This is a genomic window from Mycobacterium lehmannii (assembly GCF_002245535.1).
In the GTDB taxonomy this organism is placed as follows: Bacteria; Actinomycetota; Actinomycetes; order Mycobacteriales; family Mycobacteriaceae; genus Mycobacterium; species Mycobacterium lehmannii.
On the sequence record NZ_NKCN01000031.1, the window covers coordinates 1 to 41,630 of the forward strand.

The 41,630-nt window shown below is 66.4% G+C and carries 35 protein-coding genes; 27 read left to right on the plus strand and 8 right to left on the minus strand.

The window, feature by feature from the left end:
• Window positions 1-235 precede the first annotated feature (235 nt).
• From CEX87_RS23990 to CEX87_RS24030, 9 genes are all read left to right on the plus strand, one after another.
• Window positions 236-1,606 carry a flavin-containing monooxygenase gene (locus CEX87_RS23990; RefSeq protein ID WP_094289433.1) on the plus strand — a complete coding sequence of 457 codons (1,371 nt, stop codon included), beginning with the start codon at window positions 236-238 and terminating at the stop codon, window positions 1,604-1,606.
• Window positions 1,596-2,225, plus strand: coding sequence for a TetR/AcrR family transcriptional regulator (locus CEX87_RS23995; protein WP_094289398.1), 630 nt, complete (start codon window positions 1,596-1,598; stop codon window positions 2,223-2,225). Before CEX87_RS23990 ends, CEX87_RS23995 begins: the two co-directional genes overlap by 11 nt.
• On the plus strand, window positions 2,222-3,187 hold the full coding sequence (locus CEX87_RS24000) for an alpha/beta hydrolase (protein WP_082699046.1): 966 nt from the start codon (window positions 2,222-2,224) through the stop codon (window positions 3,185-3,187). Before CEX87_RS23995 ends, CEX87_RS24000 begins: the two co-directional genes overlap by 4 nt.
• A gap of 195 nt (window positions 3,188-3,382) precedes the next feature.
• Window positions 3,383-4,438 (plus strand): AI-2E family transporter, encoded by a 1,056-nt coding sequence (locus CEX87_RS24005; protein ID WP_233151503.1) that lies wholly within the window; start codon window positions 3,383-3,385, stop codon window positions 4,436-4,438.
• Between the two features lie 236 nt (window positions 4,439-4,674).
• Window positions 4,675-5,979 carry a cation:proton antiporter gene (locus CEX87_RS24010; protein ID WP_068194961.1) on the plus strand — a complete coding sequence of 435 codons (1,305 nt, stop codon included), beginning with the start codon at window positions 4,675-4,677 and terminating at the stop codon, window positions 5,977-5,979.
• 5 nt (window positions 5,980-5,984) lie between these two features.
• Window positions 5,985-7,739 carry an NAD(P)/FAD-dependent oxidoreductase gene (locus CEX87_RS24015; protein WP_094289402.1) on the plus strand — a complete coding sequence of 585 codons (1,755 nt, stop codon included), beginning with the start codon at window positions 5,985-5,987 and terminating at the stop codon, window positions 7,737-7,739.
• Complete coding sequence (locus CEX87_RS24020) at window positions 7,736-13,246, plus strand: type I polyketide synthase (protein ID WP_094289404.1); 5,511 nt, start codon at window positions 7,736-7,738, stop codon at window positions 13,244-13,246. The genes CEX87_RS24015 and CEX87_RS24020 overlap by 4 nt, the downstream gene beginning before the upstream one ends.
• Complete coding sequence (locus CEX87_RS24025; protein WP_094289406.1) at window positions 13,243-14,091, plus strand: ABC transporter ATP-binding protein; 849 nt, start codon at window positions 13,243-13,245, stop codon at window positions 14,089-14,091. Before CEX87_RS24020 ends, CEX87_RS24025 begins: the two co-directional genes overlap by 4 nt.
• Window positions 14,088-14,945 (plus strand): ABC transporter permease, encoded by an 858-nt coding sequence (locus tag CEX87_RS24030; protein WP_064424850.1) that lies wholly within the window; start codon window positions 14,088-14,090, stop codon window positions 14,943-14,945. Before CEX87_RS24025 ends, CEX87_RS24030 begins: the two co-directional genes overlap by 4 nt.
• A gap of 10 nt (window positions 14,946-14,955) precedes the next feature.
• Here the strand turns inward: CEX87_RS24030 and surE are convergent, their stop codons facing one another.
• Window positions 14,956-15,729 carry a 5'/3'-nucleotidase SurE gene (gene surE / locus CEX87_RS24035; RefSeq protein ID WP_064427781.1) on the minus strand — a complete coding sequence of 258 codons (774 nt, stop codon included), beginning with the start codon at window positions 15,727-15,729 and terminating at the stop codon, window positions 14,956-14,958.
• 28 nt (window positions 15,730-15,757) lie between these two features.
• Entirely contained in the window at window positions 15,758-16,729 is a 972-nt protein-coding gene (locus CEX87_RS24040; protein WP_094289408.1) for a 1-phosphofructokinase family hexose kinase, read from the minus strand.
• Between the two features lie 107 nt (window positions 16,730-16,836).
• On the opposite strand from CEX87_RS24040, the gene CEX87_RS24045 reads away from it, so the two are divergent.
• Window positions 16,837-17,463 (plus strand): TenA family protein, encoded by a 627-nt coding sequence (locus tag CEX87_RS24045; RefSeq protein WP_094289409.1) that lies wholly within the window; start codon window positions 16,837-16,839, stop codon window positions 17,461-17,463.
• Here CEX87_RS24045 and CEX87_RS24050 read toward each other — a convergent pair.
• Complete coding sequence (locus CEX87_RS24050; protein ID WP_094289411.1) at window positions 17,454-18,713, minus strand: CynX/NimT family MFS transporter; 1,260 nt, start codon at window positions 18,711-18,713, stop codon at window positions 17,454-17,456. The genes CEX87_RS24045 and CEX87_RS24050 overlap by 10 nt on opposite strands.
• Before the next feature lie 47 nt (window positions 18,714-18,760).
• On the opposite strand from CEX87_RS24050, the gene CEX87_RS24055 reads away from it, so the two are divergent.
• Window positions 18,761-19,435 carry a FadR/GntR family transcriptional regulator gene (locus tag CEX87_RS24055; protein ID WP_094289413.1) on the plus strand — a complete coding sequence of 225 codons (675 nt, stop codon included), beginning with the start codon at window positions 18,761-18,763 and terminating at the stop codon, window positions 19,433-19,435.
• Here CEX87_RS24055 and CEX87_RS24060 read toward each other — a convergent pair.
• Window positions 19,422-20,759 (minus strand): MFS transporter, encoded by a 1,338-nt coding sequence (locus tag CEX87_RS24060; RefSeq protein ID WP_094289415.1) that lies wholly within the window; start codon window positions 20,757-20,759, stop codon window positions 19,422-19,424. The two genes, CEX87_RS24055 and CEX87_RS24060, sit on opposite strands and share 14 nt — an antisense overlap.
• A 245-nt stretch (window positions 20,760-21,004) precedes the next feature.
• Between CEX87_RS24060 and CEX87_RS24065 the strand changes: the two genes are divergently transcribed.
• Window positions 21,005-21,763 (plus strand): response regulator transcription factor, encoded by a 759-nt coding sequence (locus CEX87_RS24065; protein ID WP_094289417.1) that lies wholly within the window; start codon window positions 21,005-21,007, stop codon window positions 21,761-21,763.
• Window positions 21,760-22,908 (plus strand): sensor histidine kinase, encoded by a 1,149-nt coding sequence (locus tag CEX87_RS24070; protein ID WP_064395106.1) that lies wholly within the window; start codon window positions 21,760-21,762, stop codon window positions 22,906-22,908. Before CEX87_RS24065 ends, CEX87_RS24070 begins: the two co-directional genes overlap by 4 nt.
• A 42-nt stretch (window positions 22,909-22,950) precedes the next feature.
• Here the strand turns inward: CEX87_RS24070 and CEX87_RS24075 are convergent, their stop codons facing one another.
• Window positions 22,951-23,679 (minus strand): DUF305 domain-containing protein, encoded by a 729-nt coding sequence (locus CEX87_RS24075; protein WP_094289421.1) that lies wholly within the window; start codon window positions 23,677-23,679, stop codon window positions 22,951-22,953.
• Between the two features lie 272 nt (window positions 23,680-23,951).
• Here CEX87_RS24075 and lpqS point away from each other — a divergent pair, with 272 nt between their 5' ends.
• From lpqS to CEX87_RS24090, 3 genes are all read left to right on the plus strand, one after another.
• On the plus strand, window positions 23,952-24,365 hold the full coding sequence (lpqS, locus tag CEX87_RS24080) for a putative copper homeostasis (lipo)protein LpqS (RefSeq protein ID WP_064395104.1): 414 nt from the start codon (window positions 23,952-23,954) through the stop codon (window positions 24,363-24,365).
• Between the two features lie 107 nt (window positions 24,366-24,472).
• Entirely contained in the window at window positions 24,473-25,582 is a 1,110-nt protein-coding gene (locus CEX87_RS24085; protein WP_064395103.1) for a PLP-dependent cysteine synthase family protein, read from the plus strand.
• Complete coding sequence (locus CEX87_RS24090) at window positions 25,579-26,841, plus strand: MDR family MFS transporter (RefSeq protein WP_064395147.1); 1,263 nt, start codon at window positions 25,579-25,581, stop codon at window positions 26,839-26,841. Before CEX87_RS24085 ends, CEX87_RS24090 begins: the two co-directional genes overlap by 4 nt.
• 25 nt (window positions 26,842-26,866) lie before the next feature.
• On the opposite strand, the gene CEX87_RS24095 is transcribed toward CEX87_RS24090, so the two are convergent.
• On the minus strand, window positions 26,867-27,331 hold the full coding sequence (locus tag CEX87_RS24095; RefSeq protein ID WP_233151502.1) for a rhodanese-like domain-containing protein: 465 nt from the start codon (window positions 27,329-27,331) through the stop codon (window positions 26,867-26,869).
• 103 nt (window positions 27,332-27,434) lie between these two features.
• Here CEX87_RS24095 and CEX87_RS24100 point away from each other — a divergent pair, with 103 nt between their 5' ends.
• From CEX87_RS24100 to CEX87_RS24110, 3 genes are all read left to right on the plus strand, one after another.
• Window positions 27,435-28,148 (plus strand): DUF1326 domain-containing protein, encoded by a 714-nt coding sequence (locus CEX87_RS24100; protein ID WP_318255017.1) that lies wholly within the window; start codon window positions 27,435-27,437, stop codon window positions 28,146-28,148.
• Window positions 28,149-28,539: 391 nt separating this feature from the next.
• Complete coding sequence (locus tag CEX87_RS24105; protein ID WP_094289423.1) at window positions 28,540-30,810, plus strand: catalase; 2,271 nt, start codon at window positions 28,540-28,542, stop codon at window positions 30,808-30,810.
• Window positions 30,811-30,927: 117 nt separating this feature from the next.
• Complete coding sequence (locus tag CEX87_RS24110; protein WP_064395100.1) at window positions 30,928-31,206, plus strand: DUF732 domain-containing protein; 279 nt, start codon at window positions 30,928-30,930, stop codon at window positions 31,204-31,206.
• Window positions 31,207-31,222: 16 nt separating this feature from the next.
• On the opposite strand, the gene CEX87_RS24115 is transcribed toward CEX87_RS24110, so the two are convergent.
• On the minus strand, window positions 31,223-32,077 hold the full coding sequence (locus tag CEX87_RS24115) for an SDR family NAD(P)-dependent oxidoreductase (protein ID WP_064395099.1): 855 nt from the start codon (window positions 32,075-32,077) through the stop codon (window positions 31,223-31,225).
• Window positions 32,078-32,217: 140 nt separating this feature from the next.
• Here CEX87_RS24115 and CEX87_RS24120 point away from each other — a divergent pair, with 140 nt between their 5' ends.
• On the plus strand, window positions 32,218-32,808 hold the full coding sequence (locus CEX87_RS24120; protein WP_094289425.1) for a TetR/AcrR family transcriptional regulator: 591 nt from the start codon (window positions 32,218-32,220) through the stop codon (window positions 32,806-32,808).
• A gap of 13 nt (window positions 32,809-32,821) precedes the next feature.
• Here the strand turns inward: CEX87_RS24120 and CEX87_RS24125 are convergent, their stop codons facing one another.
• On the minus strand, window positions 32,822-33,850 hold the full coding sequence (locus tag CEX87_RS24125; RefSeq protein WP_094289426.1) for a fused (3R)-hydroxyacyl-ACP dehydratase subunits HadA/HadB: 1,029 nt from the start codon (window positions 33,848-33,850) through the stop codon (window positions 32,822-32,824).
• 158 nt (window positions 33,851-34,008) lie between these two features.
• On the opposite strand from CEX87_RS24125, the gene CEX87_RS24130 reads away from it, so the two are divergent.
• From CEX87_RS24130 to CEX87_RS24160, 7 genes are all read left to right on the plus strand, one after another.
• Complete coding sequence (locus CEX87_RS24130) at window positions 34,009-35,010, plus strand: glycoside hydrolase family 6 protein (RefSeq protein ID WP_198957295.1); 1,002 nt, start codon at window positions 34,009-34,011, stop codon at window positions 35,008-35,010.
• A gap of 38 nt (window positions 35,011-35,048) precedes the next feature.
• Window positions 35,049-35,621 carry a COG4315 family predicted lipoprotein gene (locus tag CEX87_RS24135; RefSeq protein WP_094289428.1) on the plus strand — a complete coding sequence of 191 codons (573 nt, stop codon included), beginning with the start codon at window positions 35,049-35,051 and terminating at the stop codon, window positions 35,619-35,621.
• Between the two features lie 57 nt (window positions 35,622-35,678).
• Complete coding sequence (locus tag CEX87_RS24140) at window positions 35,679-36,509, plus strand: LLM class F420-dependent oxidoreductase (RefSeq protein WP_094289435.1); 831 nt, start codon at window positions 35,679-35,681, stop codon at window positions 36,507-36,509.
• A 174-nt stretch (window positions 36,510-36,683) separates the two neighbouring features.
• Entirely contained in the window at window positions 36,684-37,889 is a 1,206-nt protein-coding gene (locus tag CEX87_RS24145) for an acyl-CoA dehydrogenase family protein (protein ID WP_064395094.1), read from the plus strand.
• Entirely contained in the window at window positions 37,882-39,057 is a 1,176-nt protein-coding gene (locus CEX87_RS24150) for an acyl-CoA dehydrogenase family protein (RefSeq protein ID WP_198957296.1), read from the plus strand. Before CEX87_RS24145 ends, CEX87_RS24150 begins: the two co-directional genes overlap by 8 nt.
• Window positions 39,058-39,172: 115 nt before the next feature.
• Window positions 39,173-40,312: a glycoside hydrolase 5 family protein gene (locus tag CEX87_RS24155; RefSeq protein WP_064395092.1), complete on the plus strand. Its 1,140-nt coding sequence runs from the start codon at window positions 39,173-39,175 to the stop codon at window positions 40,310-40,312.
• A gap of 130 nt (window positions 40,313-40,442) precedes the next feature.
• Window positions 40,443-41,630, plus strand: a 1,188-nt coding sequence (locus tag CEX87_RS24160) for an HNH endonuclease signature motif containing protein (protein ID WP_094289431.1), incomplete at its 3' end; no start/stop codon positions are given.

Here is a 41,630-nt window from a genome sequence, read left to right on the forward strand (position 1 = left end):
GGGGCCTCCCACCACTGTCGGATAGACCGGGCAGGCGACTTCCTACTCGGTAACCCACGAACATGGGTGAGTGGGGCCCCGGCCCGCAACCCCCGACTCAACGCCGACGGTCACCCATACCGTCTAGGCAGGGACGACCGCACGGTCGGCGCGGGCGAGGCCCACAGATTCTTTGACAGCTGTCAGAAAATTGGTACTGTTGCCGGTGACGGAGTTCACGACGACGGTAGGCAACATGGCTTCATCACCCACGACAGCGATCATCGGCGCAGGCATCAGCGGTTTGACCACGGGAAAAAACCTCGCAGACGCCGGTATCGAGTACGACTGCTTCGAGTCATCCGACCGGATCGGCGGGAACTGGGCGTTCCGCAATCCGAACGGCCACTCCAGCGCGTACCGATCGCTGCACATCGACACCTCGCGTGAATGCCTGTCGTTCCGCGACTTCCCGATGCGCGACGACCTCCCCGACTTCCCGCATCACTCCCAGATCAAGGAGTACCTGGACGACTACGCCGAAACCTTCGGCCTGTTGGACCGCATTCAGTTCCAGAACGAGGTCAAGCACGCGCGGCGTTTGCCACGCGGCGGTTGGGAGCTCGACACCGCAGACGGGCACACGCGACGGTATGACGCGCTGGTGGTCGCCAACGGGCATCACTGGGATCCGCGCACACCCGACTTTCCCGGCGAGTTCACCGGCGAGAGCATCCACGCCCACCACTACATCGACCCCGCCGAACCGCTCGATCTGCGCGGCAAGCGCATCGTCGTCGTCGGCATCGGCAACTCGGCAGCCGACCTGGTCTCCGAGCTCTCCCAAAAGTCGTGGCGCAACACGGTTTATCTCTCCACCCGCTCGGGTGCGTGGATCGTGCCCAAGTACATCTTCGGGAAGACCGCCGACAAGGTCGCGCGCTCGCTGCCGGTGATCCCGCTGTCATGGCAGCGGCGAGCGATGCAGCCGTTCGCGCGGTTCATGTTCGGCGATCCCGAGAACTACGGCCTGCCCAAACCCAACCACCGGTTCCTCGAGGCGCACCCGACCCAATCCGCCGAACTGCTCATGCGGTTGGGATCCGGCGACGCGACCGCGAAACCGAATATCGAACGCCTGGACGGGAATTCGGTGGTGTTCGTCGACGGTTCGACCGTGGAAGCCGACGTGATCATCTACGCGACGGGATACAACATCACGTTCCCGTTTTTCGACCGCAGTTTCATCGAGGCTCCCGACAACCGGCTCCCGCTGTACAAGCGGATCCTCAAACCGGGAATCGACGACCTGCTCTTCCTCGGCTTCGCGCAGGCGGTGCCCACGCTGTTCCCCTTCGTGGAATGCCAGGCCCGGTTGGCCGCCGCTTATCTCGCAGGCACGTACCGGCCGCCGTCCGAATCCGAGATGTGGCGCGTCATCGCCGCCGACGAACGCAAGTACGTCGGCCACTTCGCCGACAAACCCCGACACACCCAGCAGGTGGACTACTGGGATTACGAACGCGACATGCGCAAGCGTGAGCTGCCGGCAGGTAGGCGCCGCGTCGAGAAGTTCGGTCCGGTCCAGCTGGCCGGCCGGGCACGCGAGGCAGCCGGTGCCGCCTGAGTCGACGCAGACGTCCCGACGAAACGCGCGCCGGCCGCAACCGCGCGGGGACGAAAGCCGACTTCGGCTACTCGAGGCCTTCGAGGAGCAACTGCAGACCCAGTCGCTCGCCGAGATCAGCGTCGCCGAGGTGGCGCGGGCAGCGGGACTGAAGCGGCCTGCGTTCTACTTCTACTTCGCCGGTAAGCACGAAGTCGTCACCGAACTGCTCACGGACATCTTCCAGGACGACGTCTTCACCATCGGCGGTTTCCTGGCCGGCGGCGGCGACCCGCGCGCGTCGGTGGCCGACGCGATGACACGGACGTTTGAGTCCTGGCACGCCCACCGGACCCTGTTCCGGGCGATGCTCGACGCCCGCGACTCCGACCCCGAAGCACGGGCGATCTGGGACCAGTGGCTACAGCGGTACGAGGAGTTCGTCTGCGAGTTCATCACCAGCCAGCCCACCATCGACGTCGGAGATCCCGGACCGCTTGCGCACGCGCTGATCTCGATGAACGAACGCGTCCTCGACCGCCACGTGCGCTCTGATGACGGGCCGGAGGCCGCAGGCCCGCTTCTGGCGGCGGTTATTCACGTCTGGCACACGGCGCTGTTCGGAGGGACGCCACGATGACAAGCACGCGGATTCAGATTCCAGTCGGCGGCGACATCATCGCGGCGCGGCGCTTCGCCGCGACGACGGACGCGCTGACCGGTCCGGCGGGGCGGCCCTGTGTCGTCATGGCGCACGGTCTCGGCGCCACCCAGGATTGCGGGCTGTTCGCGTTCGCCGAAGCGCTGGCCGGTGCCGGCGCCGAAGTCGTCACGTTCGACTACCGGCATTTCGCCGAATCCTCGGGACAGCCAAGGCAATTGATCTCGCTGTCTGGACAGGTCGCCGACTATCACGCGGTAATCGATTACGCCCGGCGGCTCGAGAATGTGGACGCGGCGCGGATCGTGGCCTGGGGTGTCTCGCTGTCGGGTGGGCACGTCATCAAGGTTGCGGCCGACGACCCGCACCTCGCGGGAGTCATCTCGCTCACGCCGGCCACCGACGGGCTACCCGTGGTGACCCACATGCTGCGCACACTCGGGCCGCGCTACGTCCTGCGCGTAATGGCCCAGGGCATAAGGGATGTGGCGGCGAAGGTGCTTGGTCGCTCACCGGTGCTCATCCCGGTGGTGGGTGCTCCGGGGGAGGTGGCCGGTCTGAGCGCCGACGGGGCCCTCGAAGGCATGCGTCGCATCGCGGGACCCACCTGGCGCAACGAGTTCGCCGCCCGATTGGTGTTGGTCATGGGTGCTCATCGACCCATCGCGAGCGCCGATCGCGTCACCTGCCCGGCCCTCGTGCAGATCGGTGATCAGGACCGTACCGCCCCGCCCGCAGCGGCCACCGCGGCTGCGACACGGATGCGCGCGACGGTTCATCACTACCCCTGCGACCATTTCGACGTATATCCGGGTGAGGGTTGGCATGAGCGGGTCGTCAACGATCAGATCGCCTTCCTCCGGCGCATCCTCGCACCAGCCGGGTCCACCGCGTCGCGCAGCGCGGGTGCCGATGGAGTGGAACTCGATAACCCCGGGTGATAGTTCCTCAACCTGCCAGATCAGCGAGACCCGGCGCGGAAGCGGTGCGGTTTTCGATACAACGGGCCGGGGTAGACGACCTCGGTCCTGTCGACTGGGGTGGACGCTGAGAAGGGGATGCTCGTGAGCGAACACAGCCCCGGCGCAGCACCCGAGCGGGATCGTGAAGCCCTGATCGGCAGCGGCGCGTTCTGGATGGCGAAGTGGTCGTTGGTCATCGTGGCGATCGCTGCGGGCGCGGTGGTGCTCGGTTGGCTCGTGGCCCAGCTGTGGGTGATCTTCCTGCCGGTCCTGCTCGCCGTCATCCTGTGCACGGTGCTGTGGCCGCCGGCGCGCGTGCTGATGGACCGCGCCGGTCTGCCGCCTGCCGTCGCGGCGTTGACGACGCTGCTGCTGTTCCTGGCCATCGCGTCGGGTCTCATCGCGCTGATCATCCCGCCGCTGCTGAGTCAGATGCCTGCGCTGATCGACCAGGCGACCGAGGGCATCACTCGGCTGCAGGACTGGACCGCCGGACCCCCGCTCAACCTCCGGCAAGAGCAGTTGGACCGCTTCGCCGACTCACTGGTCACCGCGATGCGGCAAAGGTCCTCGGCGATCGCGACCGGCGTCGTCAGCGGGGTCAGCACGGTCGGCAGCGTCCTGGTGACACTGGTGCTGACCGTCGTGCTGTCGTTCTTCGTCCTCAAGGACGGACGCAAGTTCCTGCCCTGGCTTGTCGGACTGACCGGGCGGCGCGCAGGCCGGCATCTGGAAACGGTGCTCAGCCGAATGTGGGACAACCTCGGCGGCTTCATCCGTGCGCAGACCGGAGTGGCTCTGATCGACGCGGTCTTCATCGGCGCCGGCCTGGTGGTACTCGGTGTCCCGCTTGCCCCAGCACTGGCCGTGCTGACCTTCATCGGTGCGTTCGTCCCGTTCATCGGAGCCTTCGTCGCCGGTGCGCTCGCGGTGCTGATCGCGTTGGTGGCCAACGGGTTCGTCAATGCGCTGCTGGTGCTCGCCGTCATCATCGCCGTACAGCAGATCGAGGGGAATGTGCTGCAGCCGTTGCTGCAGAGCCGGGTGATGAAGCTGCACGCGGCGGTGGTACTGCTCGCGGTGACCGCGGGCGGCGCGCTGTACGGGATCGTCGGCGCCTTCCTTGCCGTGCCGACGGTCGCGATGCTCACGGTGCTAGTTCGCTACATCAACGAGCAAATTGATGAGCGGGCCGAGGGCGAGGCGAACGGCGCCGAGTCGGGCGCCTGACACCGCAGGTCGGCGGCCGAGCAGCCCGCGTCATCAATCCGAGAGAATTCTTACGATTAGCGACCGCTCAATCTGTCAATACCCCACCGCATCGAAGATGCATCGTCTCCGGCGAGACGGGCAGTCGGAAACGATGAGGTGAGTCATAGACGGACTGGTGGAGCCCGCCCGCGCAGCGCTGCGCTCCGAACCCCACAGGACCTCTACGGTCTGCACTGCAGAACGTAGGACCTGACATGCCCGCGGCAACGGCAGTTCACTTCTTTCTCGCGCTGGCGGTCATCCTCGCGGCGTGCCGCCTCGCCGGCCTGTTGGCGCAACGCGTGGGCCAGCCACCGGTCGTCGGCGAGATGATCGCCGGTGTCGTCCTGGGTCCCTCCCTGCTGGGCAGAATCGCGCCCGGTGTGCAGGAAGACCTGTTTCCGACAGGCACGTCCAACGTCGTGCTCTACACCGCCGCGCAGATCGGCCTCGTGCTCTACATGTTCGTCGTGGGGCTGAACTTCGACGTCGAGCACGTCAAACAGCGCGCCCGCACCGCCGTCGCAGTCTCCACGGCAGGGACCCTGGCTCCGCTGGTGTTGGGCGCGGTCATCGCGGTGCCGCTGCTGTCCTCGGGTGGATTCTTCGGTGAAGACGTCAGTCCCGCCATGGCGATGATGTTCATGGGCGCGGCCATCGCGATCACCGCGTTCCCCATGCTCGCCCGGATCATCTTCGAAAAGCGGCTCACCGGAACATCTCTCGGCACTCTGGCGCTCGCGTGCGGCGCCACCGCCGACGCGATCTCCTGGTGCATCCTGGCGGTCGTCGTCGCCGTGCACCGCGGAACCCCGGCGACGGCCATCACGGCCATCGTGGGCGGACTGCTCTACACCGCGGTGGTGCTGACGCTCGGGCGACGGGCGGCGCGGGTGCTCGGCGCGAAATCCGAAGAGCAGCGGACGATTCCAGGATGGGTGCTGAGCACCGTCCTGATCGTCCTGATGAGCGGTGCCTGGCTCACCGACACCATCGGAATCCACGCGATCTTCGGCGCCTTCATCATCGGTGTCGCCATGCCGTCGGGACTGTTCGCCCGACGCCTCACCGAGACCATCGAGCCACTCACCACGAGGCTGCTGCTGCCGCTCTTCTTCGTCTACTCCGGTCTCAACACCGAGATCGGCTTGGTGAACACGCCGGGACTCTGGGCGCTGACGCTCGGCGTGCTCATCGTGGCGATCGCGGGGAAGGGCGTCGCGTGCGCCGCCGCGGCCAGGCTGAGCAAGGTGCCGTTGCGCGAATCAATCGCGCTCGGTTCGTTGATGAACGCACGCGGGTTGATCGAGCTCATCCTTCTCAACATCGGTCTGGAGGCCGGCATCATCACCCCGACGCTGTTCACCATCCTGGTGCTGGTCGCCATCGTCACGACGTTGATGGCCGCCCCGATCTTCGAATTCGTCTACGGCCGACACCGGCCTCCGGTGGACACCACGCTGCCGGAAGCAGACCTCGCCGATGCGACGTCCGCCGTTCCGGCGACAGAGGGAAGGTAACGCACGTGCGATCGAAGCTGTCTGAACTCGACCCCGAGGCTCGTGCCGCCCTCGCCCGCAAGATCCGGAACCAGCTGTCCTCCAACGGGTCCGCGTCAACAGACCACGATGTGGCCATCATCGGAGGGGGAGCGGCGGCCCTGACGCTGGCGTTGGAGCTTCGCTCCGCACGGCCCCGCACCCGGATCGTGATCATCGAGCCGAACGCGCGTCCGGTCGCCGAGATCACCCACACGGTGGGCGAATCGACGGTCGAGGTGTCCGCGCACTACCTCCGCGAACGCCTCGGCCTGGCCGACCACTTGAGCACCGCGCAGATCCGCAAGATGGGCTTGCGAATGTTCTTCTCACACGACGGCAACACCGACATCGCAAGCCGCGTCGAAGTCGGTAGCTCCGCGTTCGTGCCGCAGGTGACCTATCAGATCGACCGGGGCAGGCTCGAGAACGAACTCGCCAGCCGATGCCAAGCCGCCGGGATACGCATCGCTCGCGGCCGCGTCAGAACCGTGGACTTCGGCGTCGACGCGCACACCGTGACATACCAGGGCGACGACGAGACCACCCGCACGACGGCACGCTGGTTGGTCGACGCGTCCGGCCGCAACCGGGCGCTGTCGCGCCAGCTGAACCTGAAGCGGGCCACCGAACACCACTGCAACGCCGCATGGTTCCGCGTCAAGGCCGAACTCGACATCGGACAATGGACCGATGACGCGGACTGGCACGCGCGACTGGTCGAAGGTGACCGCGCGCTGTCCACCAATCACCTGATGGGCGAGGGCTATTGGGTCTGGCTCATCCGGCTGGCCTCCGGTGCCACGAGCGTCGGCATCGTCGCCGACCCCGAGTTCCACGCGTTCGACGAGTTCAACACGCTGGACAAGGCCAAGGCGTGGATCCGCCGACACGAACCGCAGTGCGCCGACGAGATCGCCCGACACGACGACCTGATCATGGACTTCCGCGTCATGAAGCACTACAGCCACGCCGCCACGAAGGTCTTCGACGGTGCCGCGCGCTGGTGCCTGACAGGCGACGCGGGCGTCTTCCTTGACCCGCTGTACTCCTCCGGGCTGGACCTGGTGGCGATCGGCAACGGCCTCATCACCGACATGATCACGCGCGAACTCGACGGTGAAGACGTGGTGGCCCGCGCGGGGATCAGCGACTCCCTGTTCCGGTCGCTGGCCGACATGTGGCTGGCTGTGTACGAGAAGCAGTACCCGCTCATGGGCACACCGACGGTGATGGCGGCGAAGATCGTCTGGGACATCGCGTTCTACTGGGGCTTCATCGGATTGCTCTACCGCAACGGCCGCTTCGTCAGCGTCGCCGACGATCCCGCCGTCGTCCCGCACCTGGAAGGCCTGATCGCACTGAGCAACCGGGTGCAGCGGTTCTTCCGCGAGTGGGCCGCCGTGGAGGGCCGCGAATCGCCGGTACGGTTCGTCGATCTGTACGTGCCGCTGAACTTCATGGAGACGCTGCACGTGGCGATGATGGAACCGGCGACCAACTTCGCCGACGTTTTCGAGGCCAACGGCCGGTTGTTGCGTCAGCTGGTGGGTCAGCTGGCCGAGACTGTGCTCGCCGACAAGTCGGCGCTGTTCGACGACGACGCCGCCGTCGCCCAGGTGCAGGCGTGGCAGCGCGACCCCTTGTTGAGAGAGCTTCGTTCCGTGTATCGCCTTGAACAACAGGACAATCCGGTCAGCTCCGACTGGATCCACACCGCTATCCGTGAGTTGCAGGTATGAAGACGCACGATATCTTGGACCGGCCCGCACCATTGGCGATCGTCGGGATCGGATGCCGCCTACCGGGCGGCGTCAACTCCGCCCAGGACTACTGGCGGCTATTGACCGACGGCGTCGACGCCACCCGCGAGGTCCCCGAATCACGCTGGAACGCCGATCGATTCCACGACGCCAACCCGAAGAAAGTCGGCAAGATGGTCACCCGTCGTGGCGGATTCCTCGACGACATCGACCAGTTCGATCCGCAGTTCTTCGGCATCTCGCCGCGGGAGGCGCATTCGATCGACCCGCAGCAACGCCTGATGCTGCAGACCACCTGGGAGGCGCTGGAGGACGGGGGAATCCGGCCCGACCACCTGGCCGGAACCGATGTTGGGGTGTTCATCGGCGGCTTCACGTTGGACTACCAGTTGTTGCAGAACCAGGGCCGCGGCAGCCGCTACCAGTTCAAGACGCATTCCGCCGCCGGGATGATGATGACGATGCTGGCGAACCGGATCTCGTTCGCCTTCGACTTCCGCGGCCCGAGCATGACGATCGACACGGCGTGTTCGAGCTCACTCGTCGCGGTGCACCTTGCGGCACAGAGCATCTGGAACGGTGAGAGCGAGCTCGCGCTGGCCGGCGGCGTCAACATCATGATCGGACCCAACACCGCGATCGCGGAGTCCAAGAGCGGATTCCTCAGCCCCGACGGGCGCTGCAAGGCCTTCGACGAGTCGGCTGATGGCTATGCGCGCGGCGAGGGCGGTACCGTCGTCGTCATCAAGCCCCTCGAGCAGGCGTTGCGCGACGGCGACGAGATCTACGCTCAGATCCTCGGGACCGCGGTGTCTCAGGACGGCCGTACCGACGGCATCACCGTGCCCCGCGCGCAGGCTCAGGCGGCGGCGATCACCTCGGCGCTGCGCCGGGCCGGTGTCCGGGCGACCGATGTCGGCTACGTCGAAGCGCACGGCACCGGAACACCCGTCGGCGACCCGGTCGAGATGCGCGCGCTGGCCGCGACGCTCACATCAGAGCGCACAGACCCCCTTCCCATCGGATCGGTCAAGACCAACATCGGTCACCTCGAAGCGGGCGCGGGCGTCGCCGGACTGATCAAGACGGCGTTGGTGCTCAAGCACGGCTTCATCCCCGCGCACCTGCATCTCCAAAACCCCACCAGCCAAGTCTCTCTCACCGAGCTCAAGCTCGATGTGCCGCGCGCGGGCCGCCCCTTTCCCGCCGGCCGACGGATCGCCGGGGTCAACTCGTTCGGTTTCGGCGGCACCAACGCCCACGCGGTGCTCGCCGAACCACCGACTGCGGTCGAGACGCCCGCATCGAGCACGGCCGAGCACCTTCCCGTCACGCTGCTTCCGATCTCGGCGCGCAGCGAGGAGGCCCTGGTGGCCACCGCGCGCCAGTTGGCCGACCACCTGGACGCCGCTCCGAACATCGACCTGTCCGACCTGAGATTCACGCTGACTCAACGACGCTCACACCTCAGCCACCGCCACACCCTGGTCAGCGCCGACATCTCCGATGCACGTGAGCAACTACGTGCCCTCGCCGACGGGGGCCAGCTCGCCTCGGCGCGCACGTCGTCAACCACGCCGAAGCTGGCGTTCGTCTGCAGCGGCATGGGCCCGCAGTGGTGGAAGATGTGCCGCGGGCTCCTCGACGTCCTGCCCGCCTTCACCGAGAGCATCGCGCGAAGCGATCGCGAGCTGGCGCGCCACGCCGACTGGTCGCTGATCGAGGAACTCCGGCGCGGCGAAGCGGATTCCCGGATGAGTGAGACCGAGTTCGCCCAGCCGGCCAATTTCGCGATCCAGATCGCCCTGGCCGCACAACTCGACCAGTTCGGCATTCGCCCCGATGCCGTGATCGGCCACAGCGCAGGCGAAGTCGCCGCCCACCATCTCGCCGGGCTCCTCACCTTCGAACAGGCGATCGAGGTCATCTACCACCGCAGCAGGCTCCAACAGCGGACGAGCGGACAGGGCCGCATGCTGGCCGTCGGCCTGGACACCGACTCGTTGATGGCCGCGCTCGACGACGAGATGCGCCAGGAGTTCGGAGGCCGGGTTTCGGTGGCGGCGGTCAACAGCCCCTCCGCGGTCACCATCGCCGGGGACGGCGATGTCCTCGACGACATCGCCCGCCGGTTGGACGACGCCGGAGTCTTCACCCGCTACCTGACCGGCAAGGTGCCCTATCACACCCATTACATGGATGCGATCAAGAAGGATCTGCAGAACGCCCTGCACGATCTGTCGTCACAGCCGGCGACGCTCCCGCTCTACTCGACGGTCACCGGCGGCCTGTTGAAGGAGTACCGCTCCGGTGCCGCCTACTGGTGGCAGAACACCCGCGCCACAGTTCTTTTCGAGCCGGCCATCCGCCGGATGCTCGACGACGGCTACACGCACTTCGTCGAACTGGGGCCGCATCCGGTGCTGGCGTCGTCGATCTTCGAGATCGCCGGCGCGCAGAAGACCCTCGTTCAGGCCACCCAGCGACGCAACGACGACGACGTGCGCACGTTCATGACCGGCCTCGGCGCGCTTCACGACCACGGCCACGACATCGACTGGGAGGCGATGTATCCGCGCGGTGACGCGCGCTTGCTCAAGCTGCCCGGCTACCCGTGGCAGACCCGGCGCTACTGGAACGAGACCCAGGAGGCCACCGAATCGCTGCACTATCACCCGGTGCACCCGTTGCTGGGCCAGCCGGTCAGTGCCGTGCATCCCACGTGGGAAATCGAATTGAGCACCGCGCTCGTCCCGTTCCTCGACGACCACCGGGTCCAGGGCAGCATCGTCGTACCCGGTGCGGTCTACGTCGAGCTGTCGCTGGCAGCGGCGAAGGAGACCTACGGCGTGGACCTCGCTGTCGAGGATTTGGTGCTGCACCGCGCGCTCATCCTCGACGACACCTGCGACCCCCTCCTGCGGACCACCCTCAACCAGGACACCGGCGCCCTGGAGTTCGCCGCTCACACCGCCACCCCCGACGGTGAACTCAAGTGGACGATCACCGCCACGGCCGAACTCACGAGGCTGCCGAAATCGGCGGGCGCCCCGCCTCCGATGGCCGAGGCGGCGCCGGTCAACGCTCTCAGCGGCGACGAGTTCTACGCCCTCACCGAAGCCATCGGATTTGATTACGGGGCGGCGTTCCGAGCCGTCACCGGCCTCACCGCAGGCGACGGCTGGGTGGTCGCCGAAATGGAGATCCCGGCGCCGATCGCCGCCGAGCTCGACGACTACCGGTTCCACCCGGCGCTGATCGACGGGGCATTTCAAACACTCTTCGGCGCACCGCTTTCCGGCGGGAACGCCACCGAAGGCCCATACCTGCCAACCCGAATCCGGCGCAGCGCCGTGTACGGCACCCCCAAGGGGGACATGACCGTACGACTGGCCGTCAGGTCGGCGACCGCCGAGGAGATCGAAAGCGACATCACGATCTGCGACCATCGCGGTGAGCGGCTCGCCGTCTTCGAGGGCTTCACGGTGCGATCGCTGAGCGCCTCGACGCGCATGTCGCCGGAACGAATCGACAAGGGGCTCTACGAACTCCAGTGGGTTCCCGCGGCCGACCCGAGCGTTGAGGACGGCACGGAGCCCGTCCCTACCTCATGGCTGGTCTTCGTCGACGAAACCGGGTTCGGCTCGGCGCTCGCCGATCGACTGCGGCACGGCGGCCAGCGCGTGCACACCGTCGCACACCGCCGCGTCGACACCGTCACCACGGTCGACGGCGGATACACGATCGACGAACGGCGCCCTGAACACGTGGCCCAGCTGTTCGACCAACACCTCGCCGAAGACAGCGAACTCACCGGCGTCATCGACTGCTGGTCAATGGATCTCGACGCCGATCCGCAGGCGTCCGACGGGAACAGCGCCAACCACCTCGGCGTCCTCACGCTGCTACGCATCGCCAAGGCGCTGGCCGCACACGACAGTGTGAGGCCACGCGTGTACGTCGTCACCGCGAACGCTCAACCGGCACTGGGCACCGAACCGCTGGCCGTCGACCAGTCCACCGTCTGGGGGCTCGGCAGGGTCGTCGGTCATCAGGAGTTCGTCGAACGATGGGGCGGTCTCATCGACATCGACGACACCGACGGCGCCGCCGACACCGCCGCGCGTGTCTGTCGGCACATCCTCGATCCCACATCCGAGGATCAGGTGGCCTTCCGCGGCGAGGCGACGCTGGTCCCGCGGTTGCGACACAGCACGAACCTCACAACACCGTTTCCCACCAAGCTTTCGCCCACCGCGACCTACGTCGTCACCGGCGGCACCGGCGCGCTCGGCCGCACCGTCGCCACCTATCTGGCCGAGCACGGCGCACGACACATCGCGCTGCTGAGCAGAAGCGGGCTGCCACCGCGCGACCGGTGGCCGAGCATCACTCCCGACGACCCCCAGTTCACCGCCGTCGACACCGTTCGGGCCGTCGAGCGCCTCGGAGCGCAAGTCAGCGCGGCCAGTGTCGACATCACCGACGCCGACGCGGTGGCCGCCTGGCTGGCCGACCACGACCGCAACGGAGACAGACCGGTTCGCGGCGTCATCCACGCCGCGGGTGCAGTCCACGACCAGCTACTCGTCAACGTCAGCGAAGACGATTTCCTCAAGGTGCTGGGCCCGAAGGTCACCGGCACCCGGGCGCTGCACACCGCGTTCGCCGGCCAGGAGCTCGACTTCTTCGTGATGTTCGGATCCGCCGGCTCGGTCATCGCCTCACCCGGGCAGGGCAACTACGCCGCCGCCAACGCGTTCCTCGATGCGTTCGCACATCAGCGACAGGCCCAGGGGCTGCCGGCCCTCACCGTGGGCTGGGGACCCTGGTCGGTGGGAATGGTGGAGGATCTCAACCTCGAAAACGTCTACGCTATGCGGGGAATCGAGTTGATCACCCCGGCGACAGGGGCGTTGATCCTCGACCGTCTGATCAATCAGAGCACTCCGAACGTCATCGCGATCAGCGCGGACTGGAACCGTGCCCGGCAACTTCTCGGCGGGCACCTGCCGAGGATGTTCGCCGACCTCGATGCCGCTACCGCCTCGCCGACGGAGGCCGGGGCGGACGGGTCGTTGCTCGACGTGCTGGCGAAGACACCGGAGCCCGAGCGTATCAACGTGATCACCGATCAGGTCGAGCGACTCGTCGCTTCGGTGTTCGACTGTGCGGTCACCGATTTCGCGAACGACGACATGCTCGACGACATCGGTTTGGACTCGATGATGGCGATGGACTTCAGGGTCAGGATCAACACCACGTTCTCAATCGACCTGCCGGTGCTGGAGATTCTGAAGGGCGTCAGCGTCGATTCGTTGGCCGCTCGCGTGCTCGACGAACTGCACACCATCCACGGTGAGACGCCCGCTGCGGAGGCCGCACCCCCGGCCGGAGCGGGCGATGTCGATCAGCTGATCGGCGAGATGTCAGAAACCGATCTGCGCGAACTCCTTGCAGAACTCGAAGGTGACGCAGCGCCGTGAGTGGGGCGGCTTCGACGGCGGTGCACGTGCGAGGACTCTCGAAGGCCTACCGACCGATCCAGGCCGTCCGGGACCTCGACCTCGACGTCGCCGCAGGCGAGGTCTTCGCCATCCTCGGTCCCAACGGCGCAGGGAAGTCTACGACGATAGAAATCCTGGAGGGCAACAGAACTCGCGACACTGGACGAGTGCGAGTACTAGGCGAGGACCCGGGGACGGCGGGACGGAACTGGCGGGCCAGGATCGGCATCGTGCTGCAGGACGTCAGCGACGCCGGGATGCTCTCGGTTCGCGAGAGCGTGCAGATGTTCGCAAGTTGTTACGGCACCGCTCGGGAACCCGAGGACGTGCTCGAGCTCGTCGGTCTGGGTACCGTCGCGGACTCCCGGGTGCGCACGCTGTCGGGCGGTCAACGCCGTCGCCTCGACGTCGCGCTCGGCATCATCGGCAGGCCCGAACTGCTGTTCTTGGACGAACCCACAACCGGTTTCGACCCAGAAGCGCGGCGGCAGTTCTGGCGGCTGATCCAATTGCTGGCCGCCGACGGAACCACCATCCTGCTGACCACCCACTACCTCGAAGAGGCTGCCGCTCTGGCCGACCGCGTCGCGGTGATCGCAGGCGGAAGGGTGGTGGCCGTCGACTCGCCGGCCCGATTGACCGAGCACGTGAGCTCGGCAGCCACGGTGCGATGGCTGGAGGACGGCCAGATCCGGGTCCAGACAACGGATTTCCCGACCGATTTCGTCCGTCGCCACAGCAGGGACGGCGCCGAACTGGCGCAGCTGACGATCAGTCGACCGACACTCGAAGACGCGTACCTTCACCTGATCGGCCAGCCATGACCGATATCGAACACGTCACCGCCCCAGCGCCGCCGCGACACCGCGCCACCGCACGAGCTGCGCTCCCGTCGCCGCTGCGGATCGGGCTGTCGCGGGTCGTTCCCGAACTGAAGATGTTCTACCGCCGGCCCGAACAGGTGGTGTTGACGTTCTCCATGCCCGCGGTGATCTGCCTGCTGCTGGGTTCGATCTTCTCCGCGGAGCTGCCCGGCAGCCAGACCAGCACCGGTGCGGTGATCGCGGCGAGCATGCTCGCCTACGGCATCCTGGCGACGTCGTTCGTCAACCTCGGCACCAGCATCGCCGTCGACCGTGACACCGGCGCGTTGCGTCGACTTCGGGGCACACCGACAACGGCGTCGTCGTACTTCATCGGCAAGATCGTGCTGGTCGCCGTGGTCAGCCTCGCCGAGGCCGTCCTGCTGTTGGCGGTGGGTGTGCTGGTCTTCGGCCTGCGGCTGCCGAGTGACGCGTACGGCTGGTTCACCCTCGGGTGGGTGTCGGTCCTTGGCATCGTCAGTTGTTCGCTGCTGGGCATCTTCATCAGCAACCTGGCGAGCAACGCCGTGTCCGCTGCGGTCATCACTAACGGCCCATCGGTGGCGCTGCAGTTCGTCTCGGGCACCTACGTGCCGCTGATGATCCTGCCGACATGGATGTTGGTGATCGGATCCCTTTTTCCGGTCAAGTGGATGGCCCAAGGATTCCGGTCGGTGCTGCTGCCCGCCGAGATGGTCGCGCTGGAACCCGCAGGCAGCTGGGAACACTGGCGCATCTTCCTGGTGTTGGCGGCGTGGAGCGTCGCCGGGCTGATCGGTTGCCTCGCAGTGTTCCGATGGTCGGACCGGGCCTGACGCCGCCGGCCTAGCGACCGTCTGCCAACCACTTGCGCACGAGATCACCGTCGTGCGCTTCGACCGATCGCAACTCCGTCAGCGTCGGATGCCCGGCGTCCAGCAGGGCGCTGTCGGTGTCGTGCTCCGGTTCGTCCGACACCTCCACCTCGCTCAGGCGCACGCCGCCGTCACGGACCTCCTCAACCCGCGTCTGTACGGCCCCGCCCCGAGCCAGCCGCGCGTGGCGCAGCGGACCGAGATCGTCCGCGGGCCGGTCGGGAACATTGAGGGACAGCACGGTGCCATCGGGTGCGTCGAGCAACAGTTTCAACACCGGCGCCACCAGACCTGCGGCGGTCTCCCAGTACCGCTCGCCGGTGGGATGCAGCGCGACGTCCAGCGATACCGCCAGGGCGCGGGTGTCGCTGATCTTCGCGGTGAGCGCCGCGCCGATCGTGCCGGAGTGCAGGATGGCGCGGCCGACGTTGGCGCCGTGGTTGATTCCGGAAAGGACGAGGTCCGGTCGAGGATCGAACCAACCGTTGAGCGCGGCGGCGACGATGTGGCCGGGCTGAGCCTGCACCGCCCACGCCTCGACACCGTCGAGGGCGGGTATCTCCCGGGCCTCGACGACCGTGCGGCCGTCGCGGCGGACTGCGCTCAGCGCGGCGCTCGCGCCGCTGGCCTGCTCGGCCGGGGCGGCGACGATCACCTCCAGCCCCGCCTCGATCGCCGCACTCGCCAGCGCGTGCAGGCCGGGCGAGTCGATCCCGTCGTCGTTGGTCACCAATGCCCGCGGCATGCGCCTACCCCCTCCGTTCGCAAGGCCGCTACTTCCATGGGCGCAACTCCACCCGCTCGGCAAGCGTCTCCACGGCGCGCGCACCTCCGGTGCCCAGCCCGTGCCGCACGACGTTGAGCGCCCCACAGGCCGCCCCGATCTGCATTGCCTGTCGCAGCGGACGTCCGCTCGCCAACGCGGCGACGATGCCCGCAGTCATCGAGTCCCCGGCACCCTTCGAGTCGGCCGGTTCCAATGTCGGCATCGTGATCTCGACGACGGCACTGTCGTCGTCCTCACCGAGCATGGCCAGCGCCGGAGCGTCACCGGCGCGCGACACGACGATGATGTTCGCGCCCTCCTTGCGCATCGACCGCATGGCGGCGACCAGATCCTTGGCGTCCTCCGATTTCGCCCGGCCGTCGTCGAGCAGCTCTTCATGGCTGACCTTGATGAGGTCCGGGCCGCCGGCGAGCACCGCCTCGAGCCGCGCGCCGGACAGGTCCGCCGCCACCTTGCAGCCGTTGGCGCCGAGGTCGGTGGACAGGCGGCGGTACAGGTCGGCGGGCAGTACGTCGTCTTCCTGCGGGCCGGACAGCAGGACCCGGCCGTGGGTCAGACCCTCGGTGAGGGTGAGCTCGTACAGAGAGTCCAGTTCGTGGCGGTCGAGCGGGCTGCCAGCAGCCTCCGCGATCACGTCACGGTCACCCGAGCGGCGATCGTGCACATACGCGCCGTTGCGCGCGCTGACCGGCACGGTCTGCACGGTGACGTTCTGCGCGGGCAGCAGGTGGCCGAGGACGTCGCCTGTCTCCCCGCCGAGGGCCGAGCACAACACGACCGGCACACCGAGCGAGGACATCATGCGTGACTGCCAGACACCCTGGCCGCCGGCGTGGACGTGGATGTCGGCGTCCCCGGAGCGGTTCTCGACCGTCACGGTGAGCACGGGCAGCGGGGCGAAGATGACGACGGCGGAGCCGCCGTCGGGTTTGTCGTCTCGAGATTCCCTGTCTGTCATGGGTTGCGGAGTACCCATCCGCACCGCGGACTACCCGACGGCAAGGCCCTCGCGCCCGCGCGCCCGACTAGAGTCCCTGGCGTTCTGTAGATCGTGTGGGAGGTGCCATGTCACTGGCAGCGCAGTTGTGGACGGAGAACGCCGATGTGGTGGCCGAGGTGCTGGCCAACCCGTTCGTGCGGGGTATCGGAGATGGTTCGCTGGACCGCGACCTGTTCGCCGGCTACATCGCGCAGGACGCCTTCTTTCTCGAATCCTTCGCGCGCGCATATGGTCTCGCGCTGGCCAGGAGCTCTGATACCGCCACCCTGCTGACGTTCGCCGATCTGCTCGCAGGCGTGCGTGAAGAGCTCGGGTTGCACGCGTCCTACGCCGCATCATGGGGGATCGACATGGCAGGTGTCGAACCCGCCCCGGCGACGCTGGCCTACACCGAGTTTCTGCTGGCCACCGCCGCCACCGCCGACGTCGGCGTGGTGTGCGCGGCGATGACACCGTGCATGCGTCTGTACGCGCATGTCGGGGTCACGCTCGACGCCGACACCGCCGGACCCTATGCGCAATGGGTGCAGACCTACGCCGATCCGGGCTTCGACGAGGTCGCCTCGCTGTTGGAGCGACTGCTCGATCAGCACGCCGACGACGTGTCCGCCGCGCGGGTGGCCTACCGGCGCGCGATGCGGCTGGAACTGGCGTTCTTCGACGCGGCCTTGGTGCGTGGCTATCAGACGTAGCGCGGGCGGCCGGCCAGCGCACCGAGCACGATCTGCATCACGTAGACGCCGAGGAACATCATCCACGGCACCGTCCACCCGTGTGTGACGTCGTGCAGCAGCCCGAAGAGGAACGGGCCAACACCCGCGATGAGATAGCCGAATCCCTGTGCCATACCGGACAATTGCGCGGTGTCCTCGGCGTTTCGGGCCCGCAGCGCGATCACCGCGAGCGCCAGGGCGAACACGCCCATACCGACTCCGATCAGCACGCTCCACAGCATCGGTTGTGCGGCGGGTGCGAGCATCAGACCGACCGTGCCCACCAGGCCCACGGCGCCCAAACCGACGATCCATGCGCTCTGTCCATGGCTGCGCGCGGCCAACGGCGCGATCACCAACGCGATGGGCACACCGACCAGCGATGTGAGGCCGACAAGCAGGCCGGCATGGGTCTTGTCGACCCCGCTGTCGATGAATACCTCTGGCAGCCAACCCATCACGATGTAGGCCATCAACGACTGACAACCGAAGAACAGCGTGACCGTCCACGCCAACCGGTTTCGCAGCAGTGAGCGTCGTCCACCGGTCGGGGTGGTGCTCGCTGCCCAGGTGCCTGCGTGTCGGCGCGACGTGGGAAGCCACGCCACGAGCGCGACGAAGGAAACCGCCGCCCACGCCGCCAGCGCGGCGCGCCACCCTCCCAGCGGGTCCTCGAGCCCGGGGGTCACCGCCGATCCCAGCGCACCGCCGCCCTGCAGTGCCGCGGTGTAGATCCCGGTCATCAGTCCGACCCGCGCAGGGAACGATCCCTTGATCACCACCGGGATCAACACGTTGGCCAATGCGATCCCCGCGCACGCGATCAGCGTCGCCGCGATCACGGTGTGCGGCCCGCCAACGGTGCGGGCGAGCAGCCCGACGGTGAGCGCGACCAGTGCGGCGGAGATGGTGCGACCGAGCCCGATCCGGGCGGCGAGTCGGGGCGCGGTGAGTCCCGCGACCGCGAAGCACAGTGCTGGAAGTGTGGTGAGCAGACCGGCCCACGTCGCCGAGACCCCGAGTTCGGTGCGCATCTCACCGAGCAGCGGCGCCACGCTGGTCACGGCAGGCCTCAAGTTGAGCGCGGTCAAGACCACAGCAAGCGCCAGCAGCGCACCGCCCGCGACCACCGAAATGGGAGCGTGGCCGGCCTCGGCGTATTCCTTGACGCCCACGCTCAGATGCGTCGGCGACAGCTGTCCTTCGTCATCCCGCCTGCCGACACGCATCCTGCTAATGTGCCATACATCCTATGATTGGTTGAAAGGATGTCTCTGTGCCGTTGATCACCGCGCGCCGGTCGGGCCTCGTCGACCAGGTCATCGAGCAGTTACGGGACTCGGTCGCGCGCGGTGAATGGCCGGTCGGACAGCGCATCCCCAACGAGACGGTCCTGGTCGCGTCGCTCGGCGTCGGCCGCAACACCGTGCGCGAGGCGGTCCGGGCGCTGGCCCACGCCGGCATCCTCGAGGTGCGACAGGGGGACGGCACCTACGTCCGGGCAACCAGCGAGGTGTCGGGCGCGCTGCGCCGGCTCTGCGGCGCCGAGTGGCGCGACGTGCTTGCGGTTCGCCGTGCTCTCGAGGTCGAGGGCGCCAGGGCGGCCGCGGACCGCCGAACCGACGACGATCTGGTCGAGCTGCGCGCATTGCTGGCCCGTCGAGACGCCTGTCTGGCCGGTGGAAACACCGACGAATTCGCCCGCGCCGACGCCGACTTTCACCTCGCGGTGGTTCGCAGTTCGCACAACGCGACGCTGACGGAGCTGTACCGGGGCCTGATGGAAGCCATCGCGGCCAGCGTCGCCAGCGGCCAGGACGCCGCCGTGGAAGTCGTCGATCACGGTGTGCTGCTCGAGCACATCGCCGCCGGTGACGTCGAGCAGGCCGCGAGGACCGCGGCGGAGATCATCGACGGGGTGCTCGCCGGCCTTCCCGCTACTGACTGCTGATCTCCGCAGCAGCGAGCCGTGGCCGGCTACCCAGGGCGACGACCAGAGCGGCCGCGGCCAACGACAGCGTGCCGACCACCCACAGCGCCACCTTGCTGTTGCCGGTCAGATCGGTGAGCCAGCCGGTGATGTACGGCCCACCGAACCCGCTCAGGTTGCCCAGCGAGTTGATCAATGCGATACCACCGGCGGCGGCCGCGCCGGTGAGGAAAGCCGATGGCAGGGACCAGAACACGGGCAACGCGCACATGACGGCGCAGGTACACAAGGTGACGGCCAACATCGCCAGGTAGACGTCGGTCATGTAGAGGGCGGCGGGGATGGATACACCGCCCACGATCGCCGGGATGGCGACGTGCCAGACCCGCTCGCCGGTTCGGTCCGAGTGCCAGGCCCAGGGCACCATGACGATCGCGGCCACCGCGTACGGAATCGAGGTGACAAGTCCGCGTTGGATGACGCCCAGATGGACGCCGTACTCCTCTTGAAACCCGGCGACGATGGTGGGCAGGAAGAACCCGACCGCGTACAGCCCATAGGTGATCCCGAAGTAGATGAACGCCAGGGCCAGGATGCGCGGATGGGTCAGGGCCTTCTTCAGCGGCCAGTGGCCACCGCTGCGTTCGGCGGCCGCCCGCTCATCGTCCAATGTGGTCTGCAGCCAATCCTTTTCGTCATGATGCATCCAGCCCGCGAGACCGGGCCGATCGGTGAGATAGAACCAGCAGATCACGCCAAGGATGACGGCGGGAAGCCCCTCGACCAGGAACATGAACCGCCAGCCGGCCAACCCGAGAAAGCCGTGTCCCCAGTCGATGATCAACGACGAGATCGTCGATCCGACCGCGGTCGAGACGGGTACGGCGACCATGAACAGCGAAACCGCGCGTGACCGTTGCTTCTCGGGGAACCAGAACGTGAGGTACAAAATGATGCCCGGGAAGAAGCCGGCCTCGGCCACGCCGAGAAGAAAGCGCAGAACGATCAACATCTCCGCATTCGGTACGAATGCGATTGCGGCGCTGATGATTCCCCAACTCACCATGATCCGCGCCAGCCAGCGCCTGCCGCCGAACTTGTTAAGTGCGATGTTGCTGGGCACTTCGAGCAGCAGATAGCCGAGAAAGAAGATCCCCGAGGCGAAGCCGAACGTCTTGGCGCTCATCGCGAGGTCGTCGTTCATACCGTTGGGCCCGGCGAACGCGATGTTGACCCGGTCGAGGTAGTTGACGACGTAGAGCAGGAAGAGGAACGGAATGAGGCGCCAGGTGACCTTCGTCAGCGTCCTGTTTTCAATGGCGCGATCCGGCAGGTAAGTGCTCATTGCGGCCCTTCTCGAGCGCGGAAAACTAGCGCAATTCTACGGAGGCTAGGCGAGCGCAACGATGGCGAAAGGGTGTATCGGGTGCTGGTTAGGTGAGGCGCGCATTCTCATCGGTCCTCTCCGCCGGCCGGGCAATTTGCACTTCCCTCGCCAGGCCCATCGGGCGCTGCCTGCGCGGACGGTTTGATTGTGTGAAGATTTCTTCAACGGCCGGTAAGCGGGCGGTTGGGCGGCACGATGGAGTGATGGACAGCGCCGCGCAATCGTCGGCTGGCACTGCGGACCTCGGATACCGCGCCCTCGTCGTCGACGATGAAGAATCACTGGCGGAAGTGGTGGCGAGCTACCTCACCCGGGAGCATTTCGAGGTTACGATCCGCCACAACGGGGTTGAAGCGCTCGCCGTGGCGCGTGAGGTCGACCCGGATGTGGTTGTGTTGGATCTGGGATTGCCGGGCATTGACGGGTTAGAGGTTTGTCGTCAGCTGCGGACGTTTTCCGATGCCTATGTGGTGATGCTGACGGCCCGCGATACCGAGGTCGACACGATCATTGGACTCTCGGTCGGCGCAGATGATTATGTGACCAAGCCGTTCAGCCCACGGGAATTGGTCGCCCGCATCCGGGCCATGCTCCGTCGTCCGCGTACCGTTGGCACGCCAGCTCCGACATCCAATCCGAGGGGCGCCGACGTGCCGAAGCCGCGCGTGTTCGGTCCTTTGTCAATCGATGTAGCCGGCAGACAGGTGTATCTCGACACCAAGCCAATCACGCTGACTCGCACCGAGTTCGACATTCTCGCTGCACTGTCGTCCCGTCCTGGTGTGGTGTGGAGCCGTCGGCAGCTCATCGACGCAGTCTGGGGAGAACCATGGGTGGGGAACAGCCACCTCGTCGATGTCCACGTCGGGCATGTTCGGCGCAAGCTCGGTGACGACCCCGCCGAGCCGAGATTCGTGTTCACCGTGCGTGGGGTGGGGTACCGGATGGGGACGGGGCGATGAGGGCGCCGGCGCGTTCCGGCATGCTCCGCCGGTTGCTGCTGGGACAGGCGTTGGTGTTGCTTGCGGTCGGCGTAACCACTTGGGCGGTGGCCTCGTTGGTCGGTCCGCCGTTGTTCCGCGACCACCTCCATCAAGCCGGTGTGCCAGATGACTCCAGTGAACAATTCCACGCCGAACAGGCGTACTGGCACGCCACCGCTATCTCGATCGCTGTCGCGATCGCGGTGGCTGCCTTGACGGCGTTCGTGGTCACCGTCTATCTGAGCCGACGCGTCCAGCACTCGCTCGCTGAGATATCCGCGGCGGCGATCACCGTCGCCGAGGGCCGCTACGACGTTCAGGTGACGCCGCCTCAACTCGGATCTGAATTTGATGGTTTGGCAGCCGCTTTCAACCAGATGGCGCATCGACTGCGGGCGGTGGAATCGACCCGCCGTCGATTGTTCGGCGACCTGGCCCACGAAATCCGAACCCCGGTCGCCGTGCTCGACGCCTATCTGGAAGCCGTCGAGGATGGCGTGAAGACTCTCGACGCGCGTACCGTCGCGACGCTGCGTGAGCAAACCGGTCGGCTCGTGCGTTTCTCTGCTGACGCCGCCGCCCTCGCGCAAGCCGAAGAGGCGCACACGGCCATCACATTGGAATGGGTCGATTCCGGGCAGTTGGTCGACGCGGCAATCGCCGCCGTCGCAGATCGCTTCGCCGCCGAAAGCGTGGCATTGACTTCCCATGTCGACGAGGCCCCCCGATTGTGGGGTGACAGGCAGCGCTTGGGGCAGGTACTGGGGAACCTACTCGACAACGCCCTGCGTCACACCGCCGCCGGCGGCCACGTCACCCTGGCGGTCGCACGTCACGGCAGCGACGCCGTCTTCACCGTCACCGACGACGGCGTGGGTGTCACTGCCGAACACCTCCCACATCTCTTCGAACGCTTCTACCGCGCAGACGTCGCCCGATATCGTGACCGAGGCGGCGCAGGAATCGGACTCGCGATCGCCAAAGCGCTGACGGAAGCCCATGGCGGCCAGATCGACGCGACAAGTCAAGGGCCCGGAACCGGGACCACCTTCACCGTGACGGTGCCGATTCAGCCACCGGCGGCTGCCCTCGATCCCGACAAGCGGGACTTGCCTGTCAGGTAACCGGGAACTCGAGACATCATCACGTGGGGGCCGTCCCAGCGCCTACAGCGACTTGAGTATCTCGTTCATGGTGTCGATCTCCTTCTGTTGGCTGCTCACGATCGACTTGGCCAGCGCGACGGCATCGGGGAACTGTCCGTTGTTGATCTCGTTCTGCGCCATGGTGATCGCACCCTGATGGTGCTCGATCATCTGGGACAGGAACAGCTTGCTGGCCTCTACGCCCTGAGAGTCCCGCAAGGCTTGCATTTCGGCCGGCGAGAGCATCCCTTCCATGCCGGACATGCCTCCCATCCCCGGCATCATCGATCCGCTGGGCATCATTGATCCGCCCGGCATAGGTGATCCGCTTGTATCAGGGCCGTGCATACCCCCGTGGCCGGGTGGCATATTCCCCGGTGTGTGGTTCTGACCTGGCATCCCACTCTCGCCTGGCATGCCGCTCATCTCGGGCATACCCCACTGGTCGAGCCAACCCTGCATCTGTTTGATCTCTGGTCCCTGCGCATCCTTGATCTGCTTCGCTAAATCGACCACTCGAGGATCGATCCCCTGCTTGGCAAGGATCACGTCGCTCATCTCGATCGCCTGCTGGTGGTGCGGGATCATGTGATGGGCGAACATCACGTCGGCATGATTGTGCCCTGCGGCCGGGGCCGCGATCGAGGTTTGTGCGTTAGTGGGCGACGCCGACGTCGACTCGTTACTCGCAGAGTTGCTGCACGCAGCGATGACCGATGCCGCGGTCAGGACCGTCGCGGCGGCCGCCACATATTTGCTCCTTGTCAACAGACATTCCTCTCGCCGTCATCCACATCGATTCGCGACCAAGCCTTCTCCGAATGATTCGGGCTGCGTTAGTCGTTCTGTGAAGATTCGATGAAGAAAGCGCCGAGCTGTCCGGGCTGATGGAGCAGTCCATGACCGCGATAACCCCACGCTAGGCAGCCCTCGAAGCTGCTGTCGCGAGGCGATAACGAGATTGCGTCAACTCCTCGCGCCGCCGAACCAGCCGATGCTGCGCTGCTACAGTCGGCGGCATTGTGAGCTACACGGTGGCCGTCCCTGTGACACGGGTCCGCGCGGTAATCGCGCTGGGCCTGGCGTTGTGGGTGGTCGCCGTCGCTGCCCAGTGGACGCTGCCGCTCGACGACGTCGCCCCGCCGCACGGGCCGCATGCACTTGCGTCCGCGTCCGTAGGGGAACATCCCGTCGTCATCGACCATCCACACATCGGTGATGCACCGACTCCGCTGCTTCCCGACGCGTTCGCTGAGGCGGTTCTCCCGCGGGCGTCCACCTCACTCATCGCTCTAGGGTTGACCGCCGCCCTCGCGGTGGTAGCGGTGTGTTGGCACCAACCCGCATTGGCCGCGATCCGGGGGCCGCCTCGAGCACGGTCGACTGTTCTCTCAGGTCGGGTGATTCTCACTCGGCTCTGCATCGCGCGACGCTGATCCGGTGGCGCCAGACCATGCCGCTTGTTGCGGTTCGGTCGGTGACCGTCGTCCCTTTCAGCTGCCGCGTGCAACCTTTCGCGGCTCGACGCAGAAGCGATGCATCGATGAATCACGTTCTGACTGTTCACGCTCCTGACCTGCATGCCCCCGGCCAGAGATGCCTCGGTCGCTATGAGCGGCCGGGCACGCTGGTCGGTCACACTCCGGTGCTGCGCATCGCCGAACCGTTCACGTCGGCACACCTTGGGTTTTGGGCCAAGCTCGAAGGCTTCAGCCCCGGCGGCATGAAAGATCGCCCGGCCATGTTCATGGTGGAGCGGGCTCGCGCCAGCGGCGTCCTCCCTCCCGGTGGCCGTATAGTCGAATCCACCAGCGGCACATTGGGTTTAGGCCTAGCGCTCGCAGGAACCGTCTACCGGCACCCTGTCACCCTCGTCACCGACCCCGGCATGGAGCCGATCATCCAGCGGATGCTGCGGGCGTACGGCGCAGATGTGGACTTGGTGACCGAGCCGCATCCTGACGGTGGTTGGCAGCAGGCGCGCCGTGACCGGGTGCTGCAGGTTCTGGCCGCCGATGAGCACGCTTGGTATCCGGATCAGTACAACAATCCCGACAATGTCGACGCGTATCGCGGCTTGGCGCTGGAATTACAGGCTCAACTCGGCAAAGTCGACGTGCTGGTGTGCTCTGTCGGCACCGGAGGCCACTCGTCGGGAGTGGCTCGGGTATTGCGAGAGTTCAACCCAGACCTGCAATTGATCGGTGTCGACACGGTGGGCTCCACCATCTTCGGACAACCGGCGACAGCACGGCTCATGCGCGGTCTAGGGTCGAGCATCTATCCGCGAAACGTCGACTACGACGCTTTCAACGAGGTCCACTGGGTTGCCCCCGCCGAAGCGGTATGGGCTTGTCGCACATTGGCTGCCACCCACTATGCCAGCGGGGGATGGAGTGTCGGGGCGGTGGCGCTGGTCGCCGGCTGGGCAGCCCGTACCTATCCATCAGATATGACGATCGCTGCGGTCTTCCCCGACGGCCCGCAGCGCTACTTCGACACTGTCTACAACGACGATTTCTGCCGCCAGCACGGCCTCCTGGGCGGACCGCCTCCCACCGAACCGGCGGTCATCGACGAACCCACGCGACGTGTGGTGTCCTCGTGGACACGGTGCACCACGGTGGTGGATCCGGTGAGGACGACGCGATGAGGAGGATCGTCACCGAATTCCGCACTTTCGGATGGCCGAGCCGGCTGCTGATGATCAACCAATTCGGCATCAACCTCGGCTTCTACATGCTGATGCCGTACTTGGCCGGTTACCTGGCCGGACCGCTCGGGTTGGCCGCATGGGCCATCGGCCTGGTCCTGGGCGTGCGCAATTTCTCCCAGCAGGGCATGTTCATCGTCGGCGGAACATTGGCCGACCGCGTCGGGTACAAACCGCTCATCGTCGCCGGGTGCCTGCTGCGGACCGTCGGTTTCGGCCTGCTGGTCATTGCCGACTCACTACCGGCCATCCTGATCGCCTCAGCAGCAACGGGATTCGCCGGCGCGCTGTTCAATCCGGCAGTGCGCGCCTACCTCGCCGCCGACGCCGGACCGCGCCGCATCGAGGCCTTCGCGCTGTTCAACGTCTTTTACCAGGGCGGAATTCTCGCCGGCCCGCTGGTCGGCCTGGCTCTGATGGTTCTCGACTTCCGCATCGCTGCGACTGCGGCCGCCGCTGTCTTCGCGGCGTTGACCATTGCGCAACTCTTCGCGCTCCCTCATCACAACGCCACCCGGGACCAAGATGACTCGTCGATATTGGATGACTGGAGGACGGTTTTAGCCAATCGCTCCTTTCTGCTCTTCGCAGCGGCGATGATCGGTTCCTACGTGCTGTCTTTCCAGGTCTATCTCGCGTTACCGCTACAGGCCAAGGAACTGATGCCGGATGCCGAAGCACTCGTAGTGGCCGGTATTTTCGTAATCTCCGGGCTGATCGCGGTCGCGGGGCAGTTGAAGATAACCCGATGGTTCGCCAGTAGGTGGGGGTCTACACGTTCGCTGGTGACCGGCATGCTGATTCTCGCGTTGTCGTTCATGCCGATGGCCGCGCTGCCCGACAAAAGCCGTGCCGGCGAGATCGCAGCGTTGGCCGCACTTTTCGTCGGTGCTGCGGTACTGGCGGTCGGATCGGCCGCGGTGTTCCCATTCGAGATGGATACGGTGGTGTCGCTGGCCGGTGGCCGCTTGGTGGGAACCCATTACGGGTTTTACAACACGATCGTCGGAATCGGGATCCTGGCCGGCAATCTCGGCACAGGAACACTGATGCAGAAGGCAGCCGAAGCGGGAAGACCAGAGCTGACATGGATCGTGTTGACCATCATCGGCGTGACGGCGGCGTTAGTGCTCTACCGACTGGACCGGGCCGGCCGACTCCAACCGCGGGTGCCGCTCAACGCGGGCAAAATTCAGTAGCAAGCCGCGCCGCCACGGAGTGAGGTCAGATGCCGATAATCTGACGACCTTCGGCCTGCCAGGCGCGCATGCCCCCGCGGAGTTCGACGACATCGGTGTAGCCGAGATCGCTAAGCGCCTCGGCTGCAACGGTACTCATCGGGCCGGAGCGGCAGTAGACGGCCAGGGCGGTGTCGCGGTCGGCGGGGAGGCGGTTCGCTTGGGCGGCGATCTGGTCGAACGGAATCGACATGTCCGTGCCGGGGATGTCTCCCTCGAAGGGGACGTGGACATTCAGCGTTAACCGATCGGGTTCGTCGATCGCCGCGGCGAACTCGCCGGGCCCGAGAATCCGCGCGACGTTGGCGGGCTCGTATGGCGATGTGATGGCCGGGGGTCCGTCCACCGATACGCACGCGCTCACCGCCATCACGCCCGCGGCCGTCCATACCGCGGTGAGCAATTGTGGCCCCCACCGAACGATCATCGGGCGCCGAGTTGATCCGGTCATGCGCCCGAATATACCCCCCCGGGGTACTTGTGCGCCAGGGTCTCAGCGGTTACCCTGAGACCGGCTGTATACCCCCGGGGGGTATGAGAGAAGGGAACCCACTGTGTCCACGAATCCGACCGCTATCGACTGGCATCTGCGGGGCGACTGGTTTGATGTGTGCAGCTGTAAGTTGCCCTGCCCATGCAGTTTTGCTCAAGAACCCACGCACGGCGACTGCCTGTTCACTCTCGTCTGGCATATTCGGGAGGGCCATTACGGCGAGGCCGATCTCTCCGGGCTGAATGTGGTCTCTCTGGGGGAATTCACCGGGAACATGTGGGTCGGTGATCCGGACGCCATGATGAGGTTGATGTTCTATATCGACGCCGCCGCCGACGGAGTCCAGCGTCATGCGCTGGAGCGGATCTTCACCGGCAAGGAAGGCGGCTGGCCTGCCCAGTTTGCAAGTCTGATCGCTGATCTGCGGGGCATCGAATACGCACCTATCACGTTCGAATCCGCCGACGACCTGGCCCACTGGCGCGCCGAGATCCCCGCAAAGGTCGACGTGCGGGTTGTCGCGCTCACTGGTCCCACGTCCGATCCGAATCGGCGTGTCACCACCGTCAACGCTCCTGGCGCCGAGGTCGGTCCCGGGCAGGTCGCCACATGGGGCGTCGTCGGGCGTGATCACGCCGTCGGGTTCGAGTGGTCGCACGAGTACCACGGCGGCTCGAGTAAACACTTTCCCTTCGACTGGCGGCCCGATGGCCGTTACGCCGATGAGCGGGCAGCGACCCCAACCGAAGCATCACCATGCACGTGCCACACCTGAATCCGGTAAGAGGTGTGGGGCGATTTCGTCCGTGGGGGAACGCTCAGCGAAGCAGCGGCCCGTACAGGCACGTGGAGTATCTCCTGTCGCCCTAACCCGGTGGCGGACGCGGTCGTCGCGTCGGGGTTGCGACCCATACGAGTGAAGTCGCGCTCGGGTGTTGCGCCCCGTCGCGAAGTAGCAGCTCCAACCCAGGCGCGGCGGTGACAAGTGTGCGACGGCCCGCAACAACGTTCACCCGGCTCGCGGTCAAACATCGCATCGCGTCTCGTCACCTGAGTTCTGACACGTTTCAAGTACCCCCGTAGTGGAAACCCGCCGCCGCAAGCGGGCTCGGCGCGATTCGACAGTCGTTGGGTCCCGGAAACAACCCCGCGGGAGGAAAAGACCGATGGCGGACGACCGCGCACCCAAGGAAGCCGTCAAAGGCATCGTCGAGGAGGCCAAGGGCAAGGCCAAGGAAGCGGCCGGGGCGCTGATCGGGAACGAAGAGCTCAGGCGCGAGGGCAAGGCCGAACAACCCAATCCGTCGTACATTCCCGGTGCGCCAGGTCCGGAGGCCCCGTCGATCGACGAGCCGACGGCGCCGCGCGACCCACTGCCGCCCAAGGTCGATCAGGGTGCGCCCGAACTGCGAACGGCCACGGGTGCTCCCGCCGAGGGACCATTGACCGCCCGAGGCCAACAGGGTGCCTACCTCACCACCACGCAAGGCGCGCGGCTGTATGACACCGACCACTCCCTAAAGGCCGGCGAGCGCGGGCCGACTCTGTTGCAGGACCATCACCTTCGCGAGAAGATCACCCACTTCGACCACGAACGCATTCCGGAGCGGGTGGTGCACGCCCGCGGCGCCGGCGCGCATGGTGTGTTCCGCGGCAATGGGGCCGCCGAAAAGATCTGCAAGGCAGAGTTTTTGAAGTCCGGCGAGGAAACCGAGGTCTTCGTCCGCTTCTCGACGGTGCTCGGCAATCGCGGCTCGGCCGACACGGTGCGTGACACCCGCGGGTTCGCGACCAAGTTCTACACGAAGGAAGGCACCTTCGATCTCGTCGGTAACAACATCCCGGTGTTCTTCATCCAGGACGGCATCAAGTTCCCCGACGTCGTGCACGCCGCCAAGCCGCATCCGGACCGCGAGATCCCGCAGGCCCAAAGCGCGCACGACACCTTCTGGGATTTCGTGTCGCTGCACACCGAAGCCCAGGCGCACACCATGTGGAACATGTCCGACCGTGGGATCCCGCGGTCCTACCGGATGATGGAGGGCTTCGGAGTCCACACCTTCCGGTTGATCGGGTCGGACGGATCGACGTCGCTCGTGAAGTTCCACTGGAAGCCGCGACTCGGGGTGCACTCCCAGGTCTGGGAGGAGGCGCAGATCACCGCCGGGGTGGATCCCGACTTCCATCGCCGCGACCTCGCGGACGCGATCGAGAAGGGCGTCTACCCCGAGTGGGATCTCGGCGTGCAGGTCTTCCCAGACACGCCGGAGCAGATGTTCGAGGGCATCGACCTGCTCGACCCCACGAAGATCGTGCCGGAGGAACTGGCCCCGGTGCAGGTCATCGGAACGATGCAGCTCAACCGCAACGTGACGAACTTCTTCGCCGAAACCGAGCAGGTCGCTTTCCATCCCGGCCACCTGGTGCCCGGTATCGACATCACCGACGACCCGCTGCTTCAGGCGCGGCTGTTCTCGTACCTCGACACCCAGATCACCAGGCTGGCGGGTCCGAACTTCAGCCACATCCCGATCAACCGGCCGCACGCTCCGGTCAACGACATGTTCCGCGACGGGTTCCACCAGAGCGGCGTGCATCCCGGTGTGGCGCCGTACAAGCCGAACTCCCTCGACGGCGGTTGCCCGTTCCTCGCGGGGGCGGATACCGGCGCGTTCATCGAGGTGCCGACCGTCGTTCCCGAATCGACGAAACGCCGCGACGCCCCGGCCACCTACGACGACCACTTCAGCCAGGTGACGCAGTTCTACCGCAGCCTGAGCGCGGTCGAACAGGAGCACGTCGCCGAGGCGTACACCTTCGAACTCGGCAAGTGCTACGAGCAGGCGGTCAAGGAGCGCCAACTGGTGGCGCTGGCGAACATCGACCCCGAACTGTGCGCGAAGGTGGCCGAGGGGTTGGGCCTCGAGGCGCCGGCTCCCACCGTGGTCCCCGCGGACCCTGAGGTGCTCAGTCCCGCGTTGTCGCAAGTTGGACAGGAGTGGCCGGTCGAGGGCCGCCAGATCGGCATACTCACGGGTCCGGACTCCGATCTCGCCGGTGTGGCGGCCGCCGTCGCCGCGATCGCGAACGCCAAGAACGTGCCGTTCGTGGTCGGCACGCACGGCGGCACCCTCGAGCATGACGGTGGTGCCATTCCCATCTCGCGCACCTATGCCACCGCTCGTTCGGTGGAGTTCGACGCGATACTCATCGCGGGGTCGCCGGCCAACGCGAAGGCGAAAACGATCGTCGACGAGATGTTCCGACACCACAAGGCGATCGCGATGCTGCCCGAGGGGACCGAGCTTGCTGGCACCGTAGCGGTTCCGACCGATGGGCCCGGGCTGTTCTCCGGCTCCGACACGGCGACCCTGGTGCAGTCACTGCTCAACGCGCTCGGCCAACACCGGGTGTGGAATCGGGTGGTCCTGCCCTGACGGACGCGCGAAGCCAGCCGCGGCGCTGAACGAGGTTTGCTGAAAGCGCCACGGGTGCATCGTCGCGGGCATACCATCGACCTGCCTGAGCAAGGGATCCGTCGATGGAGGTTCGACATGTTTCCCGTGATGCGCCTTGGAGCCGGACTCGCGACCCTCGCAGTCGTCTTGGCCGCACCGGCCGGTGCGACCGAGGACGAATTCGTGCGTGACCTTCAACCCCGGTATTCATTCCTGACCGCGGAGGAGTTGCTCACGCAGGGCTACCGGGCCTGCGCCGCCACCAGCGTCGGTGTCCTGGCGCCGGATGCGGTCAATATGATCAGCGCCGACCTCGGCATCTCGACGGGCGCGGCGATGGACATCGTCAGCCGCGCGCTACTCCGGCTCTGCTGAAACGCGCGGCCCCGCGTCACCGCACCAGGGTGGCCCCACCATCCAGGCGGATCTGTTGTCCGGTCATGAACCGTGATTCGTCGGCGAGCAGATACAGGGCGGCATACGCCGATTCCCATACGCTGCCGCGGCCCATCTTCAGCTTGACGACCTCGCTGTGCCGTTCGGTCGCCTCGTCGGCGTTCAATCCGAACAACGACTGCGACTCCCGGTTGGCCAGCACGGAGTCGATGGGACCCAACATCAATGTGTTGACCCGGATTCCGGCTTCGGCGAACTGAACGGCGGCCAGTTCGGTGATGTGATTCAGACCGCTTTTGCCCAGTGCGTAGGGCATGATGCCGATGTTCAGCCCGAGCTCGTTCTTGACGCTGGCGATCGACGAGATGTTGACGATGCTTCCGGTGGTGTCGCCGGGATTCCTCTCCATGCATTGGGCGGCAAAGAGATTGCAGTGGTAGCAGCCGAGCATGTTGACGTTGATGCCGTAGTTGAAGTTCTCGACGGTCATCGAGTTCGAGTCGAAGTCGAACGGGGGATTGGTGGCGGCGCTGTAGACCATCCCGTCCACACGGCCGCTGCTCGCCATCGCCGTGTCGAAGATGTTCTGGCAGTCGCCTTTGTCGGCGACATCGGCTTCGACGGCGTAGGCCCGGCCGCCTTCGGCGGTGATCATCTCAACTGTTTCCTGCACCGCCGTGGGGTTCAGGTCGACGGCCACGATCTCTGCGCCGTGGCGCGCGGCCAGAATCGAGATGGCGCGTCCGTTCCCCATGCCGGGGCCGGCGCTCTGCCCGGCACCCACGACGACGACGACTTTGCCGGACAGGTCGAACGCCGTGCGATCCCTTCGGTCAAAGTCGGTTGACATGGTTCTCCTCGTTGCGGGTTTCGGGGCGGGTCCGCCTGACCAATCGTAAAGGCAACTCCTGACCAACCGTACAGCAGTCTCCTGTACGACTGGTCAGCTAGAGTGGGCGGTTGAAAGTAATCCGACAGAGAGACATCTGTGTGAGCGAGCACTCCTCGGAGGCCGGTCCGACCAGGCAACGCCTCATCGACGTGGCGATCGAGTTGTTCAAACAACACAGCGTCGCAGGCACGTCGCTGCAGATGATCTCTGAAGAGCTAGGGCTTACCAAGTCCGCCATCTACCACCACTTCCGCACCCGCGACGAACTCCTGACCGCGGTGATGGAACCGCTCATCGGTGAGGTCGCCGCGATCGTCGCCGCAGCCGACGCTCAGCGCTCAGCCCGTGCTCGCGCCGACCGTCTGCTGTGTGGATACGCCGCGCTGGCGGCCGCGAATCGTGAACTGATACCGCTGTTCACCGGAGACCCAACCGTCGCCGCATTGCTGCGGGCACGGACGGATTGGGCCGCGGTCGTCGACCGTCAGATGGGCCTGCTCGCGGATGTGGAACCCGGGTTGGCCGGTCAGGTGAAAGCGGCGCTCGTGATGTCGGGGATCGCCTCCGCCGCGGGCGTCGACTACGGCGACGTCGACGAGGACACACTGCGCGAGAAGCTGATCGCTGCCGGTCGCCGCACACTCGGATTGCGGACGCCACCGGGGCGCGACGCGCGGCCCAACAGCTGAGCCGTGCCGAGTCTCAGCGGAAGCGGATGTTCATCGTCGCCAGGCCGAAGATCTTCTTCCCCGCGGATCGCGCCGCCACCACGATCACACCCGATCGGGTCGCCGGATCCAGCGACTTGATCCTGCCGCTGAACTCGATGTCAGCGCCTTCCTCGGCGGAGACGATCGCGGGTGCGGACAGCCGGACCGCGTAGCGGGTCACCGCTCCCGGGTCGCCCGACCAGGCCGAGACGAATCCGGCACCGAGGCCCATGGTGAGCATGCCGTGGGCGATGACGTCGGGTAGTCCGGCCAGCTTGGCGATGTCCTCGTCCCAGTGGATCGGGTTGGCGTCCCCGGCGACGCCGGCGTAGTTGACCAGATCGCCGCGGGACAACCGGGTGTGGCGCACCGGGAGCTCGTCGCCGACCTTCACCTCGTCGAACGACGGTGTGCCCGGTCGGCGGTCCGAACCGTCGGCGATTCGGACCTCGCCCTCGGGCCGGACAGTCTTCTCGTATGTGCCGTCGGCTCCGCTGACCGCGAAGATGTCTACGTCGTGCATCATCTTGGCGTGAACGGCGGTCATGATGTCCGGATCCACGTCTTCGCTGGTCAGCCCTACCACGGTGGTGTGCAGGGTGTGCACCCGCTCGCCTGCGGTGTCGGTGAAGGTGTTGGTGACGGTGATCAGATCCCGCCCTGCGATCCTGCGCACCGACGTCAACTCGACGTCGATGACCAGCTCGTCGCCGGCCACCATCGGGCGGTGCTGCTCGAAGACCTCTTCGGTCTGCAGGTAGGTGTCGTAACCGACGACCACCTGCTCGAACATGCGGCGGTTACACGACATGGCCGGGGCCGACGTGAACGTCAGCGGTGCCACCAGACCCGAATATCCCAGCTCAGCGGCCGCTTCGACGTCCCAGTGCGCGGGGTGGTAGTCCTGCACAGCGCGGGCGTATTCGCGCACCTTCTCGCGGCCGATGAGATAGGGGTCGGCCATCCGGTACCAATGGCCGATCCGCGCTTCGATAGCCGACGTTTCAGGTGCTGCGGTCATAGATCTGCTCATCTTTTCTGCCGGTTTGTCGGTAAGGCCGACCCCAGCACACTAACGCGCGCAAACCTCGAACCCTCGCCGAGCATGGCCGCAGGCTGCACAGTCGGTTACCAGGGCCGGATTGGCGAGGCCGATCAAGAGCCATTAATTTCCCTGGGGTGATGTCCTCAGCTGTTCGCGCCGTCTCGCGATTGACCGCACCCGTGCTCACCGTGGCGGTCGTCGCCTCCGCGGGGCTCCCCGCCGGCCCGGTGTTGCAGGGCCCGGCGCCGACGGTGCGCTTGGCCAGCGAGGGCAACCCGTTGGCGGGTAAGCCCTTCTACGTCAACCCGACGTCCAAGGCGATGCGCGCCGCGCAAGCTGCGGACCCGCCCAGCCCCGAACTGTCCGCGGTCGCCAACACCCCGCAGGCCTATTGGCTGGTGCCGGGCTCGTCGGCGTCGACGGTGGCGAAATACGCGGGCGACGCGCAGGCCGCCGGTGCCCTACCGGTGTTCGCCATCTACGGGATTCCCCACCGCGACTGCGGAAGCTTCGCCGCGGGAGGGCACGGATCCGGTGAGGCCTATCGGCAGTGGATCGACGGCATTGCCGCCGACATCGGCCCGGTGCCCGCGGTGGTCATCGTCGAACCCGACGCGCTCGCCATGGCCGACTGCCTGTCCGGGGATCAGCGTCAGGAACGTTTCGACCTGATCCGCTACGCCGTGGACACGCTGACCCGTAACCCGTCGACCGCGGTGTACGTCGACGCGGGCCACCTGCGCTGGCACAGCCCGGAGGAGATGGCGTCTCGGCTCAACCAGGCCGGCGTCGCCGGCGCGCGGGGATTCAGCCTCAACGTTGCGAACTTCTTCACCACCGAAGATGAAATCGGTTACGGCGAAGCGATCTCGGGCCTGACGAACGGTAAGCACTACGTGATCGACACGTCCCGCAATGGGAACGGTCCGGCGGAGGGCGAGCTCTATTGGTGCAATCCCAGCGGACGGGCTCTGGGCGTCGCGCCCACTACGGCCACTGCGGGTCCGCACGCCGACGCCTATCTGTGGGTCAAGCGGCCCGGCGAATCCGACGGGACATGCGGCAAGGGTGACCCGCCCGCCGGTGATTTCGTCAACCAGTACGTGATCGAGTTGGCGCGCAACGCGGGCCGCTGACACGTTTGAGCGCTGACAACGAAGGAAATGGATTGATCATGCCCTCGCCACGAACGTCGCCGACGTGCGCCTCGATCCTGATGGTCAGCCTGATGGTGCTGTCCGGATGCGCCGCGCTCGAGAACAAGGAGACCCACAGTACGGCGACGGCAGAGTCCGGCACCCAGACGCCGTTGGCCGCTCCGCGCACCGAGCCGCGCACCCCGGCACCGAATCCACCCCCGTCGGTCGAGCGCAAGCTGCCGATCGGGGATGTCTCGCTCGGGATCGACGACCGCGGCGACCTCGGGCAGATCATCGTCGACAGCACCGGGCGCACGCTGTACGTCTTCTCGCAGGACGCTCTGAACGAACCGACGTGCTACGGCGAATGCGCCGACACCTGGCTGCCACTGTTGGCGGACGCCGATCCGGCCGGCGGCGTCGGCATCGACGTGGCGTCGGCCAGGACGGTGCCGCGTCGCGACGGCCGCGAGCAGGTGACGTACCGCGGCCATCCCCTCTATCGCTATGCGGGCGATCAGACCGACAGGGACGCCAACGGGCAGGGTCTCGACATGTTCGGCGGGGAATGGCATGTGCTTACCAAGTTCGGTGAACCGCTGGCCTGAGGAATAGCCGCGTCGTTCGCCGGTGTTGGCATGCGCATCGACGGAAGCGAGAGCGGCATGGACTTCGGGATTTCGACATTCGTCAATGACGACACCATCGACACTGTGTCGTTGGCCCGCGCCATCGAGGAGCGGGGCTTTCACGCACTCGTGGTCGCCGAGCACACCCACATACCGGCCAGCAGACAGTCGCCGTATCCGATGGGCGGGGACCTGCCGAAGGTCTACTACCGGACCCTGGATCCGTTCGTGACGCTGGCCGCGGCAGCCGCGGTGACGACGAAGATCCAACTGGTCACCGGGATTGCGCTGTTGATCCAGCGCGATCCGATCACCACCGCCAAGGAGGCGGCCAGCATCGACGTGATCTCGGATGGCCGGTTCGTGTTCGGTGTGGGTGCGGGGTGGAACATCGAGGAGTTGCGCCACCACGGCACCGACCCCAAGACCCGCGGTGCGCTGCTGGATGAACGCATCGAGGCGATCAAAGCGCTGTGGACCAATGAACCCGCCGAGTATCACGGACGCTTCGTCGACTTCGACTCCTCGTTCCTGCGTCCCAAACCGGTGCGGAAACCGCATCCACCCATCGTGGTCGGCGGCGACTCCGATGCCACGGTCAAGCGGGTGATCCGTCATGGAGCCGGCTGGATCTCCAATCCACTGCCGGTCGAGAGGCTCGCCAAACGCATCGACCAGATGCGCGAGGGTGCGGGCCACGACGTCCCGTTGACGACCTTCGGGACGCCTGCGAATCCGGATTATTGGCGCGCGCTCGAGGACCTCGGCTACCGGCAGGTGAACCTGCTGCTACCCACGAAACCGCGCGATGAGTCGGTGCGGCTGCTCGACGACTACGCGGACAAGGTGGCCAAGTACCGCGGCTAAGTCAGCACGGCTAAGTCAGCACGGCTAAGTCAGCGCGAGCGACCGCGTCTGCACGGCGACACGCCGTAACGAGAGGTACAAAGGCGGTCGCTCGCACACGCCAAGCGCCCAAGCAGAGCCCGAATTGAGGAGCCCGCCGATTCTCGACGCGCGTCGAGTTTCTATCGTGACTGCATGAGCAATGACGCTGATGCCGGTCGGGTCGCCGAACTGGCGCGCGGGGTCGTCGCCGACCACGACCCGAAGAGCGTGCCGATTCCCGAATTCCTCGGCGCGTGCTACGACGCCGGTCTGACCTGGGTGCACTTTCCCGAAGGCCTCGGTGGGCTCGGGGTGTCCCGCGGTTTGCAGGCCGTCGCCGACCGCATCCTGCAGGGCGCGGGCGGCCCGGTGCCCCTCGGGCTCAACCCGATGGGCTACGGCATGGCCGCGCCGACCATCCGCGAACACGCCCAGACCGAGGACGTCAAACGAAATTGGTTGCGCCCGTTGGCAACCACCGACGACCTGTGGTGCCAGTTGTTCTCCGAGCCGGGCGCAGGCTCCGACTTGGCCGGGCTTGCGACATCGGCCGTGCGTGACGGAGACGACTGGGTCATCAACGGTCAGAAGGTGTGGACCAGCCTCGCGCACCGAGCGCGCTGGGGACTGCTGCTCGCGCGCACCAATCCCGATGTGCCCAAGCACAAGGGCCTGACGTACTTCGTCATCGACATGCACGGGGCCGGTGTCGAGACGCGACCGCTACGCCAGATGACGGGCCAGGCCGAGTTCAACGAGGTCTACTTCAGCGACGCCCGCATCCCGGACAAGCACCGCCTCGGCGAGGTCGACAACGGCTGGGCCGTCGCGATGACGACGCTGATGAACGAACGCACCGCACTCGGCGGCAGTGGCAGCAGGCGCGGCGCAGGCACCATCGCCGATGCGACCGGGCTGTGGGCATCGCGACCCGAGCGCCACACCCCGGTGCTGCGGGACCGGCTCACACAGCTGTGGCTGCGCTCGGAGGCGCAACGGCTCACCTCCGAACGCTCACGCGCGGCCGCGACGGTCGGCGGACCCGGCCCGGAGGGGTCGGTCGGCAAGTTGGTCGGCGCCGAGCTCAACCAGGACATCTACCAGTGGTGCATGGATTTCCTTGGCCCCGAGGGAATTCTGTACCACGGCTATCAGCAGGGTAGCGGGCACACGGTCGCAAAAAGGGACAGCGACTGGCAGGGGCCCATCCAGCAGCGGTACCTGCGGAGCAGGGCCAACACCATCGAAGGCGGTACGTCTGAGGTGATGCGGAACATCCTCGGGGAACGCATCCTTGGACTGCCCGGCGACCTGCGTGCCGACGCCGGCATGCCATGGAAGGAGATTCCCCGTGGTTGACAGCCCAGCCTCGCAGGCCGAGTACAAATTCACCGAAGAACAGGGCCAATTACGCGATGCGGTGCGCAAGTTCAGCGCAGAACACTTCTCCGAAGAGACCGTCCGCGGGTTGATGGAGTCCGACCCGCCGTTCGATCCCAAGGTCTGGGCCCGACTCGGCGGCGAGCTCGGCGTGCTCGGTCTGTCGGTGCCCGAGGCCGACGGAGGTGTCGGCGGAACGCTCATCGATCAGGCCGTGGCCATCGAGGAGCTCGGGGCACGGTTGGCGTGTGGGCCGCTGTTCGGCACGGTGTACCTGGCGATCCCGGCCCTCGTGGCCGCCTCGTCAGGGCCGGTGCGCGACGAGCTGCTCGGCGACCTCGTCGAGGGTCGGCGCACAGCGGCGTTCGCCGTGGTGGACCGCGCCGGCACGTTCGATCCGGACGCCGTCTCGGTGTCGGCTTCCGGAGATGCGTTGACAGGCACGGTGACTCAGGTCGTCGATGGCGGCATCGCCGACGTCCTGTTGGTCGCCGCGCGTGACGGTGACGCCGTCGCCTTGTATGCCGTCGACGGCACCGCCGACGGAGTGCAGCGCACACCGCTGGCCACGCTCGACCTCACCCGCTCCGAGGCGAACGTAACGTTCACCGATGCGCCTGCCCGCGTGATCGCCGGGGCCGAGGAAGCCACCCGGGTCATCGACCATGCGCTGCAGGTCGGTGCGGCGCTGCTTGCCGTGGAGCAGGTGGGCGCGGCTCAGCATCTGCTCGACCTGTCAGTGGATTATGCGAAGTCGCGGTTGCAGTTCGGCAGGCCGATCGGGTCGTTCCAAGCGGTCAAGCACCGGCTCGCGAACCTGCTCGTCGACGTCGAGCACGCGAGGTCGGCTGCCTATCATGCGATCTGGGCGCTGGCGGACGGATCCGACGATCCTGCACTGGCCACCAGCATCGCCCAGGCGGTCTGCTCGGGCGCCCTGACCCACGTCGCCAACGACACCATTCAGGTGCACGGTGGCATCGGGTTCACCTGGGAACACCAGGCCCATCTCTATTACAAGCGCGCCGCGACGAACGCGGTTCTGCTGGGCAGCACCGAGGAGCACAGGGACCGGGTCGCGGCGATGGTGCTCGACGGCGCGGAGGCCGAGCGGGTGCCGCGGGTCGCCGACGGGCTGACCGTCTGAGCCTGTCTCGTCACGGTGACTTGCGTCACCTGATTGATAACGATTCGAAACCTGTTGCGTTGCAAGATGAGACACGAGGACCGAACAGCTCGGGTGTGAACACTATGTTCACAAGGTGCGCCGGCGAACCGCCCTCAAACTCCCGCTGTACCTCGCAGCCGCCGCGGCGCTGACCAAGCTGCCGTCCGCCGCTGCGGCCGAGACGGGGCGGTGGTCGGCTGACCGCGCCAACGCCTGGTATGGGGAGCAGGGCTGGCTGCTGGGCGCCAACTATGTCACTTCGAATGCAGTCAACCAGCTCGAGATGTTCCAGGCGGGCACCTACGATCCGCGCCGTATCGCCGGTGAGCTCAGCGTGGCCAGGCGGATCGGGATGAACACCATGCGGGTGTTCCTGCACGACCAGCTATGGGCGGCGGACCGAGCCGGATTCAGCCAGCGGCTGTCCCAGTTCGTCTCCATCGCGGCAAGCCACAACATCAAACCGCTGTTCGTGCTGTTCGACTCGTGCTGGGATCCGTTGCCCAAGGCCGGCCCCCAACGCGCGCCGATCAAGGGAGTGCACAACTCGGGCTGGGTGCAAAGCCCCGGCGCTCACCGCCTGGAGGATCCGGCCTACACCCGCGTGCTGCAGAGCTATGTCACCGGCGTGGTCGGCCAGTTCCGCAACGATCCGCGTGTTCTCGGGTGGGACGTGTGGAACGAGCCGGACAACCCCGCGAAGGACTACCGCAAGGTCGAGCACGCGGACAAGCTGAAGCTGGTCACGGCGTTCCTGCCGCACGTGTTCCAGTGGGTGCGAGCGGTCAAGCCGATTCAGCCGTTGACCAGTGGCGTGTGGCAGGGCCATTGGCGCGACCCCGGCAGCCGCAGTGAGATCGCCAGCCTGCAGCTCGAGCTTTCCGACATCATCAGCTTCCATAGCTACGCTGAACCGTCCGAGTTCGAGGACCGCATCGACGAGCTCGCCCCGCTGGGCCGGCCGATCCTGTGCACCGAGTACCTCGCCCGCAACCTTGGCAGCACGGTCGAGGGCATCCTGCCGATTGCCAAGCGACGCAACGTCGGTGCCTACAACTGGGGCTTCGTCGCGGGGCGGACGCAGACGTACCTTCCGTGGGACTCCTGGAACGATCCGTACACGACGCTTCCGGAGACGTGGTTCAGCGATCTGATCCACCCCGACGGTCGGGCGCACGACGACAACGAGATCCGTTTCATCCAGAAGCTCGCCGGGTTGAGCGCCGCAAGCTAGATCCGCATCGGCGCGTACGGCTTTGCCGGAATCGGGTCGGTGGCGGAAGTTTTCGGCATTCGAGACCCAATTTTGGCTGGGTGGATGGTGGGCGGCGAGATTTGTCGGTGGGGGGTGTCATGATGCGGTTATGACGTTGACCGCACCCGGGCAGGCCCAGGAGTTGTCGCCCGATGAGCGGCTGGGCGCGCAGTTCGCTGCGCTGGAGGAGTTGGCCGGTCAACGCAACGCCATCGATGGGCGCATCGTGGACATCGTCGCCCAGATCGAGCGGGAGGGGGCGTGGGGGGCTACCGGTGCGCGCTCGGTCAAAGCGTTGGTGGCCTGGAAGCTGGGCCTGTCCGATACCACCGCCAAAGCGATCACCGCTATCGCGCAGCGCATCGAGGAGTTCCCCCGCTGCACCACGGAACTGCGTGAGGGCCGGCTGTCGCTGGATCAGGTCGGGGTGATCGCCCAGCGCGCCGCCACCGGATCTGATGAGCACTATGCGCAGCTGGCGTCGGTGGCCACCGTCAGCCAGCTGCGCTTTGCGATCAAACTCGAACCGCGCCCTGAGCCCGAACGTCCCGCACCTTCCCCCGAACCGTCGCTGACCAAAACCGTCGGCGAGCAGTCCACCACCTACCGCATCACCCTGCCCACCCTGGAGGCGGCCAAGTTCGATGCCGCCCTGCAGTCCCACCGCGACGCGCTGATCAACGAGCACATCAGCGATCACGGCCCCGACACAGACGGCGACACGCACGAACGCCGCGAGCGACTCGGCGACCTGCGCCGCCAACCGCCGTTCCCCAGCCTGGGTGATGCGTTCATGCGCCTGGTGGACGCCGGCTGGGACACCGAGGTGGCCCGGCGCCCCCACGGCCAAGACACCACCGTGATCGTGCACTTCGATGTCGACAAGCCCGCCGCCTGGCCGCATCTGGGCCCGGTGCTCTCGGAGGCCGATCGGCGACTGTTGTTGTGCGATACCGGCTGCGAGATCTGGCTCGAACGAAACGGCCAACCCCTCGGGGCCGGGCGCACCACGCGGGTGATCAGCCGGCGCCTGCGCCGAGCCCTCGAGCACCGCGACCGCACCTGCCGAGTGCCCGGCTGCGGAGCCACCCGCGGGCTGCACGCTCATCACCTCGTGCACTGGGAAGACGGCGGGCCCACCGAACTGGACAACCTCGTGCTGGTCTGCCCCTATCATCACCGGCTGCACCACAGTGGCGAGATCACCATCACCGGACCCGCCCACCAACTACGCGTCACCACCCGCGAGGGCGAACCACTTGACCCCGGATCGCTGGCGCGTACACCCACCCAACCC

What these genes read in the sequence shown, in the direction of transcription:
- CEX87_RS23990 (WP_094289433.1), top strand. Translation starts at nt 236, where the DNA reads ATGGCTTCATCACCCACGACAGCGATCATCGGCGCAGGCATCAGCGGT.
- CEX87_RS24105 (WP_094289423.1), top strand. Translation starts at nt 28,540, where the DNA reads ATGGCGGACGACCGCGCACCCAAGGAAGCCGTCAAAGGCATCGTCGAG.
- CEX87_RS24085 (WP_064395103.1), top strand. Translation starts at nt 24,473, where the DNA reads ATGAATCACGTTCTGACTGTTCACGCTCCTGACCTGCATGCCCCCGGC.
- CEX87_RS24135 (WP_094289428.1), top strand. Translation starts at nt 35,049, where the DNA reads ATGCCCTCGCCACGAACGTCGCCGACGTGCGCCTCGATCCTGATGGTC.
- CEX87_RS24010 (WP_068194961.1), top strand. Translation starts at nt 4,675, where the DNA reads ATGCCCGCGGCAACGGCAGTTCACTTCTTTCTCGCGCTGGCGGTCATC.
- CEX87_RS24065 (WP_094289417.1), top strand. Translation starts at nt 21,005, where the DNA reads ATGGACAGCGCCGCGCAATCGTCGGCTGGCACTGCGGACCTCGGATAC.
- CEX87_RS24140 (WP_094289435.1), top strand. Translation starts at nt 35,679, where the DNA reads ATGGACTTCGGGATTTCGACATTCGTCAATGACGACACCATCGACACT.
- surE (WP_064427781.1), bottom strand. Translation starts at nt 15,729, where the DNA reads ATGCCGCGGGCATTGGTGACCAACGACGACGGGATCGACTCGCCCGGC.
- CEX87_RS24050 (WP_094289411.1), bottom strand. Translation starts at nt 18,713, where the DNA reads ATGCGTGTCGGCAGGCGGGATGACGAAGGACAGCTGTCGCCGACGCAT.
- CEX87_RS24000 (WP_082699046.1), top strand. Translation starts at nt 2,222, where the DNA reads ATGACAAGCACGCGGATTCAGATTCCAGTCGGCGGCGACATCATCGCG.
- CEX87_RS24045 (WP_094289409.1), top strand. Translation starts at nt 16,837, where the DNA reads ATGTCACTGGCAGCGCAGTTGTGGACGGAGAACGCCGATGTGGTGGCC.
- CEX87_RS24115 (WP_064395099.1), bottom strand. Translation starts at nt 32,077, where the DNA reads ATGTCAACCGACTTTGACCGAAGGGATCGCACGGCGTTCGACCTGTCC.
- CEX87_RS24125 (WP_094289426.1), bottom strand. Translation starts at nt 33,850, where the DNA reads ATGACCGCAGCACCTGAAACGTCGGCTATCGAAGCGCGGATCGGCCAT.
- CEX87_RS24090 (WP_064395147.1), top strand. Translation starts at nt 25,579, where the DNA reads ATGAGGAGGATCGTCACCGAATTCCGCACTTTCGGATGGCCGAGCCGG.
- CEX87_RS24060 (WP_094289415.1), bottom strand. Translation starts at nt 20,759, where the DNA reads ATGAGCACTTACCTGCCGGATCGCGCCATTGAAAACAGGACGCTGACG.
- CEX87_RS24110 (WP_064395100.1), top strand. Translation starts at nt 30,928, where the DNA reads ATGTTTCCCGTGATGCGCCTTGGAGCCGGACTCGCGACCCTCGCAGTC.
- CEX87_RS24095 (WP_233151502.1), bottom strand. Translation starts at nt 27,331, where the DNA reads ATGACCGGATCAACTCGGCGCCCGATGATCGTTCGGTGGGGGCCACAA.
- CEX87_RS24040 (WP_094289408.1), bottom strand. Translation starts at nt 16,729, where the DNA reads ATGACAGACAGGGAATCTCGAGACGACAAACCCGACGGCGGCTCCGCC.
- CEX87_RS24020 (WP_094289404.1), top strand. Translation starts at nt 7,736, where the DNA reads ATGAAGACGCACGATATCTTGGACCGGCCCGCACCATTGGCGATCGTC.
- CEX87_RS24005 (WP_233151503.1), top strand. Translation starts at nt 3,383, where the DNA reads ATGGCGAAGTGGTCGTTGGTCATCGTGGCGATCGCTGCGGGCGCGGTG.
- CEX87_RS24070 (WP_064395106.1), top strand. Translation starts at nt 21,760, where the DNA reads ATGAGGGCGCCGGCGCGTTCCGGCATGCTCCGCCGGTTGCTGCTGGGA.
- CEX87_RS24145 (WP_064395094.1), top strand. Translation starts at nt 36,684, where the DNA reads ATGAGCAATGACGCTGATGCCGGTCGGGTCGCCGAACTGGCGCGCGGG.
- CEX87_RS24030 (WP_064424850.1), top strand. Translation starts at nt 14,088, where the DNA reads ATGACCGATATCGAACACGTCACCGCCCCAGCGCCGCCGCGACACCGC.